The organism is Brachybacterium sillae (assembly GCF_025028335.1).
GTDB classification, from domain to species: domain Bacteria; phylum Actinomycetota; class Actinomycetes; order Actinomycetales; family Dermabacteraceae; genus Brachybacterium; species Brachybacterium sillae.
This window is the reverse complement of sequence record NZ_JAFEUW010000001.1, coordinates 1201288-1257979: the sequence shown is the minus strand read 5'-3', so window position 1 is coordinate 1257979 and position 56692 is coordinate 1201288. Positions and strand designations below refer to the sequence as shown.

The following is a 56692-nucleotide window of genomic DNA, read 5'->3' as shown; positions in this document are numbered from 1 at the left end:
ATGGCGGCACCCGGCGCGGACGCACGGGCGGCGCCCCGGCCGAAGATCGACCACGCCAGCAGGATGCCCAGGCCCGGTCCCGGGTTCGCCTCCAGCAGGAACAGGATCGACTTGCCGGCCTCACCGGCCTCCTGGGTGCCCAGCGGAGTCAGCACCCCGTGGTTGATGGCGTTGTTCAGGAAGAACACCTTGGCGGGTTCGATCAGCAGCGACACCAGCGGCAGCAGCCCGGCGCCGACCAGAGCCGCGACACCGGCGCTGAGCGCCGCCATCACGGCGTTGATCACCGGGGCCAGGGCGAAGAACCCGAGCAGCGCGGCGATGGTCCCCCAGATGCCGGCGGAGAACATGTTCACGAGCATCTCGAAGCCCGCGGGGATGCGATCGGCCCACAGACGGTCCAGCTGCTTCATCGCCCAGGCGGCGAACGGCGCCATCATCATCGCGCCGATGAACATGTGCACCTGGCCCAGCGGGGCGAAGTCCGCCTCGGCGTTCCCGGCGGCCACCCAGTCGGCCAGCAGACGGGTGTTCTCCTGCTGGATCAGCCAGTCGGATCCGGCGATCACACCCATGGTGGCGGTGACACCGACGACGGCGCCGCGGGCGTCGTACACCATGCGGCCGGCGGTGTTCGCGATGAGCAGCGGCAGCAGGTAGTGGATCATCGGGCCCACGATCGAGGACAGTGCCTCGTTCGGCATCCACCCGACGGGGATGAAGAGGGCGGTGATCAGGCCCCACGCGATGAGGGCGGGGATGTTCGGCATCACCATGCTGGACAGGGCGGTGCCGACCTTCTGGACGAGCACCCGCGGCGAGGCGCCGGAGCGCCCCGTCTCGGTGTGTCCGGGTGCGGTGGTGGTCATGGATTCTCCGGGGAACGGCATGGGCGCGCGGGTCGCATGCGGTTCGCGTCAGTTTAGGGGCATAGAGGGGCCGTCCGACCGGGACAGTTGGTCACGATCCGGAAACACGAACCGGCCGTACGTCACATATCTCAAGGACGTGGAGACGATCTGTCCCACGACCGTCCCGGAGATGTTGTCGGCCAGCGGTGAGTCCCACCCCAGCACGTACCGGGAGAACCCCAGGCAGGCGAGCTGCAGGCCCGCCGCGATGATGTTCACGACCACGAAGGCGAGGACGGAGCGGGAGGTGCTGTCCACCGGCCGGGCCCCGAAGGTCCACAGGCGGTTGCCCAGGTAGGTCAGCACGGACGCCGCCGCGATGGTCAGCACCTTCGCAGTGATCGGGTGGGAGAACAGCATCCCCTGGCCCCAGCCCTGCGTCGGGTGCCAGAACACCAGCAGGTTGTACATCAGGGCGTCCACCAGGAACACCACACCCCCGACCAGGAGGAACTTCGCGCTGGAGGCCAGGTGGCGGTCCCGGAGGCGACGGAGGGTGGAGGGCACGGGGCTCGACCCTACCCCGCCGCCCGACCGGGCCGCGGGGCGCATTCGGGGCCCCGGCGGGAAGAGGTGTCGGGGACGTACCATCGGGGGATCCGACCGACCCCGAGGAGTGCCCCCGATGACGCATGTCGCCCTGTCCATCGCCGGATCCGAGGCCACCGGCGGCGCCGGTGCCCAGACCGACCTGAAGACCTTCCATCAGCTCGGCACCTTCGGGACCGTGGCGCTCACCTGCATCGTCTCCTTCGACCCGTCCCACGACTGGGCGCACCGCTTCGTGCCGATCGACCCCCAGGTGATCCGCGACCAGATCGAGGCGACCACCGCCCTGCATGACATCGACACCGTGAAGATCGGCATGCTCGGCACCCCCACCACCATCGACGCGGTGGCGCGCAGCCTCGGGGAGCGGACCTTCCGGCACGTGGTGCTGGATCCCGTGCTGATCTGCAAGGGCCAGGAGCCCGGCGCGGCGCTGGACACCGACAACGCCCTCAAGGAGAAGATCCTGCCGCTGGCCACGTTCGTGACCCCCAATCACTTCGAGTCGATGGCGCTGTCCGGGATGGACTCCATCACCTCGGTGGAGGATCTCACCGAGGCAGCGCGCCGCATCCACGAGATCTCCGGTGCGGTGGTGCTCGCCAAGGGCGGTGTGGAACTGGACGGCGACGACGCCGTGGACGTGTTCCACGACGGAGAGCAGACCGTCGAGCTGCGCTCCCCGAAGATCGGCCAGGAGCGGGTCTCCGGCGCCGGCTGCACCCTCGCCGCCGCCGTCACCGCGGAACTCGCCAAGGGCGCCACCCCGCTGGAGGCCGCGCGGGTCGCGAAGGACGTCGTGACCAGCTCCATCGAGCACCGACAGAGCGGCCACGCGCCGTTCGAGGCGGTGTATCAGGGGGCCTACGGGCGCTGATCCCGGGACGGCGCGGTCCGCAGGGCCTCCACGAGGCGGCTGAGGCCGAGCTGCAGCTCCCGGGTCGGCCCCCCGAAGCCGATCAGCACGCCGTCGCGGCCCGTCGGTCCACCCCAGTAGCCGTGCAGTCCGGTGACCAGCACCCCCGCCGCGCGGGCCCGGGCCACCGCCTTCTCCTCGGGGAGCGCGGTGAGGGCCACGGCCGCGAGCCCGCCGGGGACCGGCTGCAGCTCCACGCCGGGCACCTCCGCGAGGGTGTGTTGCAGGATCTCCAGCCGCTTGCGGTGGGCGGTGCGCAGACGCTGCAGATGCCGGTCGAACCCACCGCCGGTGAGGAACCGCGCGGCGGCGTCCTGCACCACGGCATCGACCGGTGAGCCGAGGGCCGACTGGGAGGCGGTGACCGCGTCCCGCATCGGGGCGGGCGGCACCACATGCCCCAGGGCGCTGCCCGGCCCCAACTGGGAGGACACCGTCCCGAGCAGTGCCACCCGCGGATCCCGGGGATCGTCGAGCCCCGCCAGCGCCGGCAGGGGTGCGCCCGACCAGCGCCACTCCGCGGTGTGCTCGTCCTCCACCACCAGCACGTCCCGCTCCCGTGCCAGTTCCAGCACCGCCAGGCGCCGCGCCAGCGGGAGGTCCGCCCCCAGGGGGAACTGATGGGAGGGCGTCACCACCAGCACGTCGATCCCGGCCGGCACCTGCGCCGGATCGAGCCCGTCCGTATCGACGGGGGCATCGACGGTGCGGTGACCCAGCAGGGCGGGCACCTGCCGCAATCCGGGGGAACCCGGGGATTCGAAGGCCACCACCAGGGGACGGCCGCGACGGGTGGCCAGGGCGGTCAGCAGCAGACTGAGGCCGTGACGGGCGCCGGCGGTGACCACCGGTGCGGCAGGGTCGACACTGCACCCGCGCACGCGGCGAAGACGCTCCGCGATCGCGGCACGCAGCGCCGGGTCCCCATCGGCCGGGGGAGCGGATCGACGCGGGTGGGCGGCGGCCTCCCGCCAGGCGGAGCGCCACGCGGGGGTCACCAGCGGGGAGACATCGACACCGCCCGGACGCAGGTCGATGGGGTGGGGAACCGTGGGGCCGGTGGTGGCCCGGCGCCGGGCGGCGCCGCGGAGGGCACCGGCGGGTTCGCCGGCCCCGCCGGCAGCGCGGGGGGAGCGGTCAGCGGACCGGGGCCGGGGTGAGGCGAGGTGACTGGTCAGGGCAGGGGTGACGCGGGTGCCGCTGCCGCGGACCGCCTCCACGTAGCCCTCAGCGGTGAGCTGCTCGTAAGCGGTGACGACGCTACCGCGGGAGACCCCCAGCCTCACCGCCAGGCTGCGGGTGCTCGGCAGGTGGTCCCCGGGGCGCAGGGTGCCCGTGGTCACGGCCTCCCGCAGTTGGGCGGTGAGGCGTTCCGTGACCGAGCCCTCGGCCCCGACCCGTGGGTCGAGCGGCAGGTCGACGGGGCGGGGGGTGCGAGCCATGCCCCCATTGTGGTCCATTGCGACACGCAAGAAGTGGATCTTCCGTCGGGCCACTTCCCGGGAGGACGATGGTCCGCATGACTGAGACCCCCTCCACCACCCCCGCCGCGTCGACCACCGGCTCCCCGCTGGTCAAGCGCGGCCTCGCCGACATGCTCAAGGGCGGCGTCATCATGGACGTCGTCACCGCCGAGCAGGCCCGCATCGCCGAGGACGCCGGCGCCGTCGCCGTCATGGCCCTCGAGCGGGTGCCCGCCGACATCCGTGCCCAGGGTGGCGTCGCCCGCATGAGCGACCCCGACCTCATCGAACAGATCCAGGCCGCCGTCTCCATCCCCGTCATGGCCAAGGCCCGCATCGGCCACCAGGTGGAGGCCCAGGTGCTGGAGCACCTGAGTGTCGACTACATCGACGAATCCGAGGTGCTGAGCCCCGCCGACTACGCCCATCACATCGACAAGCAGCGCTTCACCGTGCCGTTCGTGTGCGGTGCGACCAACCTCGGGGAGGCCCTGCGTCGCATCGCCGAGGGTGCCGCGATGATCCGCTCCAAGGGCGAGGCCGGCACCGGGGACGTCTCCGAGGCCACCAAGCACATCCGCACCATCCGCACCCAGATCGCCGAGCTCCACGCCCTGCACGCCTCCAACCCGGAGCAGCTGTACGTCGCGGCGAAGGAGCTGCAGGCCCCGTACGAGATCGTGCGTGAGGTCGCCGAGCGCGGAGAACTGCCGGTCGTGCTGTTCACCGCCGGTGGCGTCGCCACCCCCGCCGACGCCGCCCTGATGATGCAGCTCGGCGCCGACGGCGTCTTCGTCGGCTCCGGGATCTTCAAGTCCGGCGACCCCGCCAAGCGCGCCGCCGCGATCGTCAAGGCCACCGCGCAGTACGACGATCCCGCCGCCATCGCCGACGCCTCCCGCGGCCTCGGTGAGGCCATGGTTGGGATCAATGTCGCCGACCTGCCCGCCCCCCATCGCCTGGCGGAGCGCGGTTGGTGACCATCCCCGCCGCTGAGGACGCCCGCCGCCCCGTGCGCGCGGGCGTCCTCGCCCTCCAGGGTGGTGTGCGTGAACACGCCCAGATGCTCCGCGCCCTCGGCCAGGATCCCGTGCTGGTGCGCCGCGCCGCCGACCTCGACGGCCTCGAGGCCCTCGTCCTGCCCGGCGGGGAGTCCTCCACCATCGACCGCCTCACCCGAGTGCTCGGGTTGCGCGGGCCGCTGCAGCAGGCCATTGCGGACGGGCTGCCGGTGCTCGGCACCTGTGCCGGCATGATCCTCGTCGCCGACCGCGTGCTGGATCCGGCCCCCGGGCAACAGACCCTTGGAGGGCTCGACGTCACCGTGCGGCGCAACGCCTTCGGCCGACAGGTCGACTCCACCGAGGAACCCATCGACACCCCCGATGGGCAGCGCACCGTCGCCTACATCCGCGCCCCGAAGGTCGAGGACGTGGGGGAGGGTGTCGAGGTGATCGCCACCAGGCCCGATGCCGCCCACCGCGGCGGCGGCTCCATCGTCGGCGTGCGGACCCCGCGCGCCGCCGGCACGACCGGCGAGGGACCCGATATCGTCGCGCTCGCCTTCCACCCGGAGCTCACCGGCGTCACCGACTGGCACGAGGACCTGCTGGATCGGGTGCGACGGCGCCGGGCCGCGGGCTGAGACGCCGGGGAGGCCACGGACGGCTCGCTGTCGGGTCGGGCGTCGTGTGACCGGACGGTCGCCCCGGTCCAGCAGCGGCCCGGGAGCCTCCCCTAGGCTGGTCGGACGACACAGGCGCGCCCAGACGGAGCGCCCCGGAAGGGCCCTCGTGATCCGCTTCGACCACGTCCGCAAGCAGTACCCCGACGGCACCGTCGCGGTGGACGACGTCAGCTTCGACGTCCCCTCCCACCGCTGCGTCGCCCTCGTCGGTTCCTCCGGTTCGGGCAAGACCACCCTGTTGCGCATGGTCAACCGCATGGTGGACCCCACCTCCGGGCGGATCCTCATCGATGACGAGGACGTCTCCGGGATCAACCCGGTGCGTCTGCGGCGCCGCATCGGGTACGTGATGCAGGCCGGCGGGCTGCTGCCCCACCGCACCGTGCTCGACAACATCGCCACCGTGCCGGTGCTCGTCGGGACTGCGCGGGCTGAGGCCCGCCGCCGGGCCGGAGAGCTGATGGAACTGGTGGGACTGGACGCCTCCATGGCCCGCCGCTACCCCTCCCAGCTCTCCGGCGGCCAGCAGCAGCGCGTGGGCGTGGCGCGCGCGCTCGCCGCCGACCCGAACATCCTGCTCATGGACGAGCCCTTCGGGGCGGTCGACCCCATCGTGCGCCGAGAGCTGCACGGCGAGATGCGCCGCATCCAGGCGGAGCTCGGCAAGACGATCGTGCTGGTCACCCACGACATCGACGAGGCCTTCCAGCTCGGCGACGAGGTGGTGGTGCTGCGGCCCGGCGGGGTCATCGCCCAGCGCGGCACCCCCCAGGAGATCCTCGACGACCCCGCCGACGACTTCGTGCGCGGGTTCCTCGGCATGGATTCCGGCCAACGGTCCCTGCGAGTGGAGCGCGGCACCCACCACGACCTCGTGCTCGACGGCTCCGGGCGCGCCGTCGGGGTGCTGGAGCGCCGATGACCTGGCTGCTGGCGAACCTCGACCTCGTGGGGCGGAACCTCCTCGCCCATCTGGGGCAGGCGGTCCCGCCGATCCTGCTGGCGCTGCTGCTGTCGGTGCCGCTGGCGAAGCTCACGGCCCGCAGGCCCCTGCTGCGCAACGGCGTCTCCGTCGGCTCCGGCCTGCTGTACGCGGTGCCGTCCCTGCCGCTGTTCATCGTGCTGCCCCTGATCATCGGCACCAGCATCCGCAGCCCGGTGAACGTCATCATCGCGCTCACCCTGTACGGACTGGCGCTGATGGTGCCCGCCGCGCAGGAGGCCTTCCGCTCCGTCCGCCCCGACGCCCTCGACGCCGCCACCGCCCAGGGCTTCACCCCGCTGGCGCGCTTCACCCAGGTGGAGCTGCCGCTCGCGGGGCCCGCGCTGCTCGCGGGGCTGCGCGTCGTCACCGTCTCCACGGTGTCCCTGGTGACCGTCGGTGGGGTGCTGGGGGTCCCCAGTCTCGGCATGCTGTTCATCGACGGTTTCCAGCGCGGCATCATCGCGGAGGTCCTCACCGGCATCATCGCCACCGTGCTGCTGGCGCTGGTGTTGGACGCTCTGCTGGTGGCCCTGGGACGGCTGCTGATGCCGTGGACACGCAGTCGCGCCGGGATCGCGCAGCGCTCGGAGGGCTCCGGTGACCGGCGACCCGGAGCCGACGCCACCGCAGCGGTGGAGGTGCGCGCATGACCTTCCTGCTGCAGGCGATCGCCTGGATCCTCGACCCCACCCACTGGGGTGGCGCCACAGGCATCGGCCGGGCGCTGTTGCAGCACCTGTGGTACACCGCCCTCGGCGTCGGCCTCGCCGCCCTGCTGGCCGTCCCCGCCGGACTGTTCGTCGGACACACCCGCCGCGGACGCGGCCTCGCCGTCGCGCTCACGTCGGGCGCGCGCGCCGTGCCGACCCTCGGCCTGGTGACGGTGCTGGCCCTGTGGTTTGGCATCGGACTGACCGCCCCGATCCTCGCGTTCATCGTGCTGGCGGTGCCGTCGCTGCTGGCCGGCGCCTACTCCGCCTGCGAATCCGTCGACGACCGGGTGATCGACGCCGCCCGCGCCCAGGGCATGACCGAGATGCAGATCCTCCGCAGCGTCGAACTGCCGCTGGGCATGCCCCTGCTGATCACCGGCCTGCGTTCAGCCACCCTGCAGGTCGTCGCCACCGCCATGCTCGCCGCGTACGTCGGCAACGGCGGCCTCGGCGGCTACATCTTCCGCGGGCTCAAGACCGGTGACTATCCGCTGATGCTCGCCGGATCCCTGCTGGTCGTGCTGCTCGCGATTATCCTCGACCTCGCGCTGCTGACCCTGCAGCGCCTCGCCGACCCCCAGCGCCGCGCACGCGCGGATCGGACCCGTCGCGGGCCCGCCCAGACCGCCACCGCGGAACCGTCCCCCACCACGCCCTCAGGAGGCACCGCATGACCACCAGCTCGTTCCGCCCCCGTCGTCGCACCCTCGCCGCCTTCGGGCTCGGTGCCCTGACCGCCACCACGGCCGCCGCCTGCAGCAACGCCGATCCGCTCGACCAGGGCGCGGGGTCGGGGGGCTCCGGCTCCGGCGGCTCCGGCTCCGGTGTGGGCGGCGCGTCCGACGCCGGTGGGGCCGCCCTGGTGATCGGCTCCCAGCAGTACTACTCCAACGAGATCATCGCCGAACTGTTCGCCCAGGCCCTCGAGGCCGCCGGGATCACGGTCACCCGCCAGTACCAGATCGGTCAGCGCGAGGTGTACCTGCCGGAGGTCGAGAGCGGCGCCATCGACGTCATGCCCGAGTACACCGGCAACCTGCTGCAGTTCTATCAGCCCGACGCCCCCTCGGCCTCACCGGAGGAGATCGCGTCCGCCCTCGCCGAGGCGCTGCCGGGGGAGCTGCGGGTCCTGGACTTCGCCGAGGCCTCCGACCAGGACACCTACACCACCACCGGGGACTTCGCGCAGCAGAACCAGCTGCGCACGATGGCGGACCTCGCCCGTGTCGACGGTCTGAAGATCGCCGCGAACAGCGAGTTCAGCACACGCCCCTACGGCCCCGACGGGCTGCAGAAGACCTACGGCGCCACCGTCGAGGTGGTGCCCGTCGAGGACTCCGGCGGTCCCCTCACCGTGAAGGCCCTGACCGACGGCACCGTGCAGCTGGCGGACCTCTACTCCGCCGATCCGGCGATCGAGAAGAACGGTTTCGTGGTGCTCGAGGATCCCGAGGCATTGATCCTGCCGCAGAACGTGGTGCCGCTGGTCTCGCAGAAGGTCGACGAGGCCGCTGCCGAGGCGATCCGGAAGGTCACCTCCGTCCTCACCGCGACGGACCTGCGCACCCTCAACGCCCGCAGTGTCGACGAACAGGCGAAGTCCGCCGACATCGCACGGGATTGGCTGGCGGAGAAGGGCATCACCCAGGGCTGACCGGCCCCGGGGGGCGGTCCCCAGCGGCTCCCGGGCGTTCCTGGATCCGTTGCCAGGAACGCGTGGCAGGGTGCAGACATGACCCAGGACCAGAAGCAGATCACCGTCACCCGCACCATCGACGCCCCGGCGAAGGACATCTTCGCCCTGCTCAGCCTGCCGGCGAAGCACACCGAGCTCGACGGCTCGGGCATGCTGCGAGGCAGCGTCGACACGGAGCGGATCACCAAGACCGGCCAGGTGTTCGTGATGAACATGCACGCCGAGGCCATGGGCGGCGACTACCGCATGCACAACCATGTCTCCGCCTTCGACGAGAACAAGATGATCGGCTGGACGCCGGCGCAGGAGGAGAACAAGACCGAGCCGGCCGGCTGGGAGTGGCTGTGGGAGCTGCGCCCCGTCGACGCCGACACCACCGAGGTGACCCTCACCTACGACTGGAGCCGCGTCGAGGACAAGCAGCTGCTGCCGCTGTTCCCCGTGGTCGACGAGGAGCAGCTGCAGGAGTCGCTGAACCGCCTCGCCGCCGCCGTCTCCGGGAGCTGACGCACCGCATCCTCGAGGCGCAGGGATCGTCGCCCCGCGATGAGCCACGTGCCGTGACGGTGGGGCCGGGCCACCCCAGGTGGCCCGGCCCCACCGTCGTCGGCTGATCCGTCGGGCCGGGGCTGGACCCGGGGTGGCCCGAGGCCGCGCCGACTGACGTGGGGTGGCCCTGCCGGATCCCGGGGTGGGTCACCGGCGGATGCGGGGGCGGCACGCGCGGTGGGGTGCGCGCACTACCCTCGAGGGATGGGCAAGGGGACGAGGACCCGTCGGATCACCACCGTGCGCGTGCGCGACGGGCGGTTGTACTCGGGGCACAAGGGCGACCAGCTGGCCATCGAGGAACCCCTCGACATCCGGTTGAACGGCCAAAAGCTGTCGCTGACCATGCGCAGCCCCGGTCACGATGTCGAACTCATCCACGGTTTCCTCCACGGCGAGGGGCTGATCACCGGCCGCGGTGACGTGCACGAGGCCCGCTACTGCGAAGGCGCGGTGGTGGAGGACGAGACCGGGTTGCCGCGTAACACCTACAACGTCATGGACTTCACGACATCCACACCCACGCTGCTGCCGGTGATCTCCAAGCAGTTCACCACCACCAGTGCCTGCGGCGTCTGCGGTTCGGAGAGCATCGACGCCGTCAAGCGCAAGAGCCGCCACCCCCTTGCTGAGCAGTGGGCGCGGCGCCCCGAGGGCTGGGGCCTCGACCCGGCGGTGATCCTCGACGCCGCTCGCCGGCTGGGGGAGGAACAGAGCGTGTTCTCCCGCACCGGAGGCGTCCACGCCGCCGCCCTGGTCACCGTCGACGGGGAGATGCTCGCGGTGCGGGAGGACGTGGGTCGGCACAACGCCGTCGACAAGGTGATCGGTTGGGCCCTGCTGCAGGACCTGCTCCCCCTGGACGACGCGTTCCTACTGGTCAGCTCACGTGCCAGTTTCGAGATCGCCCAGAAGGCCGCGATGGCGGGGATCCCGCTGCTGGTGTGCGTCTCCGCCGCGAGCTCCCTGGCGGTGGAGACAGCGGAGGCGATGGGCATGACCCTTGTCGGCTTCACCCGGGCGTTCGACGACGGTGACGGGCGGATGAACGTGTACACCGGTGCACAGCGGCTGGACCTGACCGCCGCCGAGTGAGTCTCGGACGGGCCGCCTACACTCGCGATCCATGAGGCCACTGCAGCAGCGCATCATCGCCGAGACCCACGTCCGCCCCGAGATCGACCCGGCGCAGGAGATCCGCGACCGCGTCGCCTTCCTCATCGACTACCTGCGCGCGACCCGCGCCAAGGGTTTCGTGCTGGGCATCTCCGGCGGTGTCGACTCCACCACCGCCGGGCGTCTCGCGCAGCTGGCAGTGGAGCAGGTGCGGGCCGAGGGCGGTGAGGCCACGTTCGTCGCGGTTCGGCTGCCGTACGGGGTGCAGGCCGATGAATCCGATGCCCAGGCGGCCCTCGACTTCATCCGGGCCGACCGTGAGGTGACCGTGGACATCGCCCCGGGGGTGGACGGTCTCGCGGCCGCCCTCCGGGAGGGTCTGGGGCAGGACGTCACCGACTTCACCAAGGGCAACACCAAGGCGCGGCTGCGGATGGCCGTGCAGTACGCCATCGGCGGGGACCTGGGGCTGCTGGTGATCGGCACCGACCAGGCGGCGGAGAACACCACCGGTTTCTTCACCAAATACGGTGACGGCGGCGCCGACCTGCTGCCGCTGTTCGGATTGGACAAGCGCCAGGTGCGGGCGGTCCTCACGGAGCTCGGCGCCGATGGCCGCCTGGTCGACAAGGTCCCCACCGCGGACCTCCTCGACGGCCGCCCCGGGCAGGCCGATGAGGCCGAGCTCGGTCTGCGCTACGAGGACATCGACGACTACCTGGAGGGGCGGGAGATCGAGGAGGCCGCCGCCGAGAAGCTCGAGGCGATCTTCCTGCGCACCCGCCACAAGCGCACCACCCCGGTCGCCCCGCAGGACGACTGGTGGCGGGAGACTGCGCTGGGCTGAGCCCCGGCACCCGTGTCTCAGTCCAGTGTGGCCATGCGGGTCGCGGTGACCTCGTCGACGACCAGGTCGGTGGCGACCCCCGCCCGCAGCGCGGCCCGCAACGGCACCGCCTTCCTCGCGCCCGCCGCGACGAGCACCCGACGGGGGATGCGGGCCAGCCGGTCCGGATCGGGACCGGAGGACCGGGCGTTCAGCCGCACCGGCGCCCAGCTCCCGTCCGCCCGCAGGAACACGGTGCACACATCACCCACCGCGCCGTCCTCCTGCAGCTCGGTGACGTCCCGGGCGGTGAGATACCCGGGGGAGTAGGCGTGGCTGGGCACCTCGGCATCGAAGGTCCCGACGCCGAACACCGCGAGTCGGCAGGAACGCTGCAGGTCGAGGACGCGCTGCACGGAGCGTTCCCGCCACAGGGCGGTGCGGGTGGCGGCGTAGTCGAAGAACGCCGGCACGGGGAAGTGGTGCACCGACGCATCCCAGCTGGCACCGGCCCGATCCAGCACCCCGGCGACGTAGTCCAGACCCGAGCCCTCCGTCGTGATCGCCCCGTTCAGCTGGACGATGCGCACCCCGGGCAGCGGGCGGGGCATCAGCTGCTCCACCACTGCCGAGACGGTCGTGCCCCAGGCGATCCCCACAGTGATGTCGGGACGCAGCAGATCGTCGGTGACCCGCGCGGCCTCACGGGCCACCGCGGTGAGCCGGTCGCGCTGGGAGTTACCCGCCCGGGCGGGCACCACCACCGCCCGCACGCCGTACCGGCGCTCCAGCTCACGGCGCAGTTCCGCCGCGCGGTGCAGACCCGGGGGGCGCAGGGAGATCGTCACCAGGCCCTCACCCCGGGCGGTGGCGAGCAGACGGGAGACCGTGGAGCGGGACACCTGCAGCTCCCGGGCGATGGACTCCATCGTCTGGCCGGCGTCGTAGTACATCCGTGCAGCCTCGAAGGCGGTCTCCAGGCGGGTGCTGCGGGGCATACGCAGAGTCTTGCACGTTCGTGCACTCCGGTTGCGCTCAGCGCACGAACGTCCCACCATGGCCGGACCATGCGCCCGAGCGGCGCCACCCGTCGGCGAAGGAGCCTGCCGTGCCCACTGCACGCCCCATCCCCCTCAGCAGCGAGCTGCGCACCCAGCACCTCGAGCGTCTGGCCGCGGCGACCCCGGACAAGCCCCTCGACGTGCTCGTCATCGGCGGTGGCGGAACCGGCACCGGTGCCGCCTTCGACGCCGCCACCCGCGGTCTCGATGTCGGCCTGGTCGAGGCCCGCGACTGGGCCTCCGGCACCTCCTCCCGCTCCTCCAAGCTGATGCACGGCGGCCTGCGGTACCTGCAGATGCTCGACTTCAAGCTGGTCCACGAGGCCCTGCGCGAACGCGACCTCCTCCTCACCCACACCGCTCCGCACCTCGTGCGTCCGGTCAGCTTCGTCTTCCCCTTCTTCCGGCCCGTGATCGACCGCGGCTTCATCGGCTCCGGCGTCGCGCTGTACGACGCCATGCAATCCGTCGGTCGCAAGCGTGCCGTGCCGTTCCACCGGCACCTCGGCCGTGCCGGCCTGCGCGCACACTTCCCGTCCCTGGACACCGAGAAGATCGTCGGTGCGCTCGAGTACTACGACGCCCAGTTCGACGACGCCCGCATGGCGATGATGCTGGCGCGCTCCGCCGTGCAGTACGGCGCGGCCGTCGCCACCTACACCCGTGTCATCGACTACCTCCACGAGGGCGAGCGGGTCGTCGGCGCCCGCGTGCGCGACGAGGAGAGCGGCCGCGAGTTCGACGTCCACGCCCGTGCGACGATCCTCGCCGGCGGCGTGTGGACCCAGGAGCAGCAGGAACTCGCCGGCGCCAGCGCCGGCCTCGAGGTCCTCGCCTCCAAGGGCATCCACATCGTCGTGCCGAAGGACGCCATCCGGGCCGACGACGCCACCGGGGTGATCACCCAGACCGAGAAGTCCGTACTGTTCCTCATCCCGTGGGACGAGTACTGGGTGATCGGCACCACCGACACCCCGTGGACGCACGATGTCGCGCACCCCGTCGCCACCGGTGAGGACATCGACTACGTCCTCGAGCATGCCAACGCGGTGCTCGACCACCCGCTCACCCGGGACGACGTGATCGGCGTGTACGTGGGTCTGCGCCCGCTGCTGCAGCCCGTGAAGAAGGACGGCGCCGCCTCCACCAAGGTCTCGCGCGAGCACACCGTGATGCAGGTCAAGCCGGGTCTCAGCGCCATCGCCGGTGGCAAGTGGACCACCTACCGGGTCATGGCCGAGGACGTCGTCGACTTCGCCATCAAGGACCTCTTCCCCGGCCGCCCCAGCCTCACCGCGTCCGTTCCCGTCCTCGGTGGGCAGGGGTACAAGCAGATCGCCGGGGAGAAGGACGAGATCTCCCGCCGCTACGGCCTCGACGCCCAGCGCGTGGACCGTCTGCTCTTCCGCTACGGCACCCTGCTGCGGGAGGTCCTCGACCTGATCGACGAGGCCCCGGAGCTCGCCACTCCGCTGGAACACGGCTCCCGGTACCTGCGCGCCGAAGTCGTCTACGCGGCGCGCGCCGAAGGCGTCGTCCACCTCGCCGATGTACTCGAGCATCGTCTGCGCCTGGAGTACGAGGTGCGGGACCGCGGTGTCGCCGCCGCCGACGAGGTCGCCCAGCTGGTCGGTGACGAGCTCGGGTGGAGTGTCTCGCGCCGCCGTGCCGAGGTGGACGCGTATCGTGCCGCCATCGAGGCGCGTCTCGCCGGTGAGCGCGCCCGCACCGACGAGGAGGCAGCTGCCGCTGTCGCCTCCGCCTCTGAGATCCCCGAGTCCCGGGACTGACCCGGGATCGACCGGGGCACACCCCACCCCCCCCCACCACGGTCGGGCGGACCCTCCGCCCACCCGCTCGATGAGGAGAACACCACCTGATGGGAACCATCTTCCTGTATGAGATCGCGGGCACCGCGATCCTGCTGCTGCTCGGTGTCGGCGTCGTCGCCAACGCCATCCTGACCAAGACGAAGGGCAACGGGGGCGGCTGGCTCCTGATCAACTTCGGCTGGGGCCTGGGCGTCTTCGCCGGCGTCTACGTCGCCTTCAAGTCCGGTGCCCACCTCAACCCCGCCGTGACCTTCGGCCTGCTCGCCAGCGGCGCCGACGAGTTCGCGCCCGGTATCGCGGTTACCCTCCCCAACACCATCGCCTACCTGATCGCCCAGCTCATCGGCGGCTTCCTCGGCGCGGCGCTGGCGTGGCTCGCCTACAAGGACCACTACGCCCAGGAGACCGACCAGGGCGCCATCCTCGGCACCTTCGCCACCGGTCCCGAGATCCGCAACCCGTTGAGCAACTTCCTCACCGAGGTCATCGGCACCTTCGTGCTGGTCCTGGTGGTGATCATGTTCGGCTCCTCGCCCAGCGGCCTCGGCCCGCTCGCCGTCGCGCTGCTCGTCGTCGGCATCGGTGCCTCCCTCGGCGGCCCCACCGGGTACGCCATCAACCCGGCCCGTGACCTCGGCCCGCGTCTCTTCCACGCCGCCGCGCCGATCCCCCACAAGGGTGGGTCCGACTGGGGCTACGCCTGGGTCCCGATCCTCGGCCCGATCGTCGGCGGCGTCCTCGCCGGTCTCGTCTCCATGGTGCTGGTCTGATCGACCACCCGGTGATCGGAAACCCGCACCCGCCCACCACTCCCTGACCGATCCGTCCGCTGGACCCCACACAGAACACAGGAGTTCTCATGTCCGACGACAAGAAGTACATCCTCGCCATCGACCAGGGCACCACCTCGTCCCGAGCCATTCTCTTCGACCACAGCGGCCAGATCGTCTCCACCGGTCAGCTCGAGCACGAGCAGATCTTCCCGCGCGCCGGATGGGTGGAGCACGACCCCAAGGAGATCTGGTACAACACCCGCGAGGCCATCGGCCAGGCACTCTCCCGCGCCAACATCAACCGCCACCAGATCGCCGCCGTCGGCATCACCAACCAGCGCGAGACCGCGGTGGTGTGGGACAAGACCACCGGTGAACCCGTCTACAACGCGATCGTGTGGCAGGACACCCGCACCCAGAAGATCTGCGACCGACTCGCCGGCGACGAGGGCGACGAGAAGTACAAGGAGCGCGTCGGTCTGCCGCTGGCCACCTACTTCTCCGGCCCGAAGATCACCTGGATCCTGGAGAACGTCGACGGCGCCAAGGAGAAGGCCGAGAAGGGCGACCTGCTCTTCGGCAACACCGACTCCTGGCTGGTGTGGAACCTGACCGGCGGGGTGAACGGCGGCGTGCACGTCACCGACGTCACCAACGCCTCCCGCACCATGCTGATGAACATCGACACCCTCGACTGGAACGCCGATATCGCCGCCGACATGGGCATCCCGCTGTCCATGCTCCCGGAGATCAAGAGCTCCTCCGAGGTGTACGGCCACGGTGCCAAGGAGTCGCTGCTCATCGACACCCCGATCGCCGGCATCCTCGGCGACCAGCAGGCCGCCACCTTCGGCCAGGCCTGCTTCGAGGTCGGCCAGGCGAAGAACACCTACGGCACCGGCAACTTCATGCTGATCAACACCGGTGAGGAGCTGGTCCGCTCCGAGAACGGGCTGCTGACCACCGTGTGCTACAAGATCGGCGACAACAAGCCGATCTACGCCCTCGAGGGGTCCATCGCCGTGACCGGCTCCCTCGTGCAGTGGGTGCGCGACAACCTGGGCCTGATCAAGGACGCCCCGGAGATCGAGAAGCTCGCCGAGAAGGTGGAGGACAACGGCGGTGCCTACGTGGTGCCCGCGTTCTCCGGCCTGTTCGCGCCGCACTGGGACGCCAGCGCCCGCGGCGCCATCGTCGGCCTCACCCGCTACATCACGAAGAACCACATCGCCCGGGCCGTGCTGGAGGCCACCGCCTTCCAGTCCCGCGAGGTGCTCGACGCGATGAACGCCGATTCCGGTGTGGAGCTCACCGAGCTCAAGGTCGACGGCGGCATGGTGAAGAACGAGCTGCTCATGCAGTTCCAGGCCGACATGATCGGTGTGCCCGTGGTGCGTCCGAAGGTCATCGAGACCACCGCCCTGGGCGCCGCCTACGCCGCCGGCATCGCCGTCGGTTTCTGGGACGGCGAGCAGGACGTCATCGACAACTGGGACGAGGACAAGCGCTGGGAGCCCTCCATGGACGAGGAGACCCGCGAGCGTTACCTGCGTCTGTGGAAGAAGGCCGTGGAACGCACCCGCGGGTGGATGGACGAGGACGTCGACGCGCTGTACGGCTGACCGCGATCAGCCGACCTTGTCGGCTCGGCGGGCTGACCCGCCCGCCGGCAGACGTCAGCAGACAGGGGAGGGCCCGGACACCGTGTGGTGTCCGGGCCCTCCGGTCGTCAGGGGGATGGGACGGCGGGGTCAGGCCAGACGCGAGCGGATCTCACCGATGAACGCCTCGAGATCGTCCGGGGTGCGGCTGGTGGTGATGCCCTTGTCGGTCACGACCTCCTCGTCCACCCAGTCGGCCCCGGCGTTCACCAGGTCGCTGCGCAGCGAGGAGTAGCTGGTCATGCGCAGCCCGTCGGTGAGGCCGGCCTCGATCAGCACCCACGGGGCGTGGCAGATCGCGGCGATCGGCTTCCCGGCCGCGGCGAACTCCTTCACCAGGCGGACGGCATCGTCATCCGCGCGCAGGGCGTCGGCGTTGAGGGTGCCACCGGGCAGCACGAGGGCGTCATAGTCGTCGGCGGAGGCGCCGGAGAGCGGGCCGTCGACGGGGAACTCCTCGCCGCGATCCCAATCCCCACGCAGGGCGACGACCGGCTCGGTCTGGGGAGACAACAGGGTCACGCGGGCGCCGGAGGACTTCAGGGCCTCCAGCGGCTTCTTCAGCTCCGGTTCCTCCACCCCGTTGCGGGCGAGGAAGAGGACGGAACGGTTCGACAGATCGGATGCGGTGGTGTCAGTCATGCCTCCACCGTGCTCCCCGAAGCCCGCCGGCACAAGGGCGTGTTCGCTGCGAGAGGACTCGCGAGGTGCCCGTCGCACGACTGCGAGCGGACCGCGCGGTCACCGCAGCTCGCGCGGCAGCTCCTCCAGCAACCGCAGCCACAGCTCCGAGGCCGTCGGATAGGACGGCACGGCGTGCCGCAGCACCGACACCGGCACTCGCCCGACGATCGCGACCGTCGCGGCGTGGATCAGCTCTGCACACTCCGGTCCGACGAACGTCGCACCGAGCAACAACCCCGACTCGGAGTCCACCACGATCGACGCGGTCCCCTGCACCTCATCCCGCAGCAGCGAGGTGCCCGCGGCACTGCCGTAGGGGACCGTCGCGGTGACCACGCCCCGGTGGGCCTCACGCGCCGCGGCCTCCGTCAGTCCGACCGTCGCGACCTGCGGGTCCGTGAACACCACCTGCGGCACCGGGACCTCCACTGGGGCCGGGGCGGTGGCCGGTGCCCCCAGAGAGGCGGCGATCCGTTCCCCGATCACCCGGGCGCGGTACTTGCCCCAGTGCGTCAGGGGCGTCTCCCCGGAGGCGTCGCCGACGAGGTGAAGCCACGAGGGCAGCCCATCCGTCGCGTCGGTGACGGTGCAGGGGTCGATCCCCACCGTGTCCAGGCCGAGGTCGTCGAGGGCGGGGCGGCGGCCGGTCGCCACCAGCACCTCGTCGGCCTCCAGGATGTCGGCGCCCAGGTGCAGCCGCACCGGGCCCCCGTGCAGGCGACCCAGGCCGGTCGAAACCCCCGGCACCTCCTCGCCGACGTCCTGCCGCACCGTGGGCCGGTCGGCGGCGGAGACGGCCACACCGGTGCGGACCGTGACGCCACGCGCCTCGAGGGCGGCCCGCACCGCCTCCCCCACGAACGGCTCGAAGCGGCTGAGCAGTCGCTCACCGCGGATCAGCATCGTCACCTGGGCGCCGAGCGCCTGCATCCATGTTGCGGCCTCCACCGCCACGACCCCGCCGCCGATGATCGCTAGGCGACCGGGGACCTCCACCACACCGGTGGCATCGCGGCTGGTCCACGGCGCCACCTGCGCCACCGCCTCCGGGATGACCGGGGTCGAACCGGTCGCCAGGACCACCGCCCGTCGAGCCTCCACCACGGTGCGGGAGCCGTCCGGGGCGGTGACCTCCACCCGGCGCTCACCGACGAGGCGACCGCGGCCGCGCAGAACCGGGATGCCCGCGCCCTCGGCCCACTCGACCTGCCCGGAATCGTCGTACTGCGACACCCACACGTCACGACGCTCCAGCAGAGCATCGCGGTCCGGACGGGCGGTGCTCACCCCGGGCAGCAGCTCGGTGGTGCGTGCCACCGCGAGTGGGCCCAGCAGGGCCTTCGACGGCATGCACGCGTAGTACGAGCACTCACCGCCGACCAGCCCCTCCTCGACTAGCAGCGCTGTCGCCTCGGTGCCCTCGATCGCGTATTGCGCGACGTTCTCACCGACGGGGCCGGCACCGATGACGACCACGTCGACAGTCCGATCGGGGGCGGGAGCAGTGGAAGTGGTGGTCATGACGCTCCTGACGAGTCGCGGCCCACTGACCCAGCGGGGGCGTACCGTTCGGTCGCCAGTCGGAGAGTAACCGGCGCTGCAGGGAGCTGCGCGAGAGGGACCACGGTGCAGGCCGTGACACCATGGCCGGATGAGCGAGCTGCTGCCGGACCCGGTGTACTTCGCGGGCCTGCCGAAGGTCATCACCTCCGGGGCCGTGATCCTGCGGGACGAGCACGGACGGGTGCTGATCGAGAAACCCAACTACCGCCCCCACTGGTTGCTGCCCGGCGGCGGTGTCGACCCGGGCGAGGACCCCCGCCGCTGCGCCCAGCGGGAGGTCCGCGAGGAACTCGGCCTCGACCTGCCCATCGGGCGCCTGCTCACCGTCGACTGGGTCCCGCCACGCGCGGAGATCGGTGCCCCCATGGGTCTGCACTTCGTGTTCGACGCCGGGATGCTGCCGGAGGCCGAGCTGCGGGAGCGGATCGTGCTGCAGAGGACCGAGCTGGACGAGTGGCGCCTGGTCGACGAGGACGAGGCCGACCTGCTCTCCGGCTGGGGTGCGCTGCGCGTGCGTCGCGCCCTCGCGGTGCTGCGTGGAGAGGCGCAGGCGGACGTCGTCGCCCACGGGCGGTGACAGGTCACACCACGCGGCAACGGCGGCAGGGGTGCGGGGACGCGGCGCGGTTGGAGGTCAGAGAGCTCCGAGCGCCTGCGCCATCGGCACCGCCGAGGCCGCCGCCCACGCCTGCGGGCGGCACGACGCCGGATACGGCAACGGCGGAAACACCTCGTCGGCGGACACCCCGCTGAACAGCTCCGGCAGACGCAGGTCGAAGCCCTCCGCCGCCCGCAACAGACCCTGTGCCACCTGCCGGGCCTCCTCGGTGAAGCCCTCTCGCAGCATGCCCCGAAGAATCATCGCCGTGTCATGGGTCCACACGCTGCCGCCGTGGTAGCGCAGCGGGCCGTAGGCGCCGTTCGTGGTCGACAGGGTCCGGACCCCGTAGCCGGAAAACATCGTCGGGTGCAGCAGGCGCCGGACCACGTGGGACTCCTGTGCCGCATCCAGCAGCCCCGTGCCGAGGAGATGCCCCATGTTCGAGGCGACACCATCGACCGGCTGCTTCCGACCGTCCAGCGCGAGCGCCAGGTAGGGGCCCAGTTCGTCCTCACACCAGAAGCGCTCGTGGACCCGGGCGCGGATCAGCTCCGCCCTCTCGCGCAGGCGCTGCGGCAGGTCCGCGGAGCCGGTGTCGACGGCGCGGTTCGCTGCGGGTGTGGGGCCGTTCCCGGCGGCGGCGAGCTCCTCCAGCAGGTCCGCGGCGTTGCGGGCGGCCGCCACCGCGTACCCCTGGACCTCCACCAGGGCGATCGTCCCCTCGGCGAGGTTCCCATCGGCGAAACGGATCGAGTCCCCGGAGTCTTTCCAACCCTGATTCGCGAGCCCGGTACCGAGCTCGTCGAGATACTCCAGCAGACCGTCCCCGTCGGCGTCACCCTCCTCGAGCAACCACTGCGCGGCGGCCCGCAGCTGCGGTGCCAGCTCCCTGAGCAGACCCAGGTGCGGGGCAACCCGGTGGGTGTCGTGCAGCAGGGAGATCCACAGTGGCGTGGCATCGATGGTTCCGTAGTACACCGGGGGCAGGTGGGTGTGCCCGATGCCCATGCCCGCGGCGCGCAGCTCGTGGAGGATCTTCCCCGGGTGTTCGGCCGTGGCCGCATCACGGTGCGTGCCCTGCCGGGCGGCGAGCGTCCGCAGGGTGCCGGCCGCCACCGAGGGGTCGAGCGGCAACAACAGAGAGGCGGCGATCAGGCTGTCCCGCCCGAACAGCGTGAAATACCAGGGGGCGCCGGCGGCGAGGAACCATTCCTCGGGGCGGCCCGGCAGGTGCAGCCGCAGTGACTCCAGGTCCTGCAGGGACCGGTGCAGCAGGCGCGCGGCGGCGGCCCTCTCGTCCGCGGCGTGCCCGGGAGGACCCGGCCGGGTGTGCGCAGCGGGCCACGTCTCGGCCAGCCCAGCCACCGGCAGCACAGCATCCTCGCAGGTCAGTGCCCAGGTCAACGCTGAAGTGCCGCGCGGGGGACACTGCAGATGCGCGTCCAGCACCACCAGTGATCCGTCAACGGTCACAGCGGCGTCGAACCCGGATGCGGTGATGAGGGCGGTGGCACCACCGGGCGTGGACCAGGTGGCACCACCCTCGGCGGTCGGGGTCGGTGTAGGGCGCTGCGCTGAGGGGTGGGCACCACGTCGATGGTCCTTCACCCAGCTCATCGGGGAGTCATCGGTGCGAAGCGTCAGGCGCAGGCGTAGATGCCGCGGTCGCTCGTCAGTCGGCGCCAGGGTGATCGTCTCCCGCACCCCGTCGATGTCGACAGTCCGACGGCGCTCCAGGGTCACCAGGGGGTCTACCACGTCATCGTCGGCCGAGACCACGGTGCGCAGCACAGCCTCGGCAGCGGAGGCGCGGTGGACTCCGACGGGTGTCAGGTCCGCGTGCGGGGAGTCAAGGGTGAGTCGATCCACCAGCCGGGTGTCGCCGAGGTAGATGCCTTCGGCGCCGGTGGAGCCGATGGACCCATCCGGTTGGGACCACACCTGCATGGGGGCGCGGAGCACCCCCAGCAGGTCGTGGATGAACGGCTGGTGGCGCTCGGTGGGGCGGTCGGAGTGGCGGAGGGGGGTTCGGTGAGTCCATGATCAGGATGCTCCGGAGGTTGCAGGGGGCATCGGCCCGAGGGGCGATGTGGCCGGGAGGGCTTGACATCGGCAGTGGTGCCATCGCACGATTCCTTCAATAGTTTGATCGATCAAACAACCGGTTCGAAAGGTTTGATCCTCCATCTGCGCGTCGCCCAGGTAAGCAGTGGAGCCTGCTGGCGGCACCCCGCAGGAGGACCCCCATGGGACGCACGACGGTGAGCACGGGCAGAGCCCGGAATGCCACTCTGCAGTCCATCGCGGCCGCGACCGGGGTTTCCCGCCAGACCGTCTCCAACGTGCTCAACGACCCCGCCCGCGTCGCCCCCGCCACCCGACGCATCGTCGAGGCGGAGATCCGCCGGGTGGGGTATCGACCCAGTGCCGCCGCCCGACAATTGCGGACCCGTCGTTCCGGCCTGCTCGGATATCGCATGCATCGGGCCGCTGATGGCATCAACGGGACCGTGCTCGACCGGCTCCTCCATGCGGTCACAGCCCGTGCCGCGGATCGCGGTTACCGGGTGCTGCTGTTCGAGGCCGCGGACGATGAGGTGGAGATCGCGCGATTCGCGGAACTGCGTGCCACCTATTCCCTCGATGGGTTCCTCCTGACCTCCACGGCCCGGGGAGACCGGCGACCGACGTGGCTCGCAGAGCAGGGCATTCCCTTCGTGGTGTTCGGCCGCCCCTGGGGAAGTGGAACCGATGGGAATGCCGTAGCCGCGCATGACTGGGTGGACGTAGACGGTCGCGCGGGGACCCTGGAGGCCACACGATCGCTGCTCGCCGAAGGAGCACGGAAGATCGCCTTCGTGGGATGGCCGGAGGGTTCAGAGGTGGGGGACGATCGACACGCTGGGTATCGGGACGCGCTCATCGACGCGGGCGAAGTCGTCGACCCGGTACTCGAGGTCCGGCAGGAGGACGGTGTCGCCGAGGGTGCCGCCGCTGCCGCATCACTAATGGAGCGCGGGGCCGACGCATTCGTCTGCGTATCCGACACGCTCGCTCTCGGAGTAGCCGCCCACCTCCGTATCGGAGGCCGCCCCGATTTGCTCGGACGGACGATCGGCTTCGACGACACCCCCGTCGCGCAGGCTCTCGGTCTGTCCAGCGTCGACCAGCCTCTCGAGCAGGTGGCGCAGGTCATGGTCGACCGGATCGTCGCCCGCATCGAGACCTCCGCCGATCAGCTTTCCCCGCTTCCGCAGGAGCTCCTGCCGCCGACAGTCAGGCGACGTTGACGCGGCTTCCCCACTGACCCCGCCCCCGGGCACCACACCGAAAACAGGAGGACACCATGATCCCCACCCCCCGAATCACCCGTCGTGCGCTGACCGCGGGCGCCGTGCCCATTCTGGGACTCACACTCGCCGCCTGCGGAGGCAGCGGTTTCGAGGATGCTGACTCCGATTCCGGTGGCACCGGTTCCGGTGGAAGTGACGCAGGAAGTGGATCCGGCGGTGCTCTGAGCGTCCTGATCGGTTCTTCCGGTGACGCGGAGACCAAGGCCGTGAAGGATGCGGTGGCCGCGTGGAGCCAGCAGAGTGGAACCGCGGCTGAGGTGATCGTGGCGTCCGATCTGAACCAGCAGCTTTCCCAGGGCTTCGCCTCGGGCAAGCCGGCGGATGTGTTCTACCTGTCGACCGATGCCCTCGCCGGTTTTGCGGGCAACGGGTCTATCGAGGCCTATGGCGACGACCTCGCCAACAAGGCGGACTTCTTCCCCAAGCTCGTGGAGGCCTTCACCCTTGACGGCACCTTCTACGCCGCTCCGAAGGACTTCTCCACGCTGGCGTTGATCATCAATTCCGACCTGTGGAGCGCTGCTGGTCTCACCGACGCCGACATTCCCACCGACTGGGATGGACTCCACGCAGCTGCCACCAAACTGACTCAGGGTGATGTCGTCGGTCTGTCCATGGGGGCGGAGTACCAGCGCCTGGGCGCCTTCATGGCTCAGGCTGGCGGAGAGCTGGTGACGGATGGCAGGGCTACCGCCGACTCCCCGCAGAACATCGAGGCCTTGACCTTCGTCAAATCCATGATGGCCGACGGTTCGCTGAAGTTCGCCAAGGACCTCGGCGCAGGCTGGGGCGGGGAGGCGTTCGGCAAGGGGCTGGCGGCGATGGTCATCGAGGGCAACTGGATCACCGGTGCCCTCAGCAACGACTTCCCGGACGTCAAGTATCGGGTCGTCGAGCTGCCCGCCGGTCCCGGAGGGAAGGGCACTCTGCAGTTCTCCAACGCCTGGGGGCTCGCGGCGGGCTCGACAAACAAGGACCAGGCGCGCTCTCTCATCGAGCACCTCACCTCCCCCGAGCAGCAGATGGCCTTCGCGAAGGCCTTCGGTGTGATGCCATCTGTGCAGTCCACTGCCGAGGACTGGTCGGCCGAGTACCCGGATCTGGCGCCCTTCATGGCTGGAGCGGGGTACGCCAAGAATCCGCCCGCCCAGGCCGGCACGTCTGACGTCATCGCCGACCTGAACTCACAGCTGGAGACGCTGGGGAGCTCGGACCCGAAGACGATCCTGAACTCAGTCCAGACCAACCTGCAGGCTGCCCTCGGCGGCTGATCGCGGCGACTGCCCGCGAACGTACCAACGGAAGGCGCTGCCATGCACCGTCGACGCCACCGGCTCCTGGGCAAGGACGCCGCGGCAGGCTGGCTGTTCACGCTGCCGGTCATCGTGATCCTGGGGCTGTTCCTGGTGGTCCCGGTCCTCATGGCCCTGTGGGTGAGCCTGTCCGACTGGACAGGACGGGGCAGCCCCTTCAGCTCCCAGGTCGGGTTCGTCGGTCTGCGGAACTACTCCGCGATCCTCAGCGAACCCGGCCTGGCGCAGCGGGACTTCGGACTCGCCCTGCGGAACAATCTCTACTACGTGCTGGCGGTGGTGCCGCTGCAGACCGTCGTGGCTTTGCTGCTCGCTGTGGCGGTTAACCAACGAGCGTTGCGGGGCAAGGGCTTCTTTCGCACAGCCTTCTACTTCCCATCCGTCACCAGCGCTGTCGCCATCACCGTGCTGTGGCTGTTCCTGTTCAACGACAACGGCGTAGTTAACAAAGCGATCTCGTTCATCGGTCTGAACGGTCCCAACTGGTTCCAGGACCCTCGGGGCGTCGTTCACGTGTTGCTCAGTTGGTTCGGTGTGGACAGCCCGCCCGCCGCGCTCACGCAGCGCGGACCCCTCGGGGTCACCCCGTGGGAGTGGCTCGCCGGACCGTCGGTGGCGATGAGCGCCCTCGTTCTGATGGCAGTGTTCACCACCTCCGGAACGTTCATGCTGCTGTTCCTGGCCGCCCTGCAGGCCTTGGATCCCGAGGTCGAGGAGGCGGCTATGATGGACGGTGCCGGAGCCGTGCAACGTTTCCTTCGTGTGACCCTGCCCCAGCTGCGTCCGACGCTGTTCACGGTTCTGACCCTGGGATTGATCGGCACCTGGCAGGTGTTCGATCAGATCTACACCGGCACGCAAGGGGGGCCGTCGAAGACCACCCTCACACCCGCCTATCTGTCGTACACGTCGGCTTTCGAGAGCCAGCGATGGGGGCAGGGCGCCGCGATTAGTTTCATCCTGTTCGCGATCATCGTGATCTTCACTGTTCTGCAGCGCCTCGCCCTGGTGGAACGGGATCCCGCTTCCCGTTCCCGGCGACGCCGTGCCGCCGCTGCGACCCACGCTGCCCCCGCGGAAGGAAGTGTGCGATGAGCACTGCTGTCAGCACCCCGGCACCCGCAGCCGGGCGACGTCACCGAGTGCCAGCCGGCCGAGGGGTCGCACCTGTGTTGTGGATCCTGCTGTTCCTCGTCGCCGCCATCTACATCTTCCCGTTCCTCGTCCAGGTGGTGACGAGTTTCAAGACCGAACCGGATGCCGCGTCGAACCCTCTGTCGCTCGTGCCCGAGACCTGGACCGGTGCCGCCTATCAGCGGCTCTTCGCGAACTCCGACTTCCCCACCTGGATCCGGAACAGCTTCGTCGTCACCCTCATCGTGACCCTTGGGCGCGTGTTCCTGAACTCGCTGGCTGGGTACGCACTGGCGCGTCTCGACTTCCGCGGACGGGGAGCGGTCTTCGCCCTGCTTATCGCAGTGATGGCCGTGCCCGGAGTGGTGCTGCTGATCCCCAAGTTCCTGGTAGTGAACACCCTGGGGATCTACGACTCGTTCGCCGGAATGACGGTCCCCCTTCTCGCCGACGCAGCGGGGATCTTCATCATGAAGAACTTCTTCGAGTCGATCCCCCGGTCGGTCGAGGAGCAGGCGCGGATCGACGGGGCGGGAACCTTCCGCACGTTCTGGTCGATCGTCCTGCCGATGGCCACCCCGGCTCTCATGACCATCATCATCCTGTCCTTCCAGGGGTCGTGGAACGAGCTGAACCACTTCATCGTCTCGACCCAGAGCCCGGAGCTGACCACTCTCACCAAGGGCGTGGCGCAGCTCGCGTCCGGGCAGCTGTCACAGGGGTCGCAGTACCCGCTGAAGCTGGCGGCTGCGACACTCATGACGCTGCCGGTCGCGGTTGTGTTCCTGATCTTCCAGCGGCGGATCATGAACACCTCGCTCGGCGCAGTGAAGGGCTGAGGACTGGTCCCTCACGCCAGATGCGTCACGTCCGCTCGGAGAACCGTCCGGTCGGCACTATCGTGACGCCGCACCCATCCCTCCGACGACAAGGACGTGACGTTGGACCTCACCTTCAAGATCATCGCGATCGCGATCTACTTCCTCGCGATGATCGGCATCGGCCTCTACGCCTTCCTCAAGACCCGCAGCGGCGACGACTACATGCTCGGCGGCCGCTCTCTGCACCCGTTCACCGCCGCACTCTCCGCAGGGGCCTCCGACATGTCGGGCTGGCTCCTCATGGGTTTCCCCGGCGCCCTGTACATGTCCGGTCTGGTGGAGGCGTGGATCGCCATCGGCCTCACCGTCGGCGCCGCTCTCAACTGGATCTTCGTCGCGCCTCGTCTGCGGGAGTACACGCAGGTGGCCGGTGATTCCATCACCGTGCCGAGCTTCTTCGAGAACCGTCTCCATGATCGCTCCCGGCTGCTGCGCATCGCCGCCGGCGCCGTGATCCTGGTGTTCTTCACGTTCTACGTGTCCTCGGGCATGGTCTCCGGCGGTCGGTTCTTCGAGTCGTCGTTCGGCGGTTCGTACCTCGCGGGCATGATGCTCGTCGGTGGCGTGACCGTGCTGTACACACTGTTCGGGGGCTTCCTCGGTGCGACCTACACGGACGTGGTGCAGGGCCTGATCATGTTCGTCTCGCTGCTGATCGTCCCCATCATGGGCATGTTCGCGGTGGGGGGCCCGGCGCAGATGTTCCGCTCGGTGGCCGAGGTGAACCCGGATTTCGGTTCCCTCACCGGTGGGGCCACGTTCATCGGGGTGCTGTCCGCTCTGGCCTGGGGCCTGGGGTACGTCGGCCAGCCGCACATCATCGTGCGCTTCATGGCGATGCGGTCCTCGCGGGACGCCCGGTACGGCACGGTCGTCGGCATCGGCTGGATGATCCTGTGCGCCGTCGGGGCGATCTTCACCGCCCTCGCCGGTCTGGCGTACTTCCAGCAGAACCAGGATGCGATCCTCACGGACACCGAGAACGGTGAGACCGTCTTCCTCGACCTCGCCCAGATCCTCTTCCATCCCCTCGCCGCGGGTTTCCTGCTCGCGGCGGTGCTCGCGGCGATCATGTCCACCATCTCCTCGCAGCTGGTGGTCACCAGCTCCGCGCTGGTGGAGGATCTGATCGGCATCCTCGGCGGCCGCCGGGAGCGTTCGGAGAAGGTGCAGCTGTGGTACGGCCGTGCGGGGGTGCTGGTGGTGTCGATCATCGCCATGCTGCTGGCCCTGAACCCGAGCAACACCATCCTCGACCTGGTCGGTTTCGCGTGGGCCGGTTTCGGCGCCGCCTTCGGGCCGATCGTGCTCCTGTCCCTGTTCTGGCGCCGCCTGACGACGGCCGGTGCTCTGGCGGGCATGGTCAGCGGTGCGGTGGTCGCGTTCCTGTGGGGCAAGACCGAGTTGGGCACCCTCTTTGGCCTGCTGCCGGAGCGTCTATACGAGATCGTGCCGGGCTTCCTGGTCTGCCTCGTCCTCGCGATCGTCGTGTCGCTCATGACTCCGAAGCCGTCGCAGCGTGTGCTGGAGGAGTACGACCGCACGATGGCACAGCTCGCGCGTCACTGAGACACGCACCCGTCCTTCCGGGGCGGTGCGCCTCTCACCGGGGCCGGGTGTCTCCCACTCAGGGAGCGCCCGGCCCCGCTCTGTCGTCCTCAGGGGTGGCGTCGCCCACCGCGGGACCCCGCAGCCGGGGAGCGGTGCTGGTGTACCGATGTCCGGTGGGCGTGGTCACCCTCAGCTCGGTGGCCCCGGTGGCGGGGTCGGTGTGCAGTTCTTTCCGCCACCCGGGCATCTCCGTGGCAAGGTTGTGGCGCTGGCAGGTGGCCACAGCGTTCCCCGGCACAGTCTCACCACCGTCGGCGTAGCGCTGCACGTGGTCGATGTCCCGTACGGGGGCATCACAGTGGGCATGTCGACAGGTCCGCTCCCGCAGGGTGAGGAACCGGCGCACGTCCGCGGGGAAGGTGCGTCGGCGGGGGTCCGTCGCCCGCAGATCCCCGGTGGCGGGATGGGTGTAGAGCCGCCGGATCCAGCGGGTGCCCTCTCGGATCCCTTCTGTCCCGGTCGGGTCGGCCGGGTCCTCACCCAGTGCCAGGTGGCGGGCGATGGCGGCGGGCACGGGGATGCCGTTCAGCTGCGCGGTCTCGTCATCGCCGCCGAGGAGAGCCAGATCGGTCATGATCAGTTGGACCTCGATGCCGACCGCCGGGGCCGCGGTCCTCCCGTCGACGTCGTCGGCTCTCGAGGAGGGCGGGCACGGACGTCCGGCCCCTGCGGCGTGCAGCAGCAGCTCCGCCATCACGTCGGCCATGATCTGCCCCCGGGTGCGTTCATCCCCGGTGGCGAGCCGCGCCCGGGCGTGGGATTCCAGAGCGGCGTGCGCCGCGACACCCTTCTCGACCGGCAGCAACGCGGAGAGCCGCACCATGCCGTCCTCCTCATGCTGCAGCAGGACACAGCGGCCGTCTCGGGCGACGCGGTGCCGCTCCGTCATGGCGGTCGGTTGCAGACGGTCGGCGACGGCGCGGGCCGATCGGGCCACCTGACGGGGGGTGAGCGTCGGGAGGTCCTCAGCGAGGGCCCGGTCCACCGCGGCGCGATCCGCCTCGCCCAGCGTCCGTACGGCCTTCGCGACCTCATGGGCCGCGGTCTCATGGACCGTTCCCGAGGCCAGATGCTCGAGGGTCTGTGGCAGGGACTCGACCAGCACCGCGTTCAGATCCAGATGCTTCTGCTCCTGGGACGGAGAGATGCGCCGCGCCAGAGCGATCTGGTCGGCGATCCCTCGGCCCAGATGCTCCGGCCGCACGCCCTGCTCGCGCTGCTGCTCCACCTGGGCGTCGCGGAACGCGACCTGGAGGCGCGCCTGCAGAGCCCCGACGGCGCCGCGCAATCCCTCCAGGGCAGCGATCGCCTCGATCCTGTCGCGGTCGCTCGGAGCGGGTCCCTGTGGCGGGGGAGTGCCGTCCAGGGTGAAACTCGCGGCGGCAGCCTCCAGCAGCGCGCGCGCCTGGCCGATCCACTCCGCGGGAGTGGGAGCACCGGGGCCGGTCGATGTCGCTGTCCTCACCGCCGGCACCTCCTCGCCTCACGCCCCGGTCCGTCCGGGTCAGCAGGAGGTTAGGAGCCCCGCGGGGCAACCCGCCCGCTTCACTGTTCCGACTGGGGATGATCCGCCCCTGGGGAGGAAACCGCGACCCGGATCAGCGGCCCGGATCAGCGGCCCGATCAACCGCCCGATCAGCAGCCTGGTGCGCACGACGCCCAGCGCCATGCGCCCCACCCCGCCGCGCCTCCCGCAGCGTCGGCGCCAGCGGCCCGAGCATGTCGTCGAACGCCGCCTCCGCATCCCGCGGGGCCGGCGTCACCAGATACAGCACCACGCCGAGCAGCGCCCAGCCCACCAGCATGAGATGCTCCGCCGGCCACACCAGTGACAGACCCGTGCCGGGCAGCAGCGCGAACAGGATCACCAGCACCGCCCCGATCGCCCCGATCGCCGGGAGGAACGCCGGACGAGCGCGGTAGCCGTAGTGCAGGCCCGGGTACACGCGCGGCATGCGGTACTTGGCGATCACCACCAGCAGCCACACGATGCCGAGGAACACCCCGCCCGCATCCAGGAACCAGATGATCGCCCCCGGCCCCAGCAGGCCCGGCAGGATCGTGGCGACCAGGACGAACAGCAGTGCCCGCCGCGGCACCCCGGACCGTTCATCGACCACGGACAGCCCGTGGGGCAGCAGACGGGAGCGGCTCAGCGCCAGCACCACCCGGCTGGCGGCCACGAACAGCCCCAGGAAGCTCGTGACCAGGCCCAGCACGCCGATCAGGAACGCCCCCAGGCCCAGCAGCGGGAACCCGGCGTCGGTGAACGCGTCGATGGTGCCCTGCCGCTCCGGGTCGGCGAGGGTCTCCCACGGCACCACGTAGGCGGTGGCCAGCAGCACGGCGGTGTAGAAGGCGGCGGCGCACGCCACGGTGAGCACCACGGCCCGGCCGACACGGTGCGGCGGCAGCGACGACTCCTCCGCCAGCACCGCCACCAGGGAGAACCCGACCACGTAGGTGATACCCGGCACCACCATCCGGAGGGTCGAGGACACCGGTTCCTGCTCGGGTGCCCACATCGGCCACAGGTTCGCGGGTGACCCTGCGATGAGCGCTGTCACCACCAGCGCCAGACCGATGAGGATCATGATCGCGAACAGCACCACCTGCACCTGCGCCCCGAGTGAGACCCCGAACCAGTTGAGGCCGAACACGATCAGCGTCAGGAGCAGTCCGACGGCCAGCACCGGCGCGGTCACCGCCTCCCCGTTCACGCTCCACAGCGGCAGCGCATCGAAACCGGGCACGTACCGGCCCAGCAGGGTCCCGAAGGCCGTCACATAGAACGCGAGGGACGACAGGTAGGCGCCGATGTGGAACCACCCGGTGGCGAAGCCCGCGGGGCGGCCGAGGGCGGTGTATCCCCACACCACCTCACCGCCGGCGCGCGGCACCGCACTGGTGAGCTCCCCGTAGGCGAGGGCCACGCAGGCGGCGAGGGAGGCGCCGAGGAGCAGACCGAGGATCATGCCGCCGGCACCGAGGTCGGCGAAGAAACGGGACGAGGTGTAGATCCAGCTGGATCCGACCACACCGGCCACACCCAGTGCGATCAGCGAAGGTAGGCCGAGGGTCTGTTTGAGTCGGGCCACGGGAGCCTCCTGGTCGGGTCGGGGTGCGGCCATTGTGCCGCGCGCACCCTCTCCCGGTGCCCTACCCTGAACCCGCCCGGGCGCGTCGCCCCGGGGCGGCAGCGGGGCGCTCCCGACGGGCGCGGTGAGGAGCAGGGAACGTGACGGGGACTTCGCCGCAGAAGGGCGCCACCGGGCGGGACGTCGCACAGTCCGTGGAGGATGTGGCCCAGGACGTCGCCGAGAACCCGTGGGTGGAGCGGGTGGCCCGGCTGGGTTTCGTGATGAGCGGTCTGGTGCACGCCATGATCGGGTGGATCGCCCTGCGGATCGCCTTCGGTGCCGGGGGTGACGCCGACCAGGGTGGGGCGCTGCGCAGTTTCGCGCAGCTGCCGCTCGGCGGGGTGCTGCTGTGGGTCGGTGGTCTGGTGATGATCGCGCTGGCGCTGTGGCTGGGGCTGGACGCCTGGTTCGGGGCGCGGCGGGAGCGTGAGACCTCCGACCGCGCGGTGCACGCGGTCAAGTCCCTGGGCAAGGCCGTCACGTACGGGGTGCTGGCGGCGACGGCGCTGCGGTTCGCCGCGGGAGGGAGCTCGGACTCCGGAGAGCAGTCCGCCAGTGTCACCTCCACCCTGATGGGCATGCCGCTGGGACGGATGCTGGTGGCGCTGCTGGGGTTGGTGGTCCTCGCGATCGGCGGGTACCACGTGGTGAAGGGTGCGACCAGGCGATTCGTGGACGACCTCGAGCGCGGCTCGCACCATCCCGCGGTGGGGCCGGCGGTCGTCGTGACCGGGGTGGTCGGGTATGTCGCGAAGGGGCTCGCGCTGGCGTCGGTGGGGATCCTCTTCGGCTGGGCGGCGCTGCGGGCGAACCCGGAGCAGGCGACCGGGCTGGACGGCGCCCTGAAGGCCCTGGCCGGAATGCCGGTGGGGACGATCCTGCTGGTGCTCACCGGGGCGGGGCTGATCCTCTTCGGGGTCTACTGCGTCTTCCGTGCGCGGTACGCCGACATGTGACCGCGTGAGCGGTGCCCCGGCCATCGGCCGCTGCGGGCCCGCCACGTGGCGGAGATGTGAGGGCTCTGCGCATGCGGCGGGGATTCGGGTGCTGTTCCGGTCGGGTCCTGTGAACACCGCCGGGCCCCGCTGCCGGGTGTCGGCCGCTCGTGGTGGACTGCCGCCATGCCCTACACGCTCGCCCATCCACTGTTCGCGGTGCCGCTGCGGCGCCTGGGTCTGCCTGTCGCGGGTCTCGCGATCGGGGCGATGACCCCGGATGTGCCGCTGTTCCTCGGCAGCGCGGGCCCGCGTACCACGGCGTCTCTGACGGCGCTGGGGCTCACCTATGAGCACACGCACACGATCCCCGGGATCCTCATCGCGTGCCTGGGGACCGGCGCGGTGCTGTGGGCGCTGTGGCTGCTGGTGCGGTGGCCCCTCGCCGACGCCCTGCCCCGACGCCTCCGCGACGGACTGGTGATCTCTCCGACGCCGACGCCCACCACCCCCGCCGGGGTGCTGCGCGCCGTGGTCGCGCTGTGGATGGGGGCGGCGACGCATGTGGGCCTCGATCAGTTCACCCATGAGGGTGGCTGGGCGTGGCGGAACGTCGCATGGTTCCGGGAGGTGCATGCGGGATTGCCGGGAACGAGTTGGCTGCAGTACGGCCTGTCACTGCTGGGTTCGATGGGGGTGGCGCTGCTGATCCTGCGGGCCCTGCACACGGCGTGGCTGCGTGGCGCCGACACCTCCGACCCGCGCCCCGTGCGGCACTCCGGCCAGGTCCCCGCCCGCTGGCTGGTGCGGGCGGCGCTGCTCGGTGGGCTGGCGGCGGGACTGACGTCCTCCACCTCGGCCGTGCTCACCGGCCCACTCACGTCGGCGGTGTTCACCACCGTGACCCGCGTGCCGCTGCTGCTGGGCCTGGCACTGTGCGCGGCCGCGCTGGTGTGGCACCTGCTGCGGCCCGACATTCCCGCCGACCGCGCTCGGGCGTCTCGCCCCGATGACCTCGTCAGGGTCCCGGCGGGGCGCTGAGCCGCAGCTCATCGACCCATTCCGCGAGGACGTCCTCGAGGCGGCCGTGGATCCGGGCGGTCGCCAGGGCGTCCCCCCGCGTGGGTCCGTCGTTGACGATCACCACGGGCATCGCGGCCCGGGACGCCTGCCGCACGAACCGCAGCCCCGATTGCACGCTCAGGCTGGATCCCAACACCAGCAGCGCGTCCGCCGACGCGACCGCCTGTGCGGCCCGCGCCACGACCTCGCGGTGCGCGGATTCCCCGAAGAACACCACGTCCGGTTTCACCACCCCACCGCACAGCGGGCATTCGGGGTACCGGAAGGACGCGGTGCGGTCGACCTCGGCATCGCCGTCAGGAGCCTGGGCCGCGTCGGCCGCCAGGTGCGGCAGCCGCCGCGCCACCTCGGGGTTCATCCGCAACAGCCGGTCGTGCAGGGCGGCGCGGGAACTGAGGGCCCCGCAGTCGAGGCAGCGGACGGTGTCGAGGCGGCCGTGAAGGTCGATCACGGGATGCGACCCGGCCCGCTCGTGCAGACCATCCACGTTCTGGGTGATAACCGCCGTGATCGGGGTGAGGGTCTGCAGAGTGGAGAGGGCCCGGTGGGCGGCGTTGGGGCGGGCCCGCCCGAAGTGCTCCCAGCCGACGGTGGAGCGTGCCCAGTATCGGCGTCGCGCCAGGTCAGAGCCGGTGAACTCCTGGAAGGTCATGGGGGAGCGGGGCACGCTGTCACGGCCGCGGTAGTCGGGCAGCCCGGACCCGGTGGAGATGCCCGCCCCTGTCAGCACCGCGACTGGCCGACCCTGCAGCAGTCGCAGGGCGGCGAGGCGCTCGGCCCGGGGGCTCACGTGGCCGTACTGGTCCGAGGGGATCGGGTCCCAACGGGGCATGCGCGGCAGTCCGCGGGTGCCGGGGGCGGGGGAGGTGGCGGTGGAGAACCATCGGCCGACGTCCGCCGCGGGGTGCGCGGGGGAGGACGAGCTCGTCACGGCTCCAGGGTAGAGCGCCCCACCTGCTGGCGGCGGTCCCGTAGGCGCCGTCGCACGAACCCGGCGATCGCCACGGCCGCGATCACCGCCAGCACCGTGGAATAGATCTGGACGAACCGCTGCAGGGCGTCACCCCCGGCGGTGCCGAACAGGTACCCGACCGTCACGAAGACGCCGTTCCAGATGCCGGAGCCGATCCCGGTGGCCAGGGCGAACAGTGCCACGGGCATGCGTTCGATCCCGGCGGGCACGGAGATGAAGGTGCGCACCACCGGCACGAACCGGGCGGTGATCACCGCGGCCGTGCCATGACGATCGAAGAACCGCACGGCGGTGTCGACGTCGGCGGGATCCAGCAGCGGTACGCCGTCCGCCAGGCCGCGTGCCCGGCGTAGGCCGAGGCCGCGCCCGATGCCGTACACCCCGAGGCCGCCGAGGACCGACCCAGTGGTGGTCCACAGGATCGGGGCGAGCACACCGCGACCCTCCGCAGCGGCGGTGACTCCGACGAACGGCAGCAGCACCTCCCCGGGGATCGGCGGGAACAGTGCTTCGGCGGCCAGCAGCAGGGCGATGCCGGGGCCGCCGAGGGTGCGGATGATGTCCATGGAGAGCTCGGTGATGTCCATGACCACTCCACCCCTTATCGCTCGCCCCGGCCGTCGTGTCGGTCCACGGTGTCGGCGGGGACGGTACGGGGTGCAGGTGAACGGCCGGTGGCCCGGGGCCGTCCCCCGGGCCACCGGCCTCGGCTCGTGAGCCCTGCGGCGGGCTCATGGCTGCGTCACGTCGTGCTCAGTCCCTCGACCGGTGAGAGCCGGGTGGCGCGCCGGGTCGGGGCCAGCGAGGCCAGAAGCCCGGCGATGGCCGCGACCGCGAGCACCTCGAGGATCGGAAACCATGGCACCACCACGGAGGCGGTCCCGGCGATGACCTCGGAGAGCAGCAGCTGCGACCCGGCCCACCCGTAGAACACCCCCAGGGCACAGCCGAGGGCCGCGGCGACGGTGCTGATGAGGATCGCCTCGAGCGCGATCATGGTGCGCAGTCCGCCGGTGGTCAGACCCAGCGCTCGCAGCAGGGAGTTCTCCCTGGTCCGTTCGATGACGGACACGCTGCGGGTGTTCGCCACCCCGATCAGGGCGATCATCACCGACACCGCCAGCAGTGCCACAACGACCAGCAGGATCGCGTTGATCACCGAGGTGTAGAGCGCGCGGGCGGGAGCGCCGCCGGAGTCCACGGTTCCCTGCTCGGCGGCGGCCTGGACCACCAGGTCGGCACGGGACATGCCCGCCCCGAGCATGTCCCGAAGGGCGGCGCGGGATGTGGACCCCACCAGGAACGACGCGGCGAGGAATGCGGTGCCGATGGTGACCGCGTGGAGGCGGCCCAGTTCCGCGGCGACCTCTTCGCTGCTGGGGCGCACCATCTCCCCGGCGGGCAGCCCGTCGGCGAGCATCACTACTCGGTCGGCATAGGAGGCGGCTGACGGGTCGTGGGTGACCATGATGATCGTCTGGCCCATCTCGCGGGAGGACCGCCGCAGCAGGTCCAGCACCTCCGCGGAGGTGGTGGTGTCGAGGTTGCCGGTGGGCTCGTCGCCGAACACCACATTGGGCCGTGTCAGCAGCGCCCGGGCGACCGCCACCCGCTGCTGCCGGCCTCCGGAGAGCTCATGGGGCCGATGCGTGAGGCGGTCCGAGAGACCGAGCACTCGCACCACCTCGTCCATCCAGTCGCGATCCACGCGCCCACCGGCGAGGTCGATGGCAGCACCATGTTCTGCTCTGTCGTGAGGGCGGGCACGAGGTTGAACGCCTGGAACACGAAGCCGATGCGGTCACGACGCAGGCGGGTGAGGCGTCTGTCGGACAGGCCGGTGCGGTGGTGTCCATGGGGCCACTGTGCGTCGGGCGGGCCCGCGAGCGGATCCCCCGGCGGGACACCGGCGGGAGGGGCCCGTCATACCGGGGACGGGGGCGCACCCCCACCGGAGGTGGAGGTGCGCCCGGCATTGATGTCAGCCGCGGCCGAGCAGCTGATCCATGGGGGTGAAGTCGGAGAACTCCGCATCGAGGCCACGGCCGCGGGCGCTGCGTTCCGCCGCAGTGTCCTCCCCATGACTGTCGTTCCCGTCGCCGTCCTCCCGCCGCGCGTCCGCGGAACCGGTGGTCGATGAGACGGTGCGCCCGACGACGAGCTCGGCGAGCTCCTCCCCGGCGCAGCGGGCACGATCGGCGAGGGAGCGGCTCTCCTCGCCGATACCGCCGAAGTCCTCGCTGGCGGCGAAGACGGCGGTGGGGACCACCTGGGCCTTGAGGTACACGAACATCGGCCGCAGCGCGTATTCCAGGGCGAGGGAGTGCCGGGCGCTGCCGGCGGTGGCGCCGAGCAGCACGGTGCGCCCCTGCCACAGCTCCACATCCACCGCGTCGAAGAACATCTTGAACAGGGCGCTCGCGCCGGTGTTGAAGATGGGGGAGACCGCGATGACGGCGTCCGCGGCGCGGATCTGCTCGATCACCGCCGCGAGGTTCTCCCCGGGGACGCGGGTGAGCAGGGCGTCGGTGAGCTCGTGGGCCATCTCCCGCAGCTCGACGGTGTGGATCTGCACCTGGTCCCCGCGGGCCCCGAGGGCGTCCCGGGCGGCGCGGGCGAGCTGGTCGCCGAGCATGCGGGTGGTGCTGGGGGTGGAGAGCCCTGCGGTGAGGACGACGATTCGGCGCGCGCTCATCGACGGCCCGCCTGCTGCTGCTCGGGGTGGTCCTCGGCCCGCAGACCGGTCCAGTTGTCACCGGTCTCGAAGCGGTACGTGTCGTCGAAGGCGCCGCGCTCGGCCTCGGCCGCGGCCACCAGTGAGGCGTGGGTGGGGCCGTCGGGGACATCGGCCGGACGGCGGGCGTCGAGCTCCTTGCGCAGCGCCGGCACCACCTGGGTGCCGAGCAGTTCGATCTGCTCCAGGACCGTCTTCTCGGGCAGACCGGCATGGTCCATGAGGAACAGTTGCCGCTGGTAGTCGCCGACCTCGTCGGCGAAGGTCAGGTACCGCTCGACGACCTGCTCCGGGGAGCCGACGGTGAGCGGGGTCATGCGGGAGAAGTCCTCGAGCGAGGGGCCGCCGCCGTAGACGGGGGCATGGTCGAAGTAGGGCCGGAACTCGCGCACGGCGTCCTGGCTGTTGGGTCGCATGAACGCCTGCCCGCCGAGGCCGACGATCGCCTGGGCCGCGGTGCCGTGGCCGTAGTGCTCGTAGCGTTCGCGGTACAGCTGCACCATCTGCTTGGTGTGCTGGATGGGCCAGAAGATGTTGTTGTGCAGGAAGCCGTCACCGTAGTAGGCGGCCTGCTCGGCGATCTGCGGGGAGCGGATCGACCCGTGCCACACGAACGGCGGAACCCCGTCGAGGGGGCGCGGGGTGGAGGTGAACTGCTGCAGCGGGGTGCGGAAGTGGCCCTGCCAGTCGACGACGTCCTCCCGCCACAACCGGCGCAGCAGGTCGTAGTTCTCGATGGCGAGCTCCACGCCCTTGCGGATGTCCTGGCCGAACCACGGGTAGACGGGGCCGGTGTTGCCGCGACCCATCACCAGGTCGACGCGGCCACCGGTGAGGTGCTGCAGCATCGCATAGTCCTCGGCGATCTTCACCGGGTCGTTGGTGGTGATCAGGGTGGTCGCGGTGGACAGGATGATGCGTTCGGTGCGGGCACCGATGTACGCCAGCGTGGTGGTGGGGGAGGACGTCACGAACGGCGGGTTGTGGTGCTCGCCGAGGGCGAAGACGTCCAGGCCCATCTCTTCGGCGAGCTGGGCCTGCTTCACGATCGAGCGCAGGCGCTCGTTCTCGGTGGGGACCCGACCGGTGGTGGGGTCCGGGGTGATGTCTGCGATGGAGAAGATGCCGAACTGCATGGTGGTTCGTCCTGAGGGTCGGGGGAGGCCCGACGGACTGGGGCGGGTCTCCCGAGCGGTGGCCGCCGGCGCCGACCGGCGGAATACTTGAAGGTTAAACCAGTCCTGGGTCGGTGTGCAAGCCCGCCCGCCTCAGCGGATCCGGAGGAACTCCGCCACCGTCGCGATGTAGCCGGGCCGGTCGGCGAAGTAGGAGCCGCAGTGGTCCGCACCGGGGGTGAGGACCAACCGCGCCGACGGACCCGCCGCCTCCGCGAGCCGCTGCCCGTGCTCGACGGGCACCACGGTGTCCGCCGTGGAGTGGAACAGCAGCACCGGGATGCGGCGGGCGACCTGCCCGATGACGTCCACCGGCCGCACCTGGGCGAAGGAGTAGCCGTAGCGCCACCGGGTGGCGAGGTCCACCAGCGGCACCACCCCGCCGGGCACGTGGTATCCGGCGGCGGCCGCCCGGATCACCCCGGCCATGTCGGCGAAGGACGAGTCGGCCACCACCGCATCGACGCGCTCGTCCCGGGCGGCGACCAGCAGACTCACCGCGGCGCCCATCGAGTACCCGACCAGATCGATCCGGGTGCCCGGGGCGTGCTGCTGCACCCACCCGATCGCCGCCCGCAGGTCGGCCTGTTCGTAGTGGGCCAGGGAGCGGGGTCCGTCGGTCGAGGCCCCGCTGCCGCGGAAGTCGTGCAGCAGCACGTTCGCCCCCGCCCGCCACAGGCCGGTGCCGATGCCGAGCAGGTCCGCGCGGCTGCCGCGGAAACCGTGGGAGCAGATCACGGTGTGGGTCGCCCCCGGCTGGGGCAGCCACCAGGCCGCCAGACGCACGCCGTCCTCCGACGGATAGCGGATATCCTCGGCCGGCACCTGCAGTTCGAAGGGGGTGAAGGTGTAGAACATCTTCGGGCGCCACGGCCCGTTGATCTGCGCCGACGCGAGAAGCGCCCCGGTCACCGCGAGCGCCCCACCCGCGGCGGCCACTCCGCCGGCGATCAGAGCCGTGGTGGTGCGGGACGGGCGAGCGGACATGCGGACCTCCGGGGAGCATCGGATGCGACCCGACGAGGGTACGCGCGCCGCCTCGGCGTCGGTGCAGACGGAGCGGGGTCGGTTCCGGCAGACACCGGAACCGACCCCGCTCCACTCAGGGATCAGAGGCGAGCCTCCCGATCACCGCACCCGGCCGAGGTCCTCCACCCGGAGATCATCGATCGTGAGGTTGGCCTGGCGACCGCCGCCGGTCTTCACGATCCCGATCCAGGGAACGGTCCCATCGGCGGGCACCACGAACTCGTGGGTGAAGCGCTCGGTCTCGCGGGCCTGCGGCAGGGGGATGCGTTCGCGCTCCTGTTCCTGCGGCGGAGCGGCGACGGTGTCGGAGCCGATCACGACGGAGTAGGTGTCCGCGAACGCCGTCTGATGATCCATCGTGAGGCGGTACCGGTGGCCCGGCTGCAGAGGCAGCGTGGCGGAGGTGGCCCGCAGGATCAGTCCGTTGTTCTCCTCGTTCGCCATCAGCGACCAGTCGCCGCGCAGAACGTTGTCCGTGAGCTTGCCGCCGGGGACGACGGCGCCGCTCTGGTTGATCCCGTACCACCCGGACTGCGAGTACGGCTCATGCCGCTCCGCCAGCTGCGTCCGGGCGTCACCGCCGGCGTTGCCGCTCCCGGTCACGAAGGGGCCGTATCCGGTGTCCACATGCTCGAAGTCCTCGAACAGGATGGTGCCGGCGGTCGGAGCCGGATCATCGGCCGGCGTGAACGGGACGACGCGCACGTCGTCCACGCGCACCGGGGCCGATCCCTTGTCGGCGGCGATGGTGAGGTGGACGGGCTTGCCGGTGGACCGGAACACCACGCGCACCCGCTGGAAGTACGTGCGGTGCTTCTCATCGGAGGCGGTGGCGTTCAGAGCCGTCGAGGAGTCGATGCTCGCGCTGACCGGTTTGCCGGTGCCGTCGAGGCCCCGTGCGCCGGGGCCCGAGGCGGTGACGGTCACCCGCCGCGTCTGACCGGGCTCGACCTCCACCCAGGCCCATGCCGAGTAGGTGCCGGCGGGCAGATTCGCGGCCGGGTTCTCCGGGTCGCGCAGCTGCTGGGAGATGGAGGACTTCCCCTCGCCGAGCACCGCCTGGGCGTTGCCGCGGTCGGTGATCTCCACCGAGGCGTTCCCGTGCGTGTTCCACCCGCTCAGGTCGGTGGAGAAGAACCCGGGGTTGTTCACCGCGGTTTCCTGACCCCACTCGGGATCGACGGGCGTCGGCAGCTCGGAGGTCGGGTAGAGCACGTACGCGCTCCCCGCCTCCGCCGTGAGCGTCACGGCCCCATCGACCACGGGCACCGTCACCGGATCCACGCGACCGGTGTCGGTCAGGCGGTAGGCGGTCAGAGAGGTCTGCGAGGCCCACTGGTCCGTCAGGTGCCAGGTGGAGGTCCCGCCGTCAGGGTTCCAGTGGTACAGACGCGGTTCGCCGTCGGTCCACGGCAGCAGGTACGTCCCGCCGGTGTAGACCACCTGGCCGTCGGTGGTGATGGTGCGGTCCGTCGGGATCTGGGTGCCCGACACGGAGGTCACCCGCGACGTGGCGGTGGTGCCGTCGGCGAGGACCACCTGGCCCTCACGGTCCGCGGTGTCCGTGCAGGCGGTCGAGCTGGCCACCATGGGGTGGGTGCACTGGTGGAACACGCAGCGTCTGCATGAGGCCCTCGGCTACCGCACCCCCGCCGAGGTCGAAGCAGCCTACACTCACGACCGAGACGTAGCGCCCGTTGCGTCCTGACCTCGGAACGAAACCCAGGCGCTTCAAACTACTTGACGCGGGACAGTACGGCGGAACAAGGTTCAGCCGTGACTGACAGCGAGACTGCCGCACCGCCCAAGGCGGGACTGCGTGAGTTGTTTTCTTACCTGCGGGAGCACCGCGGCGTGCTGGTGATCGTGCTGGTCATCTCGTTGGTGGGTGCCGGGCTGAACCTGGCGCAGCCGGTGATGGTCAACCAGGTCATCACCGCCGTGGGAGAGGGACGAGCACTCACCGGTGCGGTCGCGGTGCTGGTCGGCCTCGTCGTGGGCGCGGGCCTGGTGGAGGCCGTCCAGCAGTACCTGCTGGGACGCACCGCCGAGGGCGTGGTATTCGGCGCACGCCGCCGCCTGCTCGCACGCCTGCTGCGGCTGCCGATCAGAGAGTACGACGCCCGCCGCACCGGCGACCTGGTGTCTCGTGTCGGGTCGGACACCACCATGGTCCGCGAGGCGCTGACCGGTGGTCTGGTCGACGCCCTCAGCGGCGCGTTGGTCTTCGTCGGGGCGCTGGTGGCGATGGCGTTGCTGGACCTGACCCTGCTGGGCATCACCTTGGCTGTGATCGTGGTCGCCGTCGTCAGCGTGGTGGCCGTCAGCGCCCGCGTCCAGGCCCTGACCCTGGCCTCGCAGGAAGCCCTGGGTCGAGTCGCGGCCGGGGTCGAGCGAGCACTGTCGGGAGTGCGCACCATCCGGGCCGCCGGTGCCACCGAACGCGAGGAGGGCACGCTCGTCGCCGATGCACAGGCCGCCTATGACCTGGGAGTGCGGATCGTGCGCATCAGCGCCGTGCTGTGGCCGGTCAGCGGGCTGGCCGTGCAGGGCGCATTCCTCGCAGTGCTGGGCATCGGCGGCTACCGGGTCGCCGCCGGCACGTTGTCGGTGGCCGACCTGGTGACCTTCATCCTCTTCCTGTTCATGATGCTCATGCCACTGGGCACCGCGTTCAACGCCGTCATCACCGTGCGCTCCGCCCTGGGTGCCCTGGCGCGCATCCACGAGGTCCTGGACCTGCCGACCGAGGAGGACGGTGAGTCCGCGTTGGGCCGTCGGTCTACTGCTGAGAAGCCCATCGAGCCGGCCCTGCCGGCGATGGTCACCTTCGACGGCGTCTCCTTCGCCTACCGGGAGGGCGAGCCCGTGCTGAACGAGGTGAGCTACGCCGTCCCGCGCGGGTCGACCACCGCGATCGTCGGGCCATCGGGTGCGGGCAAGTCCACACTCCTGGCCCTCATCGAGCGCTTCTACGAACCCGACCACGGAACCATCCGCCTCGACGGGACTGACATCCGAGACCTACCCCGATCGGACCTGCGCTCCCGGATCGGCTACGTCGAACAAGACGCCCCCGTGCTGGCCGGCACCATCAAAGACAACCTCCTCCTGGCCGCACCGACCACGGATGAAGCTCGCTGCCGGCAAGTCCTCGCGAGCGTAAACCTGCTGGAGCGCATCGAGCAGCACCCCGACGGCTTGAACGCCGTGGTCGGAGACGACGGCGTGGGCCTGTCCGGCGGGGAACGCCAACGCCTAGCGATCGCCCGCGCACTGATCGGTGACGCCCCGCTGCTCCTGCTCGACGAGCCAACCGCGAGTCTCGACGGACGCAACGAGCGCGCCATGCACCAGGCCATCCGCTCGGCTGCCGTCGGGCGAACCGTGCTGATCGTGGCCCACCGGCTGGCCACCGTGGCCGATGCCGACCAGATCATCGTCCTCGACGCCGGCCGCGTCACCGCCACCGGCACCCACACCGAACTCCTGAACAGCAGTCACCTCTACCGCGACCTCGCACGTCATCAACTCCTCGCCGGCGCGAACGGCGCATCCCAATAACGATCGTTTGTGCAGCCGACTTCGGACACCTGCCGAGCATTGTCGCGCGTCAGACTTAGTGGCAGGGCCGTTATGTAGGTCCTGAAGTAGAGTCAGACATGGGTAGACCACCCTCGATTCCGGCGGAGAAGAAGACCCGGATAGTGCTGAGCGTGCTGGCCGGCGAGATGTCCATCGCCGAAGCGGCACGCAAGGAGGCTCTTCGTGGTTCGTGGTGAATGGGTCTGCTGTGGCGGGTATTCACGCTGCGGTTCTCGCGGCGCTGGCCAGCAGGATATGAGGCTCATCGCAGATGAGGGTGTAGGCGTGGTGGCGGGACCGGTCGGCGCGTTGGTGTCCGGGTAAGGGTCGAGGCCTTCCGATGATGAAGGTTCCTACCCGCCTCATCTGGAAGACCTCGACGTGCCTGACGCTACCTTCGCTTGCCCGGACCTGACCACCTTCACGCGCCTGGACGAGCTCGGCCTCGTCGCTGTCGGGCAGCGCCTGGAGCCCGATCGTGCCGTGATCGCCTGCCGAGTCGTGGAGCCGGACCAGTGGTGCCGCCGTTGTGGCGCCGAGGGCGTCGGGTGCGGCACGGTGGTCCGGCGCCTGGCGCACGAGCCATTCGGCTGGCGCCCCACGACGCTGCTGATCAGGGTGCGTCGCTACCGCTGCTCGGGCTGCGGGCACGTGTGGCGCCAGGAGACCACCGCAGCGGCTGAGCCGGGGGCGAAGCTGTCGCGATCGGCGGTCCGCTGGGCACTGACGGGACTGGTCGTCCAGCATCTGACGGTCGCCCGAATCGTCGAGGCTCTGGCGGTGGCGTGGCACACCGCGAACGACGCCGTCCTGGAAGAAGGACGGCGGGTGCTGATCGACGACCCCGCGCGCTTCGACGGCGTGGCCGTGATCGGCGTGGACGAGCACGCCTGGCGACACACCCGCTCGGGCGACAGGTACGTCACCGTCATCATCGACCTCACCCCGATCCGGGACGGCACCGGCCCGGCCCGGCTGCTCGACATGGTCTCCGGCCGCTCCAAGCAGGTCTTCAAGACCTGGCTCGACGCGCGGCCCGAGGAATGGAAGGACCGGATCGAGGTGGTCGCGATGGACGGGTTCACCGGGTTCAAGACCGCTGCCGCCGAAGAGATCCCCGACGCGGTCGCGGTCATGGACCCGTTCCACGTGGTGCGCCTGGCCGGCGATGCGCTGGACCGGTGTCGTCGCCGGGTCCAGCAGGACCTGCACGGTCGCCGCGGACGAGCCAGGGGCCCGCTCTACAAGGCCAGACGCACCCTGCACACCGGGGCCGAGCTGCTCACCGCCAAGCAGAGAAAGAGGATCGAGACGCTGTTCGCCGACGACCAGCACGCGCCGGTCGAGGCGACCTGGGGCATCTACCAACGCATGGTCGCCGCCTACCGGCACCCCGACCGCGCCACCGGGCGCGGCCTGATGAGCCAGGTCATCGCCACCCTCGCCACGGGCGTACCCACGGCGCTCACGGAACTGACCTCGCTGGGGCGCACGCTCAAGAAGCGGGCCGCGGACGTGCTGGCCTACTTCGACCGCCCCGGCACCAGCAACGGGCCGACAGAGGCGATCAACGGCCGCCTCGAACACCTGCGCGGCTCCGCCCTCGGGTTCCGCAACCTGAGTCACTACATCGCCCGGTCCCTACTCGAGGCCGGCGGGTTCAGACCACGCCTACACCCTCATCTGCGATGAGCCAATTTTCCCCCACCACGCCGGGCGCTCGCGGGCTCGCAACCCCATGGTTTATGCGAGCAGAGGCCTCAGGCTCAACACACCACAGCGTTAAGGCATGACTGACGAACCCCTGCGAGCTTCGTGTGCCCGGGGATCGTCGCGGCTTACTTTGGTTCAGCAGCGGCGATGACGGACGCATGTAATGCGTCCGAGGCGAAGAGAACTTCTAGTCCGAGCAGTTTCCCATCAGTGTCGAAGTCCAAGATGAACTGGCCTGCGACGTCTCCGTCGTGGGTCAGCTCGACCTGATGTGTAGCTTCACCGGGAGCGATACTGTCGACCACCATCAGGTAGGCGGCGTCCGCGTCACGGTCGTACGTCAGTCTCATTCTTCACCCGTTCGTGACGGTGATAATGTTGCCGGTCTTGTTGTCGACGATGACGCGGATTCTGTTCGCGCCTTTACCCTGTGTAAAAACTGAGGTGCCCTTCTTGCCCGCAGTCCTCACGCCGTTCTGAACAACCTGCTTGATGAGGGCTTGGCTCACTCCGCAGGCCGCCTCCTCGACGGGCTCGTGCTCCCAGATGCGGACCCCCCACCACCCGGCGTCCACGAGCCGCGCATCGGTCTCCCGATCGCGCGCCACGTTCCCTTGGAGCTTTGCTGTCCACCACCGAGCGTTCGCCCGGGACGGGCGGGTGTGCTCCGGGCAGCCGTGCCAGAAGCAGCCGTCGACGAAGACCGCGATGCGGGTCTGTGGAAAGACGACGTCAGCGCGGCGACGAGGAAACTCCCGCAGGGGTGCCCGGTCCACGAAGCACCGAAGACCCTTCCGGTGCAGTGCCCGGCGCAACGCCAGCTCGGGACGGGTGTCCCGACGTCGGATTGCGCTCATGCGCCTGCTGGTGACCGGGGACGGGGCCTGCGGAGCAGCCGGAGGGCACATCAGCGGCTCAGTGGCCAGCGTGGCGCTGATGCGTGCGGACGCTCGCCGGGGTGCCGGCGTAGTCGCACAGGTGGCCGGGGCACCTCTCCCATGCTCCCTGAGATACCGCGTCGGCCGTGACGGAGTGGCCTGGCCCGTAACCGTGCCCGTGGAGCAGTTGGGCCACCGAGCCGCCGTAGCGCGCGGCGAGGAGCGCACCCTCGGCCACCTTGTCGTGGCCTTGGGCGAAGAACGAGCCCAGGCCGACCTGACGGCCGCAGCCGCACCAGCACGTACCCGTAGGGATGAGGCGGGGGAGTACATCGTCTGTCATGCCTCCATACTACCTCATCAAGACGACGTGGCAAGCAGGTCTTTCAAGAAAACGGTGCGCCGCATGGCCTCGATCTGTGTCGGTGAGCCGCCCTAGGGTCCCGGTCATGAGCGAAGAGACGCGGGCGGTGCTGCACCGCGCCGAAGAAGAGCTGACCTCCGCGCGCGATCACGCACGGACGATCGAGCTGGAACTCCTCCACGCGATTGCCGCCGAGTTGCCCGCTCGCGCCGAAGAGCTCGCGCGCAAGACGGCCCACAGCCAGCCTGAGGTCACCAAGGCCCTCGGCGGAGACGGGGTCAAGAAGCTGCGAGCGGACCTGCGTTTGAAAGCGGACGAACTGGTCGCCGTTCTTCATGGTGGTGTAGACGCGATCAAGTGGCCCCAGCGAAAGCCCACCTACTCGCCGGTCACGGCGCGTGAAGTGCAGACCGCGATCCTCCACTTCCTGTACGGCAGTCCCGTCGACAGCATGGCGACGATCTTCAAGGCAGCCGGCTTCAACGTCCACGACGACAACGCCCAGCGTCATCAGGGCCTGGTGCTGCCACAGTGGCTGTTCTCCGAGCGCGACTTGCAGGACCAGTTCGAGGCGGTCGCCCAGGCGTTGAACGCTGTCGCAGACGCGCAAGCCGCCGCAGCACAAGCCAAGTCAGCGGACGACAAGGATGAGGTCGACGAGCTCTGGGACTAACCCCCACCGGGGGCACGACGGCGCGCCCCGGAGCCACCGCGTGCCGCAAACCCGACCATCCGCGCACCAGGGCGCCACCGGCGATGATCCCGGCACCCACGCCGACGTCCCCGGTGAGGAACACCAGGTCCCCCACCCCGTGGGCCACGTGGGGCGGTGCCGTGGCGAGCGCCGACAGCTTCGCATCGTTCTCGAGGTCGATGGCCGGGCATCCCGGTCCGAGACGGCGTCGGAGCTCCTGGCGCAGGGGCACATCGGTCCACCCCAGGTGCGGGGCGAGGAGGACGGTCCCCTCATGGGGATCGATCACTCCGGGTGGGGCGATGGGCAGTCCGGACGCGAGCATGGAACGCTCGTCCAGCAGAGCGAGGGCCTCACGGAGCTGGGCTGCCATGGCATCGAGCAGCACCTCGGTGCCCTCGCCGGCTCCGGACCGGGGGAGGGGCGTCAGCTTCTTCATGAGCACCTCACCGGCCAGGTCCAGGACCAGCAGGGCCAGGTGATCGGCACTGACCTCCAGGCCGACACCGGCGACGCGGCCCGGCGTCACCTCGATGTCGGTGCCGGGGCGCCCCACGGTGCCGTCGCGCTGGGCGGACCCCTCGCGGACCAGTCCGCGCTGGACGAGCTCACCGATGATCGAGGACATCGCCGACCGGGAGAAACCGGTCTCCTGCGCCAAGCGGGCACGTGACCTTCGACCGGGGGTGTGCAGGTGGCGGAGCACGGTCTCCAGATTCCCGGAGCGCATGGATCCGCTGGTGATGGGGGAGCGGCTGGGGGTGCCACCTGCCATACGGATCCTCCTCGGGCGCGGACGCCTGAGTCCGCATCTTGCCATGGCCCGACGAAGCGCCCCCGCCCGGATCCCGGGCGGGGGCGCTGTGTGCGTCTGGTGACGCCGGCGGAGGATGGGGGATTTGAACCCCCGAGGGCGTGAACCCAACACGCGTTCCAGGCGTGCGCCATAGGCCGCTAGGCGAATCCTCCAGCGCTCCGAAGAGCATGCCCACTGTAGACGACGGTCCCGGGAGCGGGCCAATCCCCGGGGCCGAGGTCACATCGCGGGACAGGTTGCGCCTGCCCCGCGAAGCGACCGCCGAACCGGGTCAGTCCTCCAGTTCGGGGTGCCGCAGGATGTTCACGATCGCGGCGGCGAGACCACCCCACAGAGTGGCGATCGCGATCAGCAGCATGGCGATGGCGGATGCGGACATGGGGTCCTCCTCGAGGGGACGGGTGCGGCGCCGGGGCGCCGCCGGGATGGGGGAATGCTCAGCGCAGCTCGTGCGGGGTGTGGGCACCCTCGGCGGCGACGGCGTCGAGTCCGTGGCCGGGCCGGGCCTCCGGGGCGATCTCGTGGCCCTCGGAGTCGAGGCGATCCAGATGCGAGCGGTGCGACCACGGCACCAGCGACAACAGGATCGCCACCACGATCAGCGCCGCGGCCATGCCCCAGCCGAACACGCCCACCCACCACGCCGGATAGCCGCCGTAGGGCTCGTCCGCGACCAGCAGGTCGCGGGTGGCGAACAGCAGGGTCACGGCGAGCACCAGCGGGGCCACCACGGAGGTGAGCAGCATCCACACGCGGCCGACCGGGAACGTGCCCGAGTGGTTCAGGTGGTCGCGCAGCGTCGGCAGGGCCCGCAGCAGCCAGGCCAGCGCGACGGTGGAGACCAGCGCCACGAGCACGATGCCGTAGGTGTTGACGAAGGCGTCGAGGGTGTCGAGCAGTGCCAGGCCCATGGTGGTCGGGAACAGCAGGGTGGACAGCAGCCCCAGCGGGACCATGACCAGCAGGCTGGAGGCCACGCGGCTCAGGCCGAACTTGTCCTGCACCGCCGCGATGATCACCTCGACGATCGACACCAGGGAGGTGAAGCCCGCCAGCACCAGGGAGCCGAAGAACAGCACGCCGATCAGCGCACCGCCGGGGGCCTGGGAGATGATCGTCGGGAAGGCCACGAAGGCCAGGCCGATGCCGGAGGTCACGACCTCGGAGACCTGCACGCCGTTGGCCTGGGCCATGAAGCCCAGCGCCGCGAACACGCCGATGCCGGCGAGCAGCTCGAAGCTGGAGTTCGCGAAGCCCACCACCAGGCCGGAACCGGTCAGGTCGGTGCGCTTCTTCAGGTAGGAGGCGTAGGTGACCATGATGCCGAAGGCCACCGACAGCGAGAAGAAGATCTGCCCGTAGGCGGCGACCCACACCGCCGGGTTCGCCAGTGCCGACCAGTTCGGCCGGAACAGGGCATCGAGGCCCGTCAGGGCCCCCGGCAGGAACAGGGCGCGCACCACGAGGAACAGGAACATCACCACCAGCAGGGGGATGAAGATCATCGAGGTGCGGGCCACGCCGTTCTGCACCCCCAGCACCATGGTCAGGGTGGTGGCGATCCACACCAGCGCGATCGAGACCAGGATCGGCCAGGTGTAATCGAAGGCCAGGTGGGTGTCGGCGCCGGTCAACGAGCGGGTGAAGGAGCCGAAGAAGTACCCCTCCGGATCCTCTCCCCAACGCTGCCCGATCGACAGCACCGCGTAGTTCACGGCCCAGGCGATGATCACGGCGTAGTAGGCGGCGATGATCACGCAGATCAGCACCTGCCACCAGCCGAAGACCTCCGACCAGCGGCGCAGGCGCCGCCAAGCCAGCGGAGCGGAGGCCCGCCAGCGGTGGCCGATGGCGTAGTCGACGAAGAGCAGGGGGATGCCCGCGGTCAGCAGCGCCACCAGGTAGGGGATCATGAACGCGCCGCCGCCGTTCTCGTAAGCGACGGCGGGGAAGCGCCAGATGTTGCCGAGGCCGACGGCGGAACCGATGGCGGCGAAGATGAAGGCGGAGCGTCCGGAGAAGGAGCCGCGGTCGGCCCTCTCCGTGGTCCGGTCGGTGGTGCTCATACGGGGGCCTTCCGAGGAGGAGTGATGCGCAGGGACATCAGCGGGGCTGGGTGTCGGCGGGGCCGACGCTCGTCGCAGCCACCGGGGCCCGGTAGGGCGACGATCGCGCAGAATCTATGCGGGGCGTGCCGACCACGCCCGTGATGGCCACATGCTGGGACGGGCAGCGCGTCATCCGGGATCCGGGACGGCGTCCCGGACTGTGGGCTTCCTCCACTTAGGGTGGCGGAATGATCGCCGACGACGCCGACCCCGGCCGTATCCCGCCCGCCCCGTCCACCGCGTACCTCGACGAGCTCGATGCCGCGCAGGCGGACGCCGTGGCGACTCAGCGACATCCGGGGTCGTCGTTCACCGGGGCCTGCGCGGATCTCCACCGCCGCCTGGGGGAGATCGCCGACGAGCTGCGACCCGAGCTGGTGGACCTCATGCTCGACCTCGCCGCACATCCCGAGACCGCCTTCGAGGAACATCGGTCGGCCGCCGTCATCGCCGATCTGCTCACTGCCCACGGCCTCGAGGTGCAGCGGGGCGCCCACGGCCTGGACACAGCGCTGCGTGCGGAGATCCCGGGGTCCGTGAACCGGCCGGGAGGATCGACCGGGACTCCGCCGGTGCCCGCGATCCTCGCGGAGTACGACGCCCTGCCCGGCATCGGCCACGGCTGCGGTCACAACGTCATCGCGGCGATGGGGGTCGGGGGTTTCCTCGCTCTGGCCGAGCTGGCCCGCGAGGACCCGCATGCGGTGCCGGGCCGGGTGGTCTTCCTCGGCACCCCTGCGGAGGAGGGGCACTCCGGCAAGGAGCTCATGGCTCGCGAGGGTGCCTTCGGTGACATCGACCTCGCCGTGATGGCGCACGCGTACCCGTATGACCTCGCCGACCAGGCGTGGCTCGGGCGCCGCACCCTCACCGTCGAGTTCCACGGGCACACCGCCCACGCCAGCGCGCAACCGTTCATGGGGCGCAACGCCCTGGATGCCGCGAGCCTCATGTACCAGGGTCTCGGGCTGCTGCGGCAGCAGATGCCCCCGACGGACCGCCTGCATGCCGTCATCCGTGAGGGTGGGGATCGTGCCAGCGTCATCCCCGACCTGGCCCGCCTGGACCTGTATGTGCGCTCTCTCGCCCCCGCCACCCTGCGGGACCTCTCGCATCGGGTGGAGGATGTCGCCCGCGGTGCGGCCCTCATGACCGGGTGCACCGTGGAGGTGCACTGGGACGAGCACCCGCCCTCTTTGCCTGTGCGCACGAATGGGGCCCTGCTCGGCCGCTGGGTCGAGGCGCAGCGCCGCCGAGGGCGCGACCCGCTGCCGCGTGGCGCGGTCTCCGAGCACCTCGCCGCGTCCACGGACTTCGGCAACGTCAGCTACCGGATCCCCGGCATCCACCCGCTGATCCGCACCTCCGGCCCCGAGGCGGCCCTGCACACCCGGGAGTTCGCCGAGGCCGCCACCGGGGAGCTCGCCCGCTCGGCCGCTGCCGACGGCGCCTACGGTCTCGCGGCCGTGGCGCTCGATGCCCTGCACGACCCCGAGCTCGCACGCGCCGTCATGCAGGAGTTCGCCGACGCCGGCGGCCCCGTCGACGTCCCCGGCTATTTCAACTGACCCCTGCCCCCGCCCTCTCCGCCCGACCCACGCCACCCGACCCACGCCACCCACCCGGCCCATCCCCGAGGAGTCCCCGTGAGCACCTCCGTCCCCTCCGCCCCGGCCCCACGCGGCCTCGGCGACCGCTTCCTGACCGGTGTCGAGCGGCTGGGCAACAAGCTGCCCGAGCCCTTCACCCTGTTCCTCGTCCTGTTCCTCCTCACCGGCCTCATCTCCACCGCCATGGCGCTCGCCGGGGTGGTAGTGCAGGTGCCGGGGGATGACGAACCGACCGTCATCAAGGGTCTGTTCACCGGAGAGGGCCTCACCTGGCTCACCACCAACCTCGGGGCGAACTACGTCGGGTTCCCGCCCCTGGTCACGGTGCTGCCGATCCTGCTGGCGATCGGCATCGCGCAGCATTCGGGCCTGCTGGCCGCCGCCATCCGCTCCCTGTTCGGTGCCGCTCCGCGCTGGCTGCTGCCGTACGTCATCGGCGTGGTGGGCGTCAGCGGGTCGATCATGGCCGACTCCGCCTTCGTGGTGATCCCGCCGCTGGCGGCCCTGGTGTTCAAGGCTGCCGGGCGTCACCCCGTGGCCGGACTGCTGGGCGGCTTCGCCGCCGCAGGTGCCGGGTTCTCCACGAACGTGCTGCCGACCAGCCTGGATGCGCTCTTCGCCGGCATCACCACCTCCGTGATGAGCTCTCTTCCGAACCTCGAGGCGGCACCGGTGACCCCGGTGTCGAACTGGTGGTTCAACATCGTCTCGGCGGTGCTGCTGGGTCTGCTCGCGGGCCTGATCATCGATCGGGTGATCGAGCCCCGTCTGGTGCGCCAGGGGGTTCCGGTCGACGAGGTGGAGGATCCGGACGCCACCGCCTCCGCCGGTGGCACCGACGTCGAGACGATGCAGGCGTCGCTCACCCCGGTCGAGCGCCGCGGGATGGTGCTGGCCACCCTCGCCGCCGTGGCGCTGACCGCTCTGGTGCTGGTGGCGGTGCTTCCGGCGGGGTCCCCGTGGCGCAACGAGGAGGGCGGCTTCCTGCCGAAGTCGCCGCTGCTGTCGTCGATTACCTTCCTGGTGTTCGCGTACTTCGTCGTGGTCGGCGTGGTCTACGGGATGGTCACCGGCACGGTGCGGTCGGTCACCGACGCCGCCCGCATGATGCTGGAGGCGCTGAAGGAGATGCTCCCCTTCATCCTGTTGGCGTTCATCCTGGGCCAGTTCATCGCCCTGTTCACCTGGACGGGCATCGGCGCCTGGATCGCCGTCACCGGCGCGGAGTTCCTCCAGAGCATCGGCCTGACCGGGTTCGCGGCGGTGCTTGCGTTCATCCTGCTGGCGAGCGTGCTCAACCTGTTCATCATCTCGGGCTCGTCGATGTGGACGATCATGGCCGCCGTCTTCGTGCCGATGTTCGCCCTGCTCGGTTACGAACCGGCGTTCACGCAGGCCGCGTTCCGTGTCGGCGACTCCGCCACCCAGGTGATCACCCCCATGAACCCGTACATGATCGTGCTGCTGGGGATGTTGCGGCGCTACGAGCCGGCCGCCGGTTTCGGCACCCTGATGGCCCGGATGCTGCCGTTCGTGGTGCCGTTCTGGCTGGTATGGACGCTCCTCCTGGCGGTGTTCTTCTTCCTGGGGCTGCCTCTGGGCCCCGGCAACGACATCCGTATCGGCTGAGCCGCCGATCACGTCGGGGCGGGTCCGCGGGTGCGCGACCCGGCCCGCTCCGTTATCGTGGTGCGCGACCCCTCGTGCGGTGTCACCTCGCTGAACTCCCCCAGGGCTTGACGGCAGCAAGGGCAGGCGGGCTCTGGCAGGTGCACGGGGGGTCGTCGCATGCCCGCAGCCGGTCAACGACCCGGCTGTGCGCTCGTCCGGCGCCCGCGCCCTCCCGAAGGCCTCTCCTGTCCGGGCCTGCGCCGCGGAAAGTGCCCGACCGACCTCTTTCTCACCCTCCGCACCCCGCGGCTGGGCCAGAGGTCCCGCAGCGAGGGTCACAGTTGCGCAACACGCCCGGTATCCCGGACACGAGGTGGGGGACGTTCTGGTCACAGTGGTGCCCGTCCCGTAGCGTGACCGCGTCGATCAGCAGGTGGTCGACGCGTGCCGGGGATCCCTCCCCGTCGCCGCAGAGTCGCGGTCACGGTCCGTCGGGCCCGGCCCTCTCCCTCTCCTCAGGAGTCCAGATGAACGACATCATCGGCTGGCTCGCATCCAACATCCAGGGCACGCCCTTCATCGTGCTCTGCCTGGGTGCCGGCCTGTACTTCACGATCCGCTCCAAGCTGCTGCAGGTCGTGAACATCCCCGACATGCTCAGCCAGCTGAAGAACGGCGAGAAGTCGGCGGACGGCGTCTCCTCGTTCCAGTCGCTCATGATGTCCCTCGCGGGACGCGTGGGCACCGGCAACATCGCGGGTGTGGCCACGGCCATCGCCTTCGGTGGCCCGGGCGCCATCTTCTGGATGTGGGCCATGGCCTTCCTCGGTGCCGCCACCTCCTTCATCGAGTGCACCCTCGGACAGATCTACAAGGAGCGCGACCGCGACACCGGTGAGTACCGCGGTGGCCCGGCCTACTACATCGAGAAGGCCTACGCCCACAAGGCGCGCGTCCCCTCCCTCGTCTACGCCATCGCCTTCGCGGTCGTCTCGATCCTGGCGCTGAGCTTCTTCCTGCCGGGCGTGCAGGCCAACGGCATCTCCACCTCCATCGAGGGCGTCTGGGGCCTGCCGCTGTGGATCCCCACCGCCGTCACCCTGGCCGTGCTGCTGGTCGTGATCATCGGCGGCCTGAAGTCCATCGCGAACTTCGCCTCCCTGGTCGTGCCGGTGATGGCGATCGTCTACATCCTCCTGGCGCTGGTCATCTTCGCGGTGAACTTCGACCAGATCGTGCCGGTGTTCTCCCTGATCTTCCGCTCCGCCTTCGGCGCCGACGCCGTCTTCGGCGGCCTGCTCGGCACCGCGGTGATGTGGGGTGTGAAGCGCGGCCTGTACTCTAACGAGGCCGGTCAGGGCACCGGCCCGCACTCCGCGGCCGCCGCTGAGGTGTCCCACCCGGCCAAGCAGGGCTTCGCGCAGGCGTTCGCGGTGTACATCGACACCCTGTTCGTCTGCTCCGCGACCGCCTTCATGATCCTCTCCACGGGCATGTACCGCGTGTTCTCCGGCGGCGCCGAGGACACCCCGGTCCTCGCTGAGGGTTCCGGCGGCCTTGCCGACACGGTGAAGGTGGGCCCGGGGTACACCCAGGCCGCGATCGACACCCTGCTGCCGGGCTTCGGTGCATCCTTCGTGGCCGTCGCCCTGTTCTTCTTCGCCTTCACCACCGTGGTCGGGTACTACTACATGGCCGAGGTGAACCTGGTGTACCTGTCGCGCTGGATCCACAACGCCGGTGTCCGCACCGCCCTGAAGTGGCTCCTGCGCCTGCTGGTCGTCGCCGCCGTGTGGCGCGGTGGCACCTCCACCGAGACCGGACCCGCCTGGGCCTTCGGTGACGTGGGCGTGGGTGCCATGGCGTGGCTGAACATCGTCGCGATCCTCATCCTGCAGGTGCCCGCCTGGAAGGCCCTGAAGGACTACCGTGAGCAGAAGAAGGCGGGTCTGGATCCGCAGTTCGACCCGCGCCGCCTCGGCATCCGCAACGCCGACTTCTGGGAGCAGCGCGCCGACGAGCTCGGCCTGGCCCGGGACGGTGCCACCGCCGGCACCCACCGTCGCGATGTCGACGGCCCGGCCGACGGCTCCGTCGCGGTCTGACCCCTCGCACCCCTGAGCGCGGCCCCCGCCGCCTTGGCGTCCACGGCCCGCTGCCCCCGGCAGCGGGCCGTGGCCCGTTCAGGTCCGGTCGCGCCGTGCCCTCTGTGCCTCCAACAGCCTCGCGCGGCGACGCAGACGCCCGTGCTCGCCGAGGGCCGAGAACAGCACCACCAGCATCGGGATCAGCAACGCACCCACCCAGTCGGGCAGGTCCACGTCCGGGATCCATCCCAGCAGCGGCGGGATCCACCCGAACAGGAACCCCAGCACGGCGCCGATGATCCGGCCGACGGGCTCCAGCAGCGCGGCCAGGGTGTCGGCCACCGGACGGGCCGCCTCGGCGGCGCGATCCTGCGCGGGCTGGGTGATCCGGTCGATCAGAGCGGGGATGCCCAGCAGCGGCACCAAGTACTTCGCGGACGTGCCGACCCCGGCCACCAGGGCGGCCCGGGGAATGTGCTCGGCTCGATGCAGCTCCCATCGGTCCGCACGACTGCCGGCGGCCGGAGCCAGCGGGTGCCACTGCAGGTCACCGGCGGAGCGCACATCGACCTCCCCCGCCCCTCGCCGCAGCAGAGAGGTGCGCAAGCGGATCACCTCGCGATCCACCCACTCCCCGGAGGAGCGATGCTGCACGGTGACCTCACGGCCCCAGGGGAGCAGGCCGGCGGTGCGGAGGCGCCGGTCCTCCCCGAGCATCACCCACCCGCCCCCGGAGCGGGGGATCGCGACGCCCACCCCGTCGATCGCCAGCAGCTGCGGATCCACCCGGGCCCGGGTGAACTCCACAGCCACCTGGTAGTCCCGGTTCCCGACCCGGCCGCTGAACTCCGTCGCCTCCCTCGTCATCTCTCCAGTCAAACGTCCAGGGTGCGGCGGGGTCCTCCTCCTTCGGGCGGCGATTGCCTCGACCATCGGCTGCTCGTGCCACGGGGCTGCCCGCGGAGGTCGCCGTCCACCACCGGATCTCGACTGTCGGGCCCACCCACTAGCCTGGGCGGGTGGCCACCGCTCTGTACCGTCGCTACCGCCCGGAGTCCTTCGCCGATGTGATCGGCCAGGACCATGTCACGGTGCCGCTGATGCGCGCCCTGCGCACCGGCCGGGTGGGGCATGCGTACCTGTTCTCCGGCCCCCGCGGCTGCGGCAAGACCACCAGCGCCCGCATCCTCGCGCGCTGCCTGAACTGTGCCGAGGGGCCCACCGACACCCCCTGCGGCCACTGCGATTCCTGCCGTGATCTCTCCCGCGACGGCGCCGGCAGCCTGGACGTGGTGGAGATCGACGCCGCCAGCCACGGCGGTGTGGACGATGCGCGCGAACTGCGTGAACGGGCGAGCTTCGCTCCGGCCCGTGACCGCTTCAAGGTGTTCATCATCGACGAGGCCCACATGGTCACCTCGGCCGGGTTCAACGCCCTGTTGAAGCTGGTGGAGGAACCGCCGGAGCACGTGAAGTTCATCTTCGCGACCACCGAGCCGGACAAGGTCATCGGCACCATCCGCTCCCGCACCCACCACTACCCGTTCCGGCTGATCCCGCCGCAGATCCTCACCCCCTATCTGGAGCAGGTGTGTTCTGCGGAGGGCGTGCAGGTGGGGGAGGGGGTTCTGCCGCTGGTGGTCCGTGCGGGCGGGGGTTCTGCCCGCGACACCCTCTCCGTGCTGGACCAGCTGATCGCCGGGTCCGATGAGCACGGTCTGGACCACGCCACCGCCATCGGCCTGCTCGGTTTCACCGACACCGCTCTGCTGGCCCGCGCCGTCGACGCGATCGCCGACCGGGACGCCGAGGGTCTGTACGGGGCGGTGGAGGAGGTCATCGCCTCCGGTCAGGAACCCCGCCGCTTCGTCGAGGACCTGCTGGAGCGGTTGCGGGACCTGGTCGTGCTGGCGGCCGTTCCCGACCGCGGCGCCGACCTGCTGCCGCAGATGCCCGCCGATGAACTGCAGCAGGTGCAGGCGCAGGCCGAGCGCTTCGCCGCTCCTGATCTCTCCCGCTGCGGTGACCTGGTGCATGAGGCGCTCACCTCGATGACCGGCGCCACCTCACCCCGCCTGCATCTCGAGCTCCTGGCCGCCCGCCTGGTGCTGCGCGACGATCTCGCTGCGGCCCCCGCCGGCAGCGCCCACAGCCCCGCCGGTGGCGCGGGATCCGGCGGGAGTGGCAGCGGCGCGGTGCCCACGGCCCGACGCGACGCCGCCGGGGGTGCCCCCGTCCCCGGGGCGGGTGATGCCTCCGCGGGTGGGGAGAGCGGCCG

General features: G+C 70.5%; 48 protein-coding genes, 1 tRNA gene, 1 other RNA gene and 4 pseudogenes (2 of these 54 running past the window's edge). 30 read left to right on the top strand and 24 right to left on the bottom strand.

Features of this window, described 5'->3' with window-relative positions:
- Positions 1 to 869: the 5' end (the start) of a PTS sugar transporter subunit IIA gene (locus JSY14_RS05810; protein ID WP_259557846.1), read on the bottom strand. It extends 1285 nt beyond the left edge of the window; 869 of the gene's 2154 nt are visible here — the first part of the coding sequence; its start codon is at positions 867 to 869; its stop codon lies beyond the left edge, outside the window.
- Between the two features lie 48 nt (positions 870 to 917).
- Positions 918 to 1418, bottom strand: coding sequence for a GtrA family protein (locus JSY14_RS05805; RefSeq protein ID WP_259557845.1), 501 nt, complete (start codon positions 1416 to 1418; stop codon positions 918 to 920).
- Positions 1419 to 1536: 118 nt separating this feature from the next.
- Here JSY14_RS05805 and JSY14_RS05800 point away from each other — a divergent pair, with 118 nt between their 5' ends.
- Positions 1537 to 2337 (top strand): hydroxymethylpyrimidine/phosphomethylpyrimidine kinase, encoded by an 801-nt coding sequence (locus JSY14_RS05800; protein ID WP_259557844.1) that lies wholly within the window; start codon positions 1537 to 1539, stop codon positions 2335 to 2337.
- On the opposite strand, the gene pdxR is transcribed toward JSY14_RS05800, so the two are convergent.
- Complete coding sequence (gene pdxR, locus JSY14_RS05795; protein WP_259557843.1) at positions 2325 to 3818, bottom strand: MocR-like pyridoxine biosynthesis transcription factor PdxR; 1494 nt, start codon at positions 3816 to 3818, stop codon at positions 2325 to 2327. The genes JSY14_RS05800 and pdxR overlap by 13 nt on opposite strands.
- A 77-nt stretch (positions 3819 to 3895) precedes the next feature.
- Here pdxR and pdxS point away from each other — a divergent pair, with 77 nt between their 5' ends.
- The 9 genes from pdxS to nadE all read left to right on the top strand — a co-directional run bounded on the left by pdxS (position 3896) and on the right by nadE (position 11432).
- Positions 3896 to 4819 (top strand): pyridoxal 5'-phosphate synthase lyase subunit PdxS, encoded by a 924-nt coding sequence (pdxS, locus tag JSY14_RS05790; RefSeq protein ID WP_259557842.1) that lies wholly within the window; start codon positions 3896 to 3898, stop codon positions 4817 to 4819.
- Positions 4816 to 5484 carry a pyridoxal 5'-phosphate synthase glutaminase subunit PdxT gene (gene pdxT / locus JSY14_RS05785; protein WP_259557841.1) on the top strand — a complete coding sequence of 223 codons (669 nt, stop codon included), beginning with the start codon at positions 4816 to 4818 and terminating at the stop codon, positions 5482 to 5484. The genes pdxS and pdxT overlap by 4 nt, the downstream gene beginning before the upstream one ends.
- A 148-nt stretch (positions 5485 to 5632) precedes the next feature.
- A complete protein-coding gene (locus tag JSY14_RS05780; RefSeq protein WP_259557840.1) occupies positions 5633 to 6448 on the top strand; it encodes an ABC transporter ATP-binding protein in 816 nt (271 codons plus the stop codon).
- Complete coding sequence (locus tag JSY14_RS05775; RefSeq protein ID WP_259557838.1) at positions 6445 to 7161, top strand: ABC transporter permease; 717 nt, start codon at positions 6445 to 6447, stop codon at positions 7159 to 7161. Before JSY14_RS05780 ends, JSY14_RS05775 begins: the two co-directional genes overlap by 4 nt.
- Positions 7158 to 7898, top strand: a complete 741-nt coding sequence (locus JSY14_RS05770; RefSeq protein WP_259557837.1) for an ABC transporter permease — start codon at positions 7158 to 7160, stop codon at positions 7896 to 7898. The genes JSY14_RS05775 and JSY14_RS05770 overlap by 4 nt, the downstream gene beginning before the upstream one ends.
- The gene (locus tag JSY14_RS05765; RefSeq protein ID WP_259557836.1) at positions 7895 to 8878 is read left to right on the top strand and encodes an ABC transporter substrate-binding protein; all 984 of its coding nucleotides are present in this window, start codon (positions 7895 to 7897) and stop codon (positions 8876 to 8878) included. The genes JSY14_RS05770 and JSY14_RS05765 overlap by 4 nt, the downstream gene beginning before the upstream one ends.
- A gap of 78 nt (positions 8879 to 8956) precedes the next feature.
- Positions 8957 to 9427: an SRPBCC family protein gene (locus JSY14_RS05760; RefSeq protein WP_259557835.1), complete on the top strand. Its 471-nt coding sequence runs from the start codon at positions 8957 to 8959 to the stop codon at positions 9425 to 9427.
- Between the two features lie 246 nt (positions 9428 to 9673).
- Positions 9674 to 10564 (top strand): formate dehydrogenase accessory sulfurtransferase FdhD, encoded by an 891-nt coding sequence (gene fdhD / locus JSY14_RS05755; protein ID WP_259557834.1) that lies wholly within the window; start codon positions 9674 to 9676, stop codon positions 10562 to 10564.
- A gap of 31 nt (positions 10565 to 10595) precedes the next feature.
- On the top strand, positions 10596 to 11432 hold the full coding sequence (gene nadE / locus JSY14_RS05750) for an NAD(+) synthase (RefSeq protein WP_259557833.1): 837 nt from the start codon (positions 10596 to 10598) through the stop codon (positions 11430 to 11432).
- Between the two features lie 17 nt (positions 11433 to 11449).
- On the opposite strand, the gene JSY14_RS05745 is transcribed toward nadE, so the two are convergent.
- Positions 11450 to 12409 carry a sugar-binding transcriptional regulator gene (locus tag JSY14_RS05745; RefSeq protein ID WP_259557830.1) on the bottom strand — a complete coding sequence of 320 codons (960 nt, stop codon included), beginning with the start codon at positions 12407 to 12409 and terminating at the stop codon, positions 11450 to 11452.
- A 110-nt stretch (positions 12410 to 12519) separates the two neighbouring features.
- On the opposite strand from JSY14_RS05745, the gene JSY14_RS05740 reads away from it, so the two are divergent.
- The 3 genes from JSY14_RS05740 (at position 12520) to glpK (ending at position 16699) form a co-directional block, all read left to right on the top strand.
- Complete coding sequence (locus tag JSY14_RS05740; protein ID WP_259557828.1) at positions 12520 to 14262, top strand: glycerol-3-phosphate dehydrogenase/oxidase; 1743 nt, start codon at positions 12520 to 12522, stop codon at positions 14260 to 14262.
- Positions 14263 to 14351: 89 nt separating this feature from the next.
- Positions 14352 to 15074, top strand: coding sequence for an MIP/aquaporin family protein (locus JSY14_RS05735; protein ID WP_259557827.1), 723 nt, complete (start codon positions 14352 to 14354; stop codon positions 15072 to 15074).
- Between the two features lie 89 nt (positions 15075 to 15163).
- On the top strand, positions 15164 to 16699 hold the full coding sequence (gene glpK, locus JSY14_RS05730; protein ID WP_259557825.1) for a glycerol kinase GlpK: 1536 nt from the start codon (positions 15164 to 15166) through the stop codon (positions 16697 to 16699).
- A gap of 129 nt (positions 16700 to 16828) precedes the next feature.
- On the opposite strand, the gene JSY14_RS05725 is transcribed toward glpK, so the two are convergent.
- Together JSY14_RS05725 and JSY14_RS05720 are read right to left on the bottom strand one after the other, a co-directional pair.
- Positions 16829 to 17380 carry a type 1 glutamine amidotransferase domain-containing protein gene (locus tag JSY14_RS05725; RefSeq protein ID WP_259557823.1) on the bottom strand — a complete coding sequence of 184 codons (552 nt, stop codon included), beginning with the start codon at positions 17378 to 17380 and terminating at the stop codon, positions 16829 to 16831.
- A gap of 99 nt (positions 17381 to 17479) precedes the next feature.
- Entirely contained in the window at positions 17480 to 18943 is a 1464-nt protein-coding gene (locus JSY14_RS05720) for a dihydrolipoyl dehydrogenase family protein (protein ID WP_259557822.1), read from the bottom strand.
- Between the two features lie 130 nt (positions 18944 to 19073).
- Between JSY14_RS05720 and JSY14_RS05715 the strand changes: the two genes are divergently transcribed.
- Entirely contained in the window at positions 19074 to 19562 is a 489-nt protein-coding gene (locus tag JSY14_RS05715) for an NUDIX domain-containing protein (RefSeq protein WP_259557821.1), read from the top strand.
- Between the two features lie 57 nt (positions 19563 to 19619).
- Here the strand turns inward: JSY14_RS05715 and JSY14_RS05710 are convergent, their stop codons facing one another.
- On the bottom strand, positions 19620 to 21548 hold the full coding sequence (locus JSY14_RS05710; protein WP_259557820.1) for an MGH1-like glycoside hydrolase domain-containing protein: 1929 nt from the start codon (positions 21546 to 21548) through the stop codon (positions 19620 to 19622).
- A gap of 284 nt (positions 21549 to 21832) precedes the next feature.
- Here JSY14_RS05710 and JSY14_RS05705 point away from each other — a divergent pair, with 284 nt between their 5' ends.
- The 5 genes from JSY14_RS05705 to putP all read left to right on the top strand — a co-directional run bounded on the left by JSY14_RS05705 (position 21833) and on the right by putP (position 27836).
- Positions 21833 to 22876, top strand: a complete 1044-nt coding sequence (locus JSY14_RS05705; RefSeq protein WP_259557819.1) for a LacI family DNA-binding transcriptional regulator — start codon at positions 21833 to 21835, stop codon at positions 22874 to 22876.
- 56 nt (positions 22877 to 22932) lie between these two features.
- Positions 22933 to 24210, top strand: coding sequence for a sugar ABC transporter substrate-binding protein (locus tag JSY14_RS05700; RefSeq protein ID WP_259557818.1), 1278 nt, complete (start codon positions 22933 to 22935; stop codon positions 24208 to 24210).
- Positions 24211 to 24252: 42 nt separating this feature from the next.
- Positions 24253 to 25347 carry a carbohydrate ABC transporter permease gene (locus tag JSY14_RS05695; RefSeq protein ID WP_259557815.1) on the top strand — a complete coding sequence of 365 codons (1095 nt, stop codon included), beginning with the start codon at positions 24253 to 24255 and terminating at the stop codon, positions 25345 to 25347.
- Positions 25344 to 26225: a carbohydrate ABC transporter permease gene (locus tag JSY14_RS05690; RefSeq protein ID WP_432803603.1), complete on the top strand. Its 882-nt coding sequence runs from the start codon at positions 25344 to 25346 to the stop codon at positions 26223 to 26225. The genes JSY14_RS05695 and JSY14_RS05690 overlap by 4 nt, the downstream gene beginning before the upstream one ends.
- Before the next feature lie 102 nt (positions 26226 to 26327).
- Positions 26328 to 27836, top strand: a complete 1509-nt coding sequence (putP, locus tag JSY14_RS05685; protein ID WP_285892253.1) for a sodium/proline symporter PutP — start codon at positions 26328 to 26330, stop codon at positions 27834 to 27836.
- A gap of 58 nt (positions 27837 to 27894) precedes the next feature.
- Here the strand turns inward: putP and JSY14_RS05680 are convergent, their stop codons facing one another.
- Complete coding sequence (locus JSY14_RS05680) at positions 27895 to 29343, bottom strand: HNH endonuclease signature motif containing protein (protein ID WP_259557809.1); 1449 nt, start codon at positions 29341 to 29343, stop codon at positions 27895 to 27897.
- 133 nt (positions 29344 to 29476) lie between these two features.
- Positions 29477 to 30976: an APC family permease gene (locus JSY14_RS05675; RefSeq protein ID WP_259557808.1), complete on the bottom strand. Its 1500-nt coding sequence runs from the start codon at positions 30974 to 30976 to the stop codon at positions 29477 to 29479.
- Between the two features lie 140 nt (positions 30977 to 31116).
- Here JSY14_RS05675 and JSY14_RS05670 point away from each other — a divergent pair, with 140 nt between their 5' ends.
- Both JSY14_RS05670 and JSY14_RS05665 read left to right on the top strand, forming a co-directional pair.
- Positions 31117 to 31974: a DUF1206 domain-containing protein gene (locus tag JSY14_RS05670; RefSeq protein WP_259557807.1), complete on the top strand. Its 858-nt coding sequence runs from the start codon at positions 31117 to 31119 to the stop codon at positions 31972 to 31974.
- Positions 31975 to 32139: 165 nt separating this feature from the next.
- Positions 32140 to 32994 (top strand): DUF4184 family protein, encoded by an 855-nt coding sequence (locus JSY14_RS05665; RefSeq protein ID WP_259557806.1) that lies wholly within the window; start codon positions 32140 to 32142, stop codon positions 32992 to 32994.
- Here the strand turns inward: JSY14_RS05665 and JSY14_RS05660 are convergent.
- The 8 genes and pseudogenes from JSY14_RS05660 to JSY14_RS05625 form a co-directional block, all read right to left on the bottom strand.
- Positions 32972 to 33967, bottom strand: a complete 996-nt coding sequence (locus tag JSY14_RS05660) for an NAD-dependent protein deacetylase (protein ID WP_259557805.1) — start codon at positions 33965 to 33967, stop codon at positions 32972 to 32974. The genes JSY14_RS05665 and JSY14_RS05660 overlap by 23 nt on opposite strands.
- Positions 33964 to 34596 carry a DedA family protein gene (locus JSY14_RS05655; RefSeq protein ID WP_259557804.1) on the bottom strand — a complete coding sequence of 211 codons (633 nt, stop codon included), beginning with the start codon at positions 34594 to 34596 and terminating at the stop codon, positions 33964 to 33966. Before JSY14_RS05655 ends, JSY14_RS05660 begins: the two co-directional genes overlap by 4 nt.
- A 155-nt stretch (positions 34597 to 34751) precedes the next feature.
- Positions 34752 to 35123 (bottom strand): annotated as a pseudogene (locus JSY14_RS05650) (ABC transporter permease); the annotation flags it as partial.
- A gap of 222 nt (positions 35124 to 35345) precedes the next feature.
- Positions 35346 to 35863: pseudogene (locus JSY14_RS05645) on the bottom strand (ABC transporter ATP-binding protein); the annotation flags it as partial.
- A gap of 127 nt (positions 35864 to 35990) precedes the next feature.
- Positions 35991 to 36704, bottom strand: a complete 714-nt coding sequence (locus JSY14_RS05640) for a CE1759 family FMN reductase (protein ID WP_259557803.1) — start codon at positions 36702 to 36704, stop codon at positions 35991 to 35993.
- Entirely contained in the window at positions 36701 to 37879 is a 1179-nt protein-coding gene (locus tag JSY14_RS05635) for an LLM class flavin-dependent oxidoreductase (RefSeq protein ID WP_259557802.1), read from the bottom strand. The genes JSY14_RS05640 and JSY14_RS05635 overlap by 4 nt, the downstream gene beginning before the upstream one ends.
- Before the next feature lie 132 nt (positions 37880 to 38011).
- Positions 38012 to 38905, bottom strand: a complete 894-nt coding sequence (locus JSY14_RS05630; protein WP_259557801.1) for an alpha/beta hydrolase — start codon at positions 38903 to 38905, stop codon at positions 38012 to 38014.
- Positions 38906 to 39046: 141 nt separating this feature from the next.
- Positions 39047 to 40537, bottom strand: coding sequence for a glycoside hydrolase family 101 beta sandwich domain-containing protein (locus JSY14_RS05625; RefSeq protein ID WP_259557800.1), 1491 nt, complete (start codon positions 40535 to 40537; stop codon positions 39047 to 39049).
- Here JSY14_RS05625 and JSY14_RS05620 point away from each other — a divergent pair.
- The 3 genes and pseudogenes from JSY14_RS05620 to JSY14_RS05610 all read left to right on the top strand — a co-directional run.
- Positions 40491 to 40655 (top strand): annotated as a pseudogene (locus tag JSY14_RS05620) (integrase core domain-containing protein); the annotation flags it as partial. The gene JSY14_RS05625 and the pseudogene JSY14_RS05620 sit on opposite strands and share 47 nt — an antisense overlap.
- 68 nt (positions 40656 to 40723) lie before the next feature.
- Positions 40724 to 42511: an ABC transporter ATP-binding protein gene (locus JSY14_RS05615; RefSeq protein WP_259557799.1), complete on the top strand. Its 1788-nt coding sequence runs from the start codon at positions 40724 to 40726 to the stop codon at positions 42509 to 42511.
- Positions 42512 to 42913: 402 nt separating this feature from the next.
- Entirely contained in the window at positions 42914 to 44224 is a 1311-nt protein-coding gene (locus JSY14_RS05610; RefSeq protein WP_259557798.1) for an ISL3 family transposase, read from the top strand.
- A 146-nt stretch (positions 44225 to 44370) separates the two neighbouring features.
- Here JSY14_RS05610 and JSY14_RS05605 read toward each other — a convergent pair whose 3' ends face one another.
- A complete protein-coding gene (locus JSY14_RS05605) occupies positions 44371 to 44595 on the bottom strand; it encodes a DUF2283 domain-containing protein (RefSeq protein WP_259557797.1) in 225 nt (74 codons plus the stop codon).
- 3 nt (positions 44596 to 44598) lie between these two features.
- On the bottom strand, positions 44599 to 45102 hold the full coding sequence (locus JSY14_RS05600; protein WP_259557796.1) for a very short patch repair endonuclease: 504 nt from the start codon (positions 45100 to 45102) through the stop codon (positions 44599 to 44601).
- Positions 45103 to 45572: 470 nt separating this feature from the next.
- Between JSY14_RS05600 and JSY14_RS05595 the strand changes: the two genes are divergently transcribed.
- Positions 45573 to 46160, top strand: coding sequence for a hypothetical protein (locus JSY14_RS05595; protein WP_259557795.1), 588 nt, complete (start codon positions 45573 to 45575; stop codon positions 46158 to 46160).
- A gap of 106 nt (positions 46161 to 46266) precedes the next feature.
- On the opposite strand, the pseudogene JSY14_RS12520 reads toward JSY14_RS05595, so the two are convergent.
- The 4 genes and pseudogenes from JSY14_RS12520 to JSY14_RS05575 all read right to left on the bottom strand — a co-directional run.
- Positions 46267 to 46911 (bottom strand): annotated as a pseudogene (locus JSY14_RS12520) (ROK family transcriptional regulator); the annotation flags it as partial.
- A 154-nt stretch (positions 46912 to 47065) separates the two neighbouring features.
- Positions 47066 to 47150, bottom strand: a tRNA-Ser gene (locus tag JSY14_RS05585).
- Positions 47151 to 47269: 119 nt separating this feature from the next.
- The gene (locus tag JSY14_RS05580) at positions 47270 to 47377 is read right to left on the bottom strand and encodes a methionine/alanine import family NSS transporter small subunit (protein WP_259557793.1); all 108 of its coding nucleotides are present in this window, start codon (positions 47375 to 47377) and stop codon (positions 47270 to 47272) included.
- Between the two features lie 58 nt (positions 47378 to 47435).
- On the bottom strand, positions 47436 to 49064 hold the full coding sequence (locus JSY14_RS05575; protein WP_259557792.1) for a sodium-dependent transporter: 1629 nt from the start codon (positions 49062 to 49064) through the stop codon (positions 47436 to 47438).
- Positions 49065 to 49294: 230 nt separating this feature from the next.
- Here JSY14_RS05575 and JSY14_RS05570 point away from each other — a divergent pair, with 230 nt between their 5' ends.
- From JSY14_RS05570 to JSY14_RS05555, 4 genes are all read left to right on the top strand, one after another.
- Positions 49295 to 50674, top strand: coding sequence for a M20 family metallopeptidase (locus JSY14_RS05570; RefSeq protein WP_259557791.1), 1380 nt, complete (start codon positions 49295 to 49297; stop codon positions 50672 to 50674).
- 78 nt (positions 50675 to 50752) lie between these two features.
- A complete protein-coding gene (locus JSY14_RS05565) occupies positions 50753 to 52345 on the top strand; it encodes an AbgT family transporter (protein WP_259557790.1) in 1593 nt (530 codons plus the stop codon).
- A 63-nt stretch (positions 52346 to 52408) separates the two neighbouring features.
- Positions 52409 to 52505: signal recognition particle sRNA small type (gene ffs / locus JSY14_RS05560), an RNA gene on the top strand.
- 349 nt (positions 52506 to 52854) lie between these two features.
- The gene (locus JSY14_RS05555) at positions 52855 to 54432 is read left to right on the top strand and encodes an alanine/glycine:cation symporter family protein (RefSeq protein WP_259557789.1); all 1578 of its coding nucleotides are present in this window, start codon (positions 52855 to 52857) and stop codon (positions 54430 to 54432) included.
- 78 nt (positions 54433 to 54510) lie between these two features.
- Here the strand turns inward: JSY14_RS05555 and JSY14_RS05550 are convergent, their stop codons facing one another.
- Positions 54511 to 55281 carry a hypothetical protein gene (locus JSY14_RS05550; protein WP_259557788.1) on the bottom strand — a complete coding sequence of 257 codons (771 nt, stop codon included), beginning with the start codon at positions 55279 to 55281 and terminating at the stop codon, positions 54511 to 54513.
- Positions 55282 to 55433: 152 nt separating this feature from the next.
- Between JSY14_RS05550 and JSY14_RS05545 the strand changes: the two genes are divergently transcribed.
- Positions 55434 to 56692, top strand: the 5' portion of a protein-coding gene (locus JSY14_RS05545; RefSeq protein WP_259557787.1) for a DNA polymerase III subunit gamma and tau. It continues 1867 nt past the right edge of the window; the window shows 1259 of its 3126 coding nt (coding positions 1-1259); the start codon lies at positions 55434 to 55436; the stop codon falls past the right edge of the window.

What these genes read in the sequence shown, in the direction of transcription:
- JSY14_RS05800 (WP_259557844.1), top strand. Translation starts at nt 1,537, where the DNA reads ATGACGCATGTCGCCCTGTCCATCGCCGGATCCGAGGCCACCGGCGGC.
- pdxR (WP_259557843.1), bottom strand. Translation starts at nt 3,818, where the DNA reads ATGGCTCGCACCCCCCGCCCCGTCGACCTGCCGCTCGACCCACGGGTC.
- pdxS (WP_259557842.1), top strand. Translation starts at nt 3,896, where the DNA reads ATGACTGAGACCCCCTCCACCACCCCCGCCGCGTCGACCACCGGCTCC.
- JSY14_RS05775 (WP_259557838.1), top strand. Translation starts at nt 6,445, where the DNA reads ATGACCTGGCTGCTGGCGAACCTCGACCTCGTGGGGCGGAACCTCCTC.
- JSY14_RS05770 (WP_259557837.1), top strand. Translation starts at nt 7,158, where the DNA reads ATGACCTTCCTGCTGCAGGCGATCGCCTGGATCCTCGACCCCACCCAC.
- JSY14_RS05765 (WP_259557836.1), top strand. Translation starts at nt 7,895, where the DNA reads ATGACCACCAGCTCGTTCCGCCCCCGTCGTCGCACCCTCGCCGCCTTC.
- JSY14_RS05760 (WP_259557835.1), top strand. Translation starts at nt 8,957, where the DNA reads ATGACCCAGGACCAGAAGCAGATCACCGTCACCCGCACCATCGACGCC.
- fdhD (WP_259557834.1), top strand. Translation starts at nt 9,674, where the DNA reads ATGGGCAAGGGGACGAGGACCCGTCGGATCACCACCGTGCGCGTGCGC.
- nadE (WP_259557833.1), top strand. Translation starts at nt 10,596, where the DNA reads ATGAGGCCACTGCAGCAGCGCATCATCGCCGAGACCCACGTCCGCCCC.
- JSY14_RS05745 (WP_259557830.1), bottom strand. Translation starts at nt 12,409, where the DNA reads ATGCCCCGCAGCACCCGCCTGGAGACCGCCTTCGAGGCTGCACGGATG.
- JSY14_RS05735 (WP_259557827.1), top strand. Translation starts at nt 14,352, where the DNA reads ATGGGAACCATCTTCCTGTATGAGATCGCGGGCACCGCGATCCTGCTG.
- glpK (WP_259557825.1), top strand. Translation starts at nt 15,164, where the DNA reads ATGTCCGACGACAAGAAGTACATCCTCGCCATCGACCAGGGCACCACC.
- JSY14_RS05725 (WP_259557823.1), bottom strand. Translation starts at nt 17,380, where the DNA reads ATGACTGACACCACCGCATCCGATCTGTCGAACCGTTCCGTCCTCTTC.
- JSY14_RS05720 (WP_259557822.1), bottom strand. Translation starts at nt 18,943, where the DNA reads ATGACCACCACTTCCACTGCTCCCGCCCCCGATCGGACTGTCGACGTG.
- JSY14_RS05715 (WP_259557821.1), top strand. Translation starts at nt 19,074, where the DNA reads ATGAGCGAGCTGCTGCCGGACCCGGTGTACTTCGCGGGCCTGCCGAAG.
- JSY14_RS05705 (WP_259557819.1), top strand. Translation starts at nt 21,833, where the DNA reads ATGGGACGCACGACGGTGAGCACGGGCAGAGCCCGGAATGCCACTCTG.
- JSY14_RS05700 (WP_259557818.1), top strand. Translation starts at nt 22,933, where the DNA reads ATGATCCCCACCCCCCGAATCACCCGTCGTGCGCTGACCGCGGGCGCC.
- JSY14_RS05695 (WP_259557815.1), top strand. Translation starts at nt 24,253, where the DNA reads ATGCACCGTCGACGCCACCGGCTCCTGGGCAAGGACGCCGCGGCAGGC.
- JSY14_RS05690 (WP_432803603.1), top strand. Translation starts at nt 25,344, where the DNA reads ATGAGCACTGCTGTCAGCACCCCGGCACCCGCAGCCGGGCGACGTCAC.
- JSY14_RS05665 (WP_259557806.1), top strand. Translation starts at nt 32,140, where the DNA reads ATGCCCTACACGCTCGCCCATCCACTGTTCGCGGTGCCGCTGCGGCGC.
- JSY14_RS05655 (WP_259557804.1), bottom strand. Translation starts at nt 34,596, where the DNA reads ATGGACATCACCGAGCTCTCCATGGACATCATCCGCACCCTCGGCGGC.
- JSY14_RS05640 (WP_259557803.1), bottom strand. Translation starts at nt 36,704, where the DNA reads ATGAGCGCGCGCCGAATCGTCGTCCTCACCGCAGGGCTCTCCACCCCC.
- JSY14_RS05635 (WP_259557802.1), bottom strand. Translation starts at nt 37,879, where the DNA reads ATGCAGTTCGGCATCTTCTCCATCGCAGACATCACCCCGGACCCCACC.
- JSY14_RS05630 (WP_259557801.1), bottom strand. Translation starts at nt 38,905, where the DNA reads ATGTCCGCTCGCCCGTCCCGCACCACCACGGCTCTGATCGCCGGCGGA.
- JSY14_RS05625 (WP_259557800.1), bottom strand. Translation starts at nt 40,537, where the DNA reads ATGGTGGCCAGCTCGACCGCCTGCACGGACACCGCGGACCGTGAGGGC.
- JSY14_RS05605 (WP_259557797.1), bottom strand. Translation starts at nt 44,595, where the DNA reads ATGAGACTGACGTACGACCGTGACGCGGACGCCGCCTACCTGATGGTG.
- JSY14_RS05600 (WP_259557796.1), bottom strand. Translation starts at nt 45,102, where the DNA reads ATGAGCGCAATCCGACGTCGGGACACCCGTCCCGAGCTGGCGTTGCGC.
- JSY14_RS05595 (WP_259557795.1), top strand. Translation starts at nt 45,573, where the DNA reads ATGAGCGAAGAGACGCGGGCGGTGCTGCACCGCGCCGAAGAAGAGCTG.
- JSY14_RS05580 (WP_259557793.1), bottom strand. Translation starts at nt 47,377, where the DNA reads ATGTCCGCATCCGCCATCGCCATGCTGCTGATCGCGATCGCCACTCTG.
- JSY14_RS05575 (WP_259557792.1), bottom strand. Translation starts at nt 49,064, where the DNA reads ATGAGCACCACCGACCGGACCACGGAGAGGGCCGACCGCGGCTCCTTC.
- JSY14_RS05570 (WP_259557791.1), top strand. Translation starts at nt 49,295, where the DNA reads ATGATCGCCGACGACGCCGACCCCGGCCGTATCCCGCCCGCCCCGTCC.
- JSY14_RS05555 (WP_259557789.1), top strand. Translation starts at nt 52,855, where the DNA reads ATGAACGACATCATCGGCTGGCTCGCATCCAACATCCAGGGCACGCCC.
- JSY14_RS05550 (WP_259557788.1), bottom strand. Translation starts at nt 55,281, where the DNA reads ATGACGAGGGAGGCGACGGAGTTCAGCGGCCGGGTCGGGAACCGGGAC.